Here is a 57,671-nt window from a genome sequence, read left to right on the forward strand (position 1 = left end):
CGATCTGCCGCACCTTCACCCCAAACGAATGCCGCAACTACCTCCGACACGCAGGCTATGCTCCAGAATTATGATCCGACGCTTTAAGGCCGCCATGGTGCGTCCTTTCCGTAAGGGGGCGGGTCTGAGAAAACACCCGCGCGCGGGAGAGGTTCCGTCGGTGCGGGGACGTCTTGAAGCCCGCGCGCGGATGCCGTCAGGTGGGGTCGCGAGACCCGGAGACCCCATGACCCGATCCTATTACGCCCCGCCCGGCGGCCACCCGCCGCAGACCCAGCTCCTGACAGACCGGGCGGTGTTCAAGACGGCCTATGCCGTGATCCCCAAAGGCACGCTGCGCGACATCACGGCCAGCGTCCTGCCGCATTGGCAGGAAACAAGGCTTTGGGTTCTGGCGCGGCCAATGACCGGCTTTGCCGAGACCTTCAGCCAATATGTGATGGAAGTCGCGCCCGGCGGCGGCTCCGACCGGCCCGAGGCGGATGCGGGGGCGCAGGCCGCGCTCTTCGTGGTCGAGGGCGCGGTGACGGTGACGCTGGACGGCACCGCGCACGCGCTGGGGCAGGGCGGCTATGCCTGGCTGCCGCCGGGGGCTGCCTGGACCCTGCGCAACCAGGGCGACGTTCCCGCCCGCTTTCACTGGATCCGCAAGCGCTATGTGCCCGCCGAGGGCATCCCCGTCCCCGCGGCGGTCTTCACCTCCGATGCGGAGGTCACGCCCTCGGTCATGCCGGACACGAACGGCGCCTGGGCCACGACGCGCTTCGTAGATCCGGCGGATCTGGGCCATGACATGCATGTCACCATCGTCACCTTCCAGCCTGGCGGCGTGATCCCCTTCCTGGAGACCCATGTGATGGAGCATGGGCTCTATGTGCTTGAAGGGAAGGCGGTCTACCGGCTCAACGACGATTGGGTCGAGGTGGAGGCGGGCGACTTCATGTGGCTGCGCGCCTTCTGCCCGCAGGCCTGCTACGCGGGCGGGCCGGGGCCGTTCCGCTATCTGCTCTACAAGGACGTGAACCGCCACGCGGCACTGGGCACGCCATGGACCTGACGGGACTGGAGCCGGGCTATGACATCCCCGCGCTGCCGGGCATGGCGGAGGCGGAGATCCACACGCCCTGCCTGATCCTGGACCTCGACGCCTTGGAGCGGAACCTGCGGCGCATGGCGGGGATCGCGGCCGCCCATGGGGTCGCCCTGCGCACTCATGGCAAGATGCACAAGTCGGTCGACGTCCAGAAGCTCCAGCAGGAGATCGGCGGCGCCTGTGGCGTCTGCTGTCAGAAGGTCTCCGAAGCGGAGGCCTTCGTCCGTGGCGGCATCACGGATGTGCTGGTGTCCAACGAGGTCACGCATCCCGCCAAGATCGCGCGGCTGGCGGCGCTGCCCCGGCAGGGGGCGCGGGTGAGCGTCTGCGTGGATGACCTGGAAACTGTCGCGGCGCTGTCGGCGGCGGTGCAGGCGGCGGGGACCGAACTGGTCTGTCTGGTCGAGATCGATTGCGGCGCGAACCGCTGCGGCGTGACGGAGCCCGCCGAGGCCGTCGCCCTGGCCCAGGCGGTCGCGGCGGCTCCGGGCCTGCGTTTTGAGGGCATCCAGGCCTATCAAGGCGACGTGCAGCACATCCAAGATCACACTGACCGGGCGGAAGCCGCCCGCGCCTCGATCGCCAAAGCGCGCGCCGCGGTGGACGCGCTGAAGGACGCGGGCCTGCCCTGCGGCACCGTGACGGGCGGCGGGACGGGAAGCTTCCGCTTCGAGGCCGCTTCTGGCGTCTATACCGAGCTGCAATGCGGCTCCTACGCGTTCATGGACGCCGATTACGGGCGGATCGAGGATGCGGAGGGCCGGCGGCTGGACGCGGAGTGGGAGAACGCGCTTTTCGTGCTCACCTCAGTCATGTCCCACGTCAAACCGGACCGCGCCGTGGTCGATGCGGGCCACAAGAGCTACGCCATCGACAGCGGTCTGCCCGTCGTTTTCGGGCGCGACGACCTGAGTTTCCTGGGCTGTTCCGATGAGCACGGGAAGGTCTTGGACCCGGAAGGCCGGTTGAAGATCAACGACCGGCTGCGGCTGGTCCCCGGCCATTGCGACCCGACCTGCAACCTGCACGACTGGTATGTCGGCCTGCGCGGCGGGCGGGTCGAGACCGTTTGGCCCGTCTCCGCCCGCGGCAAGGTGTTCTGAGCGCTCAGCGCGTGACCGTGTAGAGCCGTCCGGTCTCGAACGGGCCATCATGCACGGTCTCGGTCCCGTCGGGCCAATGGACCCGCATCTCGGTCAGCGTCCGCCCCTCGGCCGGGGCGAAATGCGCGCGCGGCGCGTCGAAGGACATGTAGCCGCCGCCCAACTGGATCTCGCGCATCTGCGTGACGCCCGCATCGTCGGTCATCTCGATCCGCGCGCCGATCCCGTCCGGCGTACCGCCCGCGTGCCGCAGCTCGACCGCGAGGCCGGGCGCCTGGGTCGCGTTCACGAAGACCGCGAGCGGCCCGTTCACGGGATGGGTGACGATGTCGAGATCGCCATCGCCGTCGATGTCGAACTGCGTGGCGGCGGCCGTCATCAGATAGTCCTCCAGCCCGAACGGCCCGGAGGCCTCCACGAAGGTCCCGTCGCCCTGGTTGTGGAAGAACAGATTGGACGGCGAGACCTCGTTCGGGACCCAGGTGCCGTTAACGATATAGATGTCCTGGAGCCCGTCATGGTCGTAATCCCCGACCTTCGTGTCCCAGGACCAGCCGCCGACATCGAGCCCCTGCAGCTCGGCCACGTCCGCCCAGCCCTCGCCCTCAGGCGTCAGCAGCACGTTGGAGCGCAGTATCTGCGGATGGGTCGGCGCGATCTCGGCCTCGCTGGGCTGGCGCGCGGGCTTGAAATGCAGGTCGCAATAGGCGCGGGGCACGCGCTGGCCCGCCTCGATCAGCGCGCAGATCGACGGGTCGCGGCGCTGGATGGCCAGGTCCTTGACCAGCATGGCGCGGCATTCGCTGGCGTAGCGGCCGGTCATCTCCTCACAGCGAGCGGCATAGCCCGGGTCGAACTGATTGCCGGAGCGATACCAGGTCTTGATCTCCATGTTGCGGCTGCAGGTGGCGCGCGCTTCGGCGTCCTCGATGCCGTCGCAGTAGAGCTCCAGATCCTGCATCTTGAGGCGGCTGGACACGCCGGAGGAGCGGCCGGAGATCTGGGCGAAGTAGATATCGGTCCGGCCGCTATTGTGCAGGTCGGCGGTCTTGATCGCCATCGTGGTCGTCGTGGTGTGGGGGATGCGGCCGCTCTCATGGCCTAGCATCTCGAACCCGCCCGCCCCGTCGCCCAGATAGAAATAGTCGGGAATGTCGAAATCGTTGCCGACCAGCAGGTCTTGAGACCCGTCATCGTCGAAATCGGTGAACAGGATCGACAGGGTCTCGCCCGGGAGGCCGGGCAGGTCGGTGCGGCGCTCGAAGCTGCCGCCGTCGTTCCACAGGATCTGGTTGCGGGATTCCTCGCCCGGAATGCGGCGATACCAGCCGGCGGCCCAGTTGCCCGCCGCGATGTCGAGGTCTCCGTCCCGGTCGGGATCGCCGAGGCTGAGCGCCATGGCGAGCGGCGCGCCCTCGGTCCCGGGGATGGGCCGGGGCGGCGCGGCCCCGAAGGCGCCTCCGACATTGGGCCAGATATGCAGCCCGTCGAGATAGCTGGCGAGCAGCAGGTCGAGCAGCCCGTCGCCGTCCAGATCGGCCAGGACGGCGTTGAAGATATAGGCCCCGGTCAGCGGCCCGAGATCGGCGGGCAGGCGGGTGAACTGCCCGGTGCCGTCATTGTCGTAGATGTAGACGCCCGCCTCGGTGGAGGCGACCACGAGGTCGAGATCTCCGTCCCGGTCGATATCGCCCGAGGCGAGGCTGCGCCCCTCCCAAAAGGGGGGCCACATGTCGCGCATGGTGAACTCGACCGGCTTGTCGATGCCGATCCGCGAGGCCTCTTGCCTCACGAAGCCCGTCTCGGCGGCGGGCGAGGGAGGGGCGAGCGGGGCTGAGGTCAGCACCGGGCCTTCGCCGCCGTAGAGCGGGCCGTCATGGCCGGCCTCGCCCAGCAACATCTCCAGCGCGCGCTCCTGCTGCCAGGTATGATAGGCTTGCACCCCCGCGCCCGCGACGACGCCCAGAATCAGGACCGCGCCTGCCAGCATGAAGGCCGCGCGGCGCCCGAGCGACTGCGCCACGATGAAGAAGGAGTAGACGGAGAACGTCCCCAGCGTGAAGAGCAGCGTCATCACATAGCCATGGGCCAAGCCCGCCCCGAGCAGCGCCCCGGTCACCACCACGTCAAAGGCGATCGGTACGGGCAGGAACAGGCCCACCACCCCGAGGAGGATCAGCGCCCAGATCGCGAAGTCCAGCCCGACGATCAGATTCTGCGGCAGCAGCGTTGCCGCGATCGCGCCGAGGAAACCGGCAAGCAGCATCAGCGGGACGGTCATCTTGAGGATATACCAGAGGTTCGCGGCATAGGACCGGGCGACGCCCCAAAGCGCGGCGAGCACCCCTTCGCGCGGGGTATCGGGCGCGGAGGGGGGCAGGGGCATGGGGCAGACGACCTCCTCCTCGGGCAGGGAGGTCTGCGGCAGGAAGCGGCAAAGCAGCGGGACCGCGATCAGGATGATGGCGAGGCTCAACGCGATCTTGGTGATCGCGATATAGGCGGGCAGCAGGCTGAACGCCATCGTCAGCACCACGATGTTGAGCGTGGGCGAGGCGACCATCGCGGCCAATGTGGTCTCCGCCCGCATGCCCGACGAATACATCCCCCGCGCGATCGGCGCCGCGCAGTTGACGCAGACGCCCAGAGGCGTGCCGATCACCAGACCCAGTGCGGCGTTGGACCAGCCGCCCTTGAAGCTGCGCTGCCGGAACAGCGGCGCCAGCGTCAGAAAGGCCGCGCCGAAGAGCACGCCGAAGGTCATGCCCTTCTTGTTGGTGTCGATCCAGTTGAGCGTGGACCAGAAGATCCGCTCCAGCGTGCCCATCGTCTCGGTCAAGGCAAAGCGGGCCTCGAAGCTGAGCGGATCCTCCAGCTGGATCGCGCCCGACATCATCGCCTTCTCGTCGAGCGACGGATAGCGCGAGCCGGTCCAGAACAGGTAGGCCAGCGTGACCACGAGCGCTGCTGCGAAGAAGAAGCGCAGCTCGTAGGGGTGACGAATAAAGCGCTCCATGAAGCGGCCCTCTTGATTGACGTCCGCCGGTCGCGCAGACAGCTCGACCTTAGCGTGCCGATAGTTGTGTCTCTAGCGCCTCAATACGTGCCAGGAGCGCTTGAATCGCCGCGAGCGCGACACCGTTCCCGTCGAGGGACGCAATGCCCGTCTCGCTGGCACCGAGCCCGAAATTTGCATGGAAATCCTGCGCCATGGGTCCGATATGGCGCGTCCCTGCCTCGGCATCGTGGAGATATGTCCACTCGGCGATGTCGAGCGCCGCGACACCTGCGAGAATCTTGGCCGAATCGACCGGTTCCATCGCGGTCTTGCGTGTCCTGTCGGAGGATTCGACCACGACACCGTCGATCAGGATGTCACCTGTGTTCGAGAGTTCGAACACGCGGTCATGCGGGTTTTCGGTGGGCGAGAGCCACATCGACTGGCCCGCGCTGAACAGCCAGCTCGCATCCGATCTGGAGGTGTTGTTCATATAGATCTGCACCGCCCCGTCATTGCGCAGGTCGAGCATCCGCAAGGGCCCGGATCCCCCCGTGTCCTCCATTTTGAGATTGCCGGTGCCTTCGGTGCTGACGACGTGGAGCGCGGTATCGGGGTACTCGACCCCGACGCCCATGCGGCCGCCTCGGAAGGTGGCGATGCCGTCATTCGCCCCCGCCACGACCGAAAACGGGATGTCGCCCGTGACCGCGTCGCGCACGAAGAAGCTGCCGTCCGATCCGCCGATCTCCCAGGTATAGGCAGAAAACCCCCCGGCCGTGCTCTGCTCCAGGCGCAGCGTGGGCGTGTCCGGCTTGAGCAGATGCAGGTCCGCCTGAGGGGCGGAGACGCCTAGTCCGAGGCGTCCGGAACGCGCCAGATAAATGGCGTTCTGCGGGGCGCCCGCTTCGAGCAGGAGCAGATCGGCCCCGCCGGTCATGTCGGTGATCTTGAAGATGTCGCGGTCGTTCTGACCCGGCTCGTTCGCATAGACCCGCCAGTCATTCGCCGGAAAGCTGCCGCCAGAGGCCGATGTGTCGTCGAAATGGATCGACAGGGTCGTGGCCTTGAGCCTCAGCGGGTCGTTCCCGAAATTCTCCGTGCTGAGACAGCCATTCCCGACGCAGAGCGCGTCGCGGATTGTCGTATCGCTGTCGATCAAGTCCGCCCAGCCAGGGCCAGCCCCAAGGATCAGTGTTGCGGCGAGGCTGGCTCGGCTTGGCGATAACGGCATATTGGACGCTCCAAACGGTCGGAAAACAAGACATTGCCCGTGCAGGGCGCGGACCCATGTCTCGACGTTACGGAGCGGGGCCGGATGCGGCAAATCCTATTGTCACGGGGCGGCCCTTGGCTAGGGCCGCCCCTGGAGCGTCTCAGTTCGCCGCGCGCAGCGCGTCGATCGCCTCCAAAGCGGCGTCCAGATCCGCACGAAGCGCGGCGTTTTGCGCATTCAGAGCCTGGATCGCGGCCAGCGCAACGCCGGTGCCGTCCAGCGACGAGATCCCGGTCTCGTCCGCGCCGACACCGAAGGCCGCATGGAAGTCCTGGGCCATCGGGCCGATATGGCGGATGCCTTCCTCAGCGTCGTGGATATAGGTCCATTCCGCGACGGGCAGTTGGCTCACCTTGGTGAGGATCGTGTCCGGGTCCACTGGCTCGATCGCCGTCTTGCGGTTCTTGTCCGACGATTCGGTCAGTGTGCCGTCAATGGTCAGGTTGCCGTTGGCGGCCAAATCGAATACCGCGTCCCCCGCGTTCTCGGTCGGGGACATCAGCATGCTGGCCCCGGCGCTGAACAGCCAGTCGTTGCCGTTCTTGGTGTTGAGCATGTAGAGTTGGGGCGCACCCTGGTTTTCAAGCCGCAGCATCTGCTCCGGGCCTTGATCCCCCGTGTCCTTGACGAGCACCTGCGTCGTGCCGTCGGCCCCTCGCACATCGAGCGACTGCGACGCGTTCTGAATCCCGATTCCGACGCCGACCGAGTTGACTGTCAGCGCGTTCGTTGGCGAGTTCGGGAGGATCTTGAAGGGCAGTTGGGACGAATTGGTCGCGTCGCGGACGAAGAAGTTCGCCTCGTTGCCGGCGATGTCCCAGGTCTGAGGGGTGAAGCCGCTCGACCCGTTCTGCTCCAGACGAAGGGTAGGGCTGTCGCCATCGACGATTTGGAGTTCGACGACTGGATTGTTCGTGCCCATGCCGATCTGTCCTGACGAATCGACAATCAGCGCGTTGGCGCCCGCACCTGCCTCGACGACGAACGGGCGGTTTCCGGCTGTCGCGTCCTCGATGGCCAGGAAGTTGGCGCCGCCGTTACTCGAGTCGTTGGCCACGAAGCGCCAGTCATTGCTGGGGAAGCTGGCGGAGCTGGATGTGTCGTTGAAGAAGATCCGGAGGTTGTTTTCCTTAAGGATCTGCGTGTCGAAGCCGAAGCTCTCGGAAGCCGTGCAGTCGACTCCGACGCAGAGGCTTCCGATGACGATCAAGTCGTCGTTGATGACCTGGGCCGCCATCGCGCCACCCGGAACCATCGCAAGCGCCAGCGCAGCGGCGCTGACCCGGCTTCTATAGGAAATGTCAAAAGGCGTGAATAAAGGCATTCATCCGGTCCCCCGTGCAGATGCGACGTCGCTCGCAGTGTACCGGCATGCTGTGGCCGATTTGTGTCGTGACGCTAAGTTACGCGATTACCTTTCTCAAGACTTTGTTGGCCCGCCATGCTGCGGCGCGTCCGTCGGACGCAAATCTGCGCCGCGACGGCACGACGCCAGGCAGGAGGGCGCAAGATCCCCGCGGCGGTGACGGGTCCTAAGGACGGATCAGTCCGCCGCGCGCAAGGCGTCGATCGTCGCGAGAGCGATGTCGAGATCCGCGCGCAATGCCGCGTCGCTCGCTTTAAGCGACTCGATGCGCGTGACCAGCGCCTGGATCGCGGCCAGTGCAACGCCCGTCCCGTCCAGCGACGAGATCCCGGTCTCATCCGCGCCGACGCCGAAGGCCGCATGGAAGTCCTGCGCCATCGGGCCGATATGGCGTGTGCCTTCCTCGGCGTCGTGGATATAGGTCCATTCCGCGACCGGCAGGGTCGAGACCTTGGCCAGGATGCTGTCCGCATCCACGGGCTCGATCGCCGTCTTGCGGTTCTTGTCAGACGATTCGGTCAGTGTGCCGTCAATGGTCAGGTTGCCGTTGGAGGCCAGATCGAACACCGCGTCCGCCGCGTTGTCGGTCGGGGACAGCAGCATGCTGGCCCCGGCGCTGAACAACCAGTCGTTGCCGTTCTTGTTGTTGATCATGTAGATCTGCGGCGCGCCCTGGTTCTCCAGCCGGAGCATCTGCTGGGGCCCGTTATCCGTGGTATCCTCGACGTGAAGCTTCGCCGTCGGGCTCGCTAAGCCGACGCCGACATTGCCGTCACGGATCGTCAGCATGTTGCTCGGGGCGTCCGGGAAAATCCTGAACGGCAGCTTCGACCCATTCGTGACGTCGCGCACAAAGAAGTTCGTCTCGTTCCCGGCGAGGTCCCAGGTCTGGGGGGTGAAGCCGCTCGAGCCGTCCTGCTCGAGACGCAGGGTCGGGGTATCCCCGCGAACGGCGTGCAACTCGACGACCGGGTTGGCCGTGCCGATCCCGACATCGCCGTCCGACTCGACCACCAGCGCATTCGCTCGCGCCCCGGCTTCGACGATGAATGGACGTCTCCCGGCTGTCGCGTCCTCGATGGCGAGGAAGCTTGCGCCGCCGTTAGCCGAGTCGTTCGCGACGAGGCGCCAGTCATTGCTCGGGAAGCTGCCAGCGGTCGACGTGTCGTCGAAGAAGATCCGCAGGTTGTTTTCCTTCAGGATCTGCGTGTCGAAGCCGAAGCTGACGCCGTTGGCGCAGTCGAAGCCCACACAGAGGCTCCCGTCGACGATCAAGTCGTCGTTGATGACCTGGTCCGCCATAGCACTCGAGGGAAGAACGATCAGTGACAACGCGGCGGCGTTCAGGAGGCTTCTGTTGAATGAGCGAGTAGACATGGCGGTTGAGCCTCATGCGGAAGGGAACCGAGGCGCCGAGGACCGGCGCAAACTGGCCGACTTATGAAGGTTACCGTAAGTTAATTTTTATTCACACTCAAGATATTCTCGCCTCGGATATAGCCGGTCCGGGCGAGTCGCCGCCCGGGCCGCGATGTCCGGTCACTCCTCGACGATCGTCTCCGGCTGCACGATCACGCCGCGCGAGACGACGAATTGCCCGCTGGTGTAGAACGGGACGGCGATGGTATCGCGCGCGTTCTCTCCCCGCCCGTTATCGATCGGGTTCTTGATCTTCTCTTCCTTGTCGGTGGCCGCACTCAACTCGTAGCGCCAGACGCCGTCCAGCACCTCCGTGCCGGTGAGTTGGAAGACCGGCGTTCCAGACTCGGCCTCCACCAGGTGATAGGTCCCGTCGGGGGCGACGATCCGCATCTGGGCGTTTCTCAGACCGATCCAGTTCTCGAACCAGATCGCGTTCGAGTTGTTCTGCTGCACCGGCTGCGGCGCTTGCGCGGCGGCGGGCGCGACGAGCCCCAGGGCCAGAACGGCGGCGAGGGTCACGGCATGTCTCATCGGTCTCTCCTCTCGTCTTCGGGTCGTCTCATCTGAGCACGCTTCGGCCGCTCACTCCAGCCGCGCCATCGCGCGCGACTGGGCCTCGGCGATCTGCTCGTTCGTGGGCCGCTTGCCGAAGGCCAGGGCCAGCGCGGCCGTGTCGGTCCCCGCCCGCTGCGCCAGAAGCAGCCACATCTGCCCCAGCACGAAGTCCTGCGGAACGCCGAGCCCAAGGAAATAGAGGCGCCCGAGATTTGCCATCGACGGCCCATGCCCGGCCTCGGCGGCGGCGCGGAACAGCGTCGCGGCCTCTCGCAGCGCCGCGAAGTCGCCTTGCTCCGCCAGCAGGAGCGCAAGCTGATATTCGGCGATCGGGTCCCCGGCCTGGGCGCTCTGCCGGAGGCTGTCCAGCGCGTCCGGCAGAACCGGCAGCAGGCGCGGATCCCGCGTGAGGCCCGGATCGGACCCGGCGACCGGGCCGGCGGCGCCCATCCGGTAGAGCTCCGCCGCGCGGGCCTCGTCGACGGCGGTGCCGAACCCGTTCTCATACATCACGCCGAGATTGGTCATGGCCTGGCGCGACCCGGCCTCGGCGGCTTCGGTGAACAGCGCGAACGCCTTGGCGTAGTCCTGCGCGACGCCGTCGCCACGGACATAGAGCAGTCCCAGATTGTTCGTCGCGCGCATGTCCCCGGCGGCCGAGGCGGCCTCATAGCGCAGACGGGCCGCCGCGGGATCCTGGGCCACGCCGCGCCCGTCCTGGAGCAATACGCCAAGGCTGGTCATCGAGGGGACGTGACCAGTCTCGGCGGCGCGCGCATAAAGCTCCGCCGCGCGGGCGGGGTCGTCTGCCTCCAGCACGGTCGCGTAATCGTGCAGATGCTCCGGCTGGCCCGCCTCGGCGGCGGAGGCAAACCAGCGCAGCGCCGCCGCCCGGTCCTGCGGGACGCCAAGCCCGTCATGCAGCATCTGTCCGAGGCGGTTCTGCGCCGCCGGATCGCCCGCGGCGGCCGCGGCGCGGAGCAACTCGGCGGCGCGGGCATAATTGGGCAGCAGACCGTCGCCGCTCAGCAGCCGCTCGGCCAAGGCACGCTGGGCGGCGGGAACCCCCTCGTCCGCGGCCCGCTCCAACTCCGACAGGCTGCCTTGCGCCAGGGCCGCGCCTCCGATCGAAAGGGCGGCGAGGCAGAGCGCCGCACGGATCATTGCGAGGCCCCGCTCAGCCCCTCGGGCGGGGCGGCCGTCTGGAAGAACACGCGGGCGGCCGCCTGCGCCTCGGCGACCTGCTCGGGCGTCATCAGCGCCCCGAGCGTCTCGCGCAGCTGGGCCGCCTCCGCATGGCCGCTCGTGGCGGCGACGTTCAGCCATTTATGCGCGGCCACATAGTCGATCTCGACGCCTTCCCCGCGGGAAAAGGCGAGCGCCAGCAGATGCTGCGCGGCCACGTCCCCGGCCTCGGCCGCCGCCGTCAGCAGTGGCACCGCGCGCTCGGGCGTGCCGTCCTCCCGCAGCAGGCGCGCATAGGCCGTCTGCGCCGGGCGCAGGCCGTCCTCGGCCTGCCGGTCGAGCCAGGCGCGCGCGCCCGCATCGCCGTCCCGCGCCGCCATCAGCGTCCAGTCCACCGCGAGATGCGGCGGCACCCAGGCATCGAGCGCGCCTTGGCCGGTCAGCACGCCGAGCCGGATCGCCCCGCGCGGGTCTCCCTGCTCGAAGGCCGTGCGATAGAGCTGCGCGGCGGTCTTGAGATCCGCTTCCACCCCGCGCCCGGCCTCGACGTAATTCGCGAGCGCATAGGTCGCGCGGGCCAGCCCGGCATCGGAGGCGCGGGAGTACCATTGCACCGCCAGCGCGTCGTTCCGGGGGGCATCCTGAAACCCGCCATAGGCCAGCGCGAGGTTCTGCATCGCGCTGCGATCCCCCGCCTCTGCGGCGGAGGTCAGCCATCGGATCGCCTCGGTGGGGTTGGGGGGCGTGTCCTCGCGGCCCATCAGCAGACGCGTCCCGAGTTCCCGCTGCGCCACGACGCCGCCCGCATCGGCCGCGCGGCGCAGCCAGCGCATGCCCTCCTCCGGCGTTCCCTCGATCAGAGCGAGGCCCAGGCGGGTCTGCGCTTCGGGGAGCCCGGCATCGGCCGCCCGCCGCAGCCAGCGCTCGGCTTCCGCCGGATCGGCGTCCGGCCCTTCGCTGAAGATGCGCCCCAACTCCAGGGCGGCGGGCGCATAGCCCCCCTCCGCCGCGCCGGTCAGCAACTCCAGCGCCCGCGCCCGGTCGGCCTCGACGCCGGTTCCACCGAGATAGAGCAGGCCCAGATAATAGGCGGCTTCGGTCCCACCGGCCTCGGCCACGGGGGCCAGGATCGCGGCGGCCCGCGCGGGGTCGCGGGCCACGCCGGCGCTTGGTCCGGTCAGCAGGATCCGGGCCAGCGTGGTCGCGGCGGGCTCCGACCCGGCGTCGGCCGCGCGAGCGATCCATTGCAGACCCTCCTCCCGTTGCAGCGCGCCACCCTGGCCCTGGTAGAGCAGGGCGCCGAAGCGGAACATGACGCCCGGGTCGTCCCCGCTCTCGGCCAAGGGGGCCAGCGCCGCGCGCGCCCCGGCGAAGTCTCCGCGGGTCAGCATGTCCGCGATCTCGGAGGGAAGGGTCTGCGCCGAAACCGGCGCCGCCAGCCACAAGGCCAGCAAGGCGGGCAGGGAAAGACGGGGCATGAAAACGGGTCCGGTCGGTCTGGAAGCGGGGCTTCATGAACCCGCATTCTCGCTCAGATCGCAAGGCCCCCCGCCCGCAAAAGCCAAAGAAGCGACCCGGCCGCACAAAGCGCGGCGCCGAAGGGCAGGGGCCGTGTCCCCTCCAGCGGCCCGCGCGTCAGTAGCACGGCCGCCAGGGCCAGCGCGGCCCCGATTAGCGTCAGCAGCGGCAAATCGAGCGGGCCGGAGAAGGCGCCGAGCCCCGCCATCAGCTTCACGTCCCCCAGGCCGAGCCCCTCGCGCCCCCGCAGGCGGGCATAGCCGGCTCGGAGCGCGAGGAACGCCCCGCTTCCCAGCAGCGCCCCGAGCAAGGCCGGGCCAAGGCCCAGCCCGCCAGGCAGCAGCGCGATGCCCAGCGCCACCACCAGCAGCAGCGCGGTCAGCGGGTCGGGCAGGCGCATCCAGGTGAGATCGGCCGCCGCCAACGCCAGCAGTAGCCAGAGCCAGAGCGCCGAGAGCCCCATCTGCGCGGCCCCTCCTCCGGCGAGCACGGCCAGCCCCGCGACCCCTAGCGCCCCGATCTCCAGCAGAAGCGTCGTGCCCGGGATCGCCGCGCCGCAGTGACGGCATCGCCCTCGCGCCGCGAGATAGGACAGGATCGGCACCAGATCCCGCCCGCTCAGGACGGTGCCGCAGGCGCGGCAGCGCGAGCGCGCCGCGACCACGTCCTCGCCGCGGGGCAGCCGGTCCACCAACACCGCCAGAAAAGATCCGATGGCAGGGCCAGCCAGGATCAACAGCGTTGCGAGGAAGACATCGGCTTGCATCCCCCGTGCCTCGCCCGGGCGGACGCGATGGACAAGTCCGAAGACCGCGCCCTATCCTTTACCCGCACCTGCGGAGCCGCCCCGAATGACCGACCCGATGCGCCACGCCCGACCGTCCCGCGATGCCGGGTTTTCCTTGCTCGAACTGATGGTCGTGGTGGTCATCCTGTCGATCCTGGCCCTGGTCATCGTGCCGCGCGTGATCGACCGGCCTGATCAGGCGCGCGCCGCCCGGGCGCAATCGGACATCGCCGCCATCTCCAGCGCCCTGGAGCTCTACCGCCTGGACAACCTGCGCTATCCGACGACGGAGCAAGGGCTTTCCGCCCTGGTCACCCGCCCGAGCACCGACCCGATTCCCCCGAATTACGCCGCCAGCGGCTATCTCGATCGTTTGCCGGTCGATCCCTGGGGCACACCTTACCAATACCTCTTCCCCGGCGTGCGGGGCCCCTACGACGTGTTCACCTACGGTGCGGACGGTGTGACCGGCGGGACAGGCGCGAACGCGGATCTTGGGTCATGGGCGGCGGAGTGACCGGGCGCGAGGCCGGCTTCTCGCTGATCGAACTGGTCGTCGTCGTCGCCGTTCTGTCGGTCGTCGCCGTTGGTGCGGGGCTGGCGGTCGGGCGCGGCAGCGACGGGGCCACGGCCGACGCGCAGCGCTTCGCGCGCCTGGTCGAGGTGGCTCGCGCCAGCGCCGTGATCGGCCGCCAGCCCGAGGGCCTGTTCGTCACGGCGACGGAGCTGCGCCGGGCGGCCTGGGTCGACGGGGCCTGGCAGCCCTCCGAGCGGGGCTTGCGCTGGCGCGACGACGTATTGCTGCGGCTGGAGACGCCCCGGCCGGGGCCGGCTGTGCCTCATCTGGTCTTTCTGCCGGACGGGAGCGGCACCGCATTCGAGATCGCCTTCGCCCCGCAACCCACGGGCCGCCGCGCCCGTTGCCGCGGCGATGGGGCCGGGCCGATGAGATGCGACGCGGGCTAGTGCGCGCCGCCGATCCCCGGCGCTTTTGGGGGCCCAGGCGTCCTATGCGCGGCGAAGAGGGCGGCCCGCTTCGGGCAGACGGCATGACGCGGCGGCAGCGGCTAGGGAGCGACGCCGGCCTGACCCTGCTGGAACTGGCCGTTGCCGTGCTGATTCTGTCGCTCGCCAGCCTCGCCGCCTTGCGCGCCGCCGATCAGGCGCGCCTGTCCATCGGCGGCGCGCAGGAGCGGACGCTGGCGCAGCTGGCCGCCGACAACCGAGCCGAGATTCTGGGCCTGCCCGGGGCGGGCGCGCTGCCCGACCGGGTGCGGCTCGGCGGCCGGGATATCCTGCTGGAGGTGACGCGGCTGCCCACGGCAGGCGGTCTGATCGAGGCGACCGTGACCGCCCGCATCCCGGGCGGCGCAGGCGCGCAGGCGGTCGCCTATCTTCTGCCCGGCCTGCCGTGATGCGGCGGGATGCGGGCCTGACGCTGATCGAGTTGGTCGTCGCGATGGCGCTCTTCTCGCTCGTCGCCGTGATGGGCTTGCAGGCGCTGACCGGAACCCTGCGCCTGTCGGAGCGGCTCACCGAGATCGACGAGGGAACGGGCGAGATCGCCCTCGCCGTCGCGCTGATCCGGGGGGATCTGGAGCATCTCGTGCCCATCGCCTTCTCCGCGCCCGAAGGCGGTCCGCGCGCGCCCGTTGATCTGGTCCGGGGCGTCATCGGGCTGTCGCTCGCGGGACAGGCGGCGCTCAGCCCGTCCCACACCGACCGCCGCCGCGCGGAATGGGGGCTGCGCCCCGATGGTGTGCTGACCCGCGCGGCCTGGCCGACCCTGGTCCCGGCCGAGGCCGCGCAGCGCGGCCCGGAGGCGGCGGTTCTGGCCGATGTCACGGCGCTGCGGCTGCGGACTTTCTGGCCGGAGGTCGGCTGGGTCGAGGGCGCGGCGCCGCCGCTGGCTGGCGCCCCACCCCCGCCCGAACGGGACGGGGACAACAGCGGACCCGCCCCGGCCTTCCTCGCCGCGGATCTGCCGCTGGCGGTCGAGATCGTCATCGAAAGCCCGCGCCACGGAACCTTACGCGTCGTGGAGCGCTTGCGATGAGGCGCGACGCGGGCTTTGTCCTCATCAACGCGCTGATCCTGGTGGCGGCCATGTCCGCCGCCGCCGTCCTGCTGCTGTCGCGCGCCGAGAGCAGCCGCATGCGCCTCGACGCCGCCCGCGAGGCGCGGGTTCTGACCGCCAATCTCGACGCCTTCGAGGCGCTGGCCCGCGCACGTCTGCAAGCCGACCGCAGCGAGGGGGCGCTCGACACGCCCCGCGACAGTTGGGCGCAGCCGGTCGCGGAGGCGCCCTTGGCGCAAGGCACCGTCTCGGGCGGGATCGAGGACATGCAGGGGCGGTTCGACCTGAACCGCCTCGCCGCGCCAGACGATACCGAGGCGCCCGAAGTGCTGCGCCGCCTCTTCGCGCGGCTCGCCCTCTCGCCGCTCCAGGCCGACGCGGTGCAGGCCTTCCTCTCGCCTGCCGGCCCGTCCAATAGCGCAGTCTATGCGCGGCTGGAGCCGCCCGTCTATCCCACCGGCGGCAGCCTCGTGCTGCTGGACCAGCTGGCCACCCTGCCGGAGCTAGACGCCGAGTCGCTGGACCGTCTCCGCCCCTATGTCACCGTGCTGCCCAGCGGCGGGCCGGTGAACGTGAACACGGCCGAGCCGCTCCTGCTGGAGGTGCTGTTCCCGCAGGTCGCACCCGCTCTGATCGACCGCATCGCCGCGCGCCGCCGGACCGAGCCTTTCGCCTCGGTCGAGGCGTTCTTTGCCGCGCTCGGGCTTCCGATCGACCCGGAGATCGAAGGCGCCGTGGATCCGGCGGGCTTTGCCGTGTCGTCGACGATGTTCCTTGCCCAGGGCGTCGCGCGCCTGGAGGACCGGTCCGCCGAACGGCGCACCGTGCTAGAACGCAGGCGCCCGGGCTTTCCGCCCGAGATCGCCTGGCGCGTCACCCGCTTCGAGGCGCCGCGGTGAGGGCGGGGGCATTGAACCCGGACGCCGCGGGCGTCATGCTCCCCCGAGGCCAGCCGGACGGAGCCGTGACCGACCAGACCGATCCCTTCTTCGGCCTTTCGCCCGATTTCGTCCATGCGGAGGCGGCGACCGCAGCGCTGGGCCGGCGGCAGATCCTGCTCGTGCCTGGGGCGGAGGTCGCCGTTCTGACGCTGGATCTTCCGCCGAAATTGCGGGGCCAGGCGCGGGAGCAGGTGGCCCGCCGACAACTCCGCGACCGGCTGGGGCCGGGAGCGGATCGGATCGAGATGCGCCCCTTCCCCGAAGGCGACGGCGCCGCCTGGACGCGGGTTCTGGTCGCGGCGCGCGCGCATGTGGACGGGTGGCGCGCGCAGGCGGGGCAGGGGGGACGCGCCGTCCTGCCGGATTACCTCGCGCTGCCCACGGCCCCGGGGGTCTGGACGGTGACGCGGGGGCCGTCCGGGCTTGCCGTCCGGCTGGGGCCTTGGGACGGATTCGGCGGCTCGGACGAGGTCGCGCTGGCGCTTTTCGAGCGCGCGCTGAGGGACGTGTCGCCGCTGCCTTCGGCCGTCCTTGCCCTGGGACCCGGCCTGTCGCGCCTGACGGCCCTGGCTACCGCGCGCGGGATCCCGGTCGAGACCTCGCCGGCCGCCATCGCCGCGCGCGGCCTGCCCGCGCCCGCCCTTCTGGCGCATGGGGAAGAGGCGCTGGACCTGCGCCGCGACCCGCAGGTCGCGCGCAGCCGTCTCGCGCGGCGCGTGCTGGTCTGGCGCTGGCCGATGGTGCTCGGCCTGTTGGCTGCGGGGCTTTGGGCCGCGTCGCAGATCCTTCTGTATCAGCGGCTTGAGGCGGAAACCGCCCGGCTGACCGCCGAGACGACGGCCCTCGTGCGGGAGAGTTTCGTGCCCACGGGGCCGATTCTGGACGTGCGGATTCAGGTCAGTCGCGCCTTGGCCGAGCGGCGCGCGGCCACCGAGACGGGCCCCGAGGCCGCCGCGCCCCTGGCCCTGCTGAACCGCGCCGCGATCGTGCTGGCTGCGCGCGGCGCGCGGCCCGAGTCGCTGCGCTATACCGAAGACGGGGTTCTGGTCGTCGCCGCCGAGGTCGCGGATTTCGCCGAAGCCGAGGCCCTTGCCCAGGCGCTCCGCGACGATGGCTTGCAAGTGGAGCCCGTGGATACGAGCGCCCGTGACGGCGTGGCCGGCGTCCGCACCGAGCTGCGCCTGCGCGCCGGGGAGGGGCCGCGATGAGCGCCAGGTTGATCGACGCCTTGCTAGCCCTGTCGGGGCGGGAACGGGTGGGCCTGGCCATTCTGGTGCTGGTCGCGCTGCCTCTCGGGCTGGGTTTCGGCGTGCTCCTGCCGTTGGAGGAGCGGGCGCAGGCCGCGCGGGCGGCGCGGGTCGAGGCGGTCGCGCTGCAGGTCTGGGTGCGGGAGCGGGCCGCCGAGATGGCGGCGTTGGGTCCGGCTCGTGCGCCGCGCGCGGCGGCCGAACCGATCGGGACCGGGGGGATCGAACAGCGCCTGATTGCCGCCGGTCTGCGCGGTGCGATCAGCCAGCTCAGCGCCGATGCGCAGGGACGGGTTCAACTGCGGTTCGACGTGGTGGGGTTCGAGCGCTTTGCGCGCTGGCTCAGCGACACGGATCCGCATTGGGGCTACGAGATCGCCGCCTTCCGGCTGGAGGCGCTGGACCGTCCGGGCATGGTCGCGGCCAGTCTGATTCTGGCCCCGCCGCAAGACTAGCCCCCAGGGCCCGTCACTCCATCGCGGCAAGCCGCGCGTCGATGGCCGCGACCCGTCCCGCGAGCGAGCCGAGCGGGTCCATCTCGGGATGGTCGCGGAGCACCTCGCGCAGGGCGGCCCGGGCTTCGGTGAGGCGCGCCGCCCCGGCGGCGGGATCGCCCGCACCCAGGATGGCCAGCGCCATTTCGTGATGCGCCGTGCCCCGCACCGCCAGCGCGGCCGCCCGCGCGTCGCCCGTCGTGTCCGAGGCCACACGATCCGCCATGTCGGCCGCCGCCGCGAAGTCGCCCGCGCGCAGCACCGTATGGGAATATTCGAGCCGTATCCTGTCCCCCAGCGGCCCCGCCTTGGGCATCAGCCGCCGATAGAGCGTCTCGGCCCGGTCGTAATCGCCCGTCTCCAGCGCCGTGCGGGCGCTCATGTATTGGGCCTGAAAGGCGCCCTCGGCCAGGCGTCCCTCGGTCGGTGTGCAACTCGCCGTGGCGATGAGAAGAAGGGCCGCTCCAACGGCGCCCGTTACGCGTCCTGCCTTCATGTTCCGCTCGTTTTTTCCTCTATTTTGCTGTTATGATACAGACGGCGATCCGGCGGGACCAAGCACGGATCGCGGAAACGGGACCGGACGGGACAATTCATGCGCCTGGCTGCGGCTTTCATAACACTCGTTGCGCTCGGCGCGACGGCACTCGCCGGTGTCGAGCTGGGCGAGGTGTTGTCCGAGCCGGACGCGCAGGTGCTCCCGGCGGCTGCCACGCCCGCGGCTGACGTCGCGGCCCCGGCCCCGGCCGCGCCCATGGTCTGGCCCGCGCTTTTCGGAGAACCCGCGCCGCCCGCGCCCCCGGCGCCGCCACCCCCGCCCATGGCCGCCGCCGAGCCTCAGCCGCCCGCGCCGCCGCGCCCGCCGCTCTCGGCGATGGGCTATGAGCTGAAGGGGCTGGTGGCGGCGGGAGACGACGCCTGGGGGCTCGTGTCTCATCCGACCGGCCAGAGGCTTCTCCGCGTGGGCGACAGCCTGGAGGAGGGGCGCGTCGTCGCGCGGATCGAGGCGGCGGGGCTCTGGATCTCGACCGATGGCGGTGCGCCGGAGCTTTTGGGCTTTCTGGACTGAACCCTGCACGCCACACAAACCGGTCCGCCGTCGTCCCCGGGGATGGAATCTTGCGCCGTCTCGACTAGGCTGGCCGCGACTGGCCCCATCAATGACGGCGGAACCGCCGCGCCGGGGCATGAGGCGGGGCAGGACATGAAGACATCGGGCATTCTCCGTGCGGCCTGGATCGCGGCCGTTCTGGCCGTGGCGCAGTTGCCCGCGCCCCAGGCGGCAGCGCAGGTGCAGCTGGACCTGCGCGACGCGGATCTGCGCAGCTTCGTCGAGATCGTATCAGAGGCGACGGGCCGCAACTTCCTGATCGACCCGGGCGTGCGCGGCACCGTCACCGTGCTCGCCCCGCAGGAGCTGAGCGCCGCCGACCTCTACGACGTGTTCCTGAACGTGCTGGAGCTCAACCGCCTGACCCTCATCACCGGCAACGGCGCCGACCGGATCGTGCCGATGAATGTCGCGCGGGAGCTGTCCTCCGGCGCGCCCCAGGGCGGGATCGGCGACTTCCAGACCCGCGTGATCGAAGTGCGCAACGTCCCGCTCTCCGAGATCATCGAGGTCGTGCGGCCCCTGCTGCCCGCCGAGGCCGTCATCACGCCCGTCCCGCGGTCAAACCTGCTGATCCTGTCGGATCGGGGGCGCAATTTCGGGCGGATCGCCGATCTGATCGAACGGCTCGACCGGCCGAGCGACCGACCCATCGAGATGATCCGCCTGCGCAATGCCGATGCGCGCGACGTGCTCGACGTGATCCAGTCGATGGACATCGTGCCGCCGGGCGCCGCCGTCTCGGTCGACCGCCGCTCCAACGCGCTGGTGGTGACGGGACCGGAGGATCTGCGCCAGCAGCTGCGCCGCCTCGCTGCCCGGCTCGACACCCAGCAGAGCAATGTGGTCTCGACCGCCATCGAGTTGAGCTACGCGGATGCGGCGGCCCTCGCCGATGTGGTGCTGCGCGCGATCAGCAACCAGACCGCAGATAGCGCCAGCCCCCAGGGTGAAATCCGCATCGTCCCCGAGCCGCAGACCAACGCGCTGCTCATCACCGCGCCCCAGGACCGGATCGACGACATCGCCGAGATGGTCCAATTCCTCGACCGCCGCCCGTCCCAGGTGCTGGTCGAGGCGGTGATCTTCGAGATGTCGGTCGAAGGGTTCTCGGATCTCTCGGTCCAGTTCGCCGGGCTGCTCGACGATGCCATCGTCGGCGGGGTCGAGTTCGCGCTGACCGGGCGGCCGAGCCTGACGAACCTCGTCGCCGCCGTGGCAAACGACGCCCCGATCTCGCCCGGCTCCGGCGGCACGTTCGGCGTCGGACGCCGGACCGGCGGGGACGGGATCGTCGGGCTGATCAGCGCCATCGCCACCTCGAACTCCACCCGGCTGCTTTCGACGCCCTCGATCATGACGCTCAACAACGAGGAAGCCGAGATCGTCGTCGCGCAGAACGTGCCCTTCCTAACCGGCTCCTTCGCGACGGTGGGCGAAGACGCGGTGCCCGAGAACCCGTTCCAGACCATCGAGCGCCAGGATGTGGGCCTGACCCTGCGCGTCACGCCTCAGATCAATGTCGATCGAACGGTCAAGATGGCCATCGAGCAAGAGGTGTCGAGCCTCACCAACTCCAATGCCTCCACCGGGGGCGAAATCACGGCGCGGCGTGCCCTGACGACCAACGTGCTGGTGCGCGACGGGAACGTGATCCTGCTTGGCGGTCTGTTGGAGAACGGCTCCGGCGCGGTGACGCAGCGGGTGCCGGGCCTGTCGCGCCTGCCACTGGTCGGCGGGCTCTTCCGTGGAAAGAACGCCAGCCAGAGCCAGAGCGTGCTTCTGATCCTGCTGCGCCCCCGCGTGGTCGAATCCGAGAGCGAAGGCACTCGCCTCACCCGCGAGATCGCACGGGAGGCCAAGGCCGCCAGCCTTGCCATCGCGGCCGAGAGCGACGACATTCCTCCGCGCACCAGACAGGTCGTGCTGCCCTTCGACGGCGCGGATCTGAACCAACCTTTCGATGCGGGGTTCGTGGACGATGCGGCGCAGATCCGGGATTATCCCCCCTTGCCCAGCCGGCTGCGCTTCGATCAGAAGAACTAGGCCGTGACCGCGCCCGAGCGTCTCCCCTTCGCCTTCGCCCGCGACGAGCAGGTCGTGCTCGATGGGCGGGCGGTCTTGCTGGGGCCGGGCTTTACCCAGACGGGCCTGCGCGAGGCCCAGCGCCGGGCCGGGCCCGACGCCCGCCTGAGTATCGAGAGCGACGAAGGCTTCGACGCGGCCCTCGCCCGGGTCTACCAGTCTCGCGACGACACCGAGACGGATGACGGCCCCGTCTTCGACCTGGAGGGCGCCGCCGCCAGCGGCCCGCGCGATCTGCTGGAGGATGTCGAGGAGGCGCCGGTGATCCGCCTCGTCAACATGCTGCTGCTCAGGGCCGTGCAGGCCGGCGCTTCGGATCTGCACGTGGAGCCGGTCGAGGGCGGGCTGCGGGTGCGCCAGCGCATCGACGGGTTCCTGCAGCCGGTCATGCTGCGCTCCGACGTGCCGGTGAAGCGGATCGTCTCGCGGCTCAAGGTCATGGCCGGGCTCGACATCGCCGAGACGCGCTTGCCGCAGGACGGGCGCATTCCGCTGACGCTGGGCGGGCGCACGATCGACACGCGCGTCTCCTCGTTGCCGGGCCATTACGGCGAGCGGATCGTGCTGCGGATCCTCGACCGGTCCTCGGGCCTGCGCCCGCTCGACCAGCTGGGGCTGAGCCCCGCGCAGATCGCCCTGCTCGAACGCCTGTCGGCCATGCCCAACGGCATCATCCTGGCGACCGGACCCACCGGCGCGGGCAAGACGACGACGCTCTATTCGCTGCTGCAACTCGCCGACCGGGACGAGCGCAACATCGTTACCGTCGAGGATCCGATCGAATACGACCTGCCGGGGATCAGCCAGAGCCAGATCAACGCCGAGATCGGCATGACCTTCGCCGCCGGGCTGCGCGCCACGCTGCGCCAGGATCCGGATGTCATTTTGGTGGGCGAGATCCGCGACGGCGAGACGGCGGGGGTCGCGGCCCAGGCGGCGCTGACCGGGCATCTGGTGTTCTCCTCGCTCCATGCCAACGGCGCGGCGGGGGCCGTGGTGCGTCTGCGGGATCTGGGGGTTCAGGACTTCCTGATCGCGGCCACCCTGCGCGGCGTGATCGCGCAGCGCCTGCTGCGTCGCCTCTGCCTCGACTGCCGCAGACCCCGCCAGCCCTCCGATGATGAGGCGGCGGCGTTCCGGCGGCACCGGCTGGAGGTGCCGCCCGCCGTGTTCGACGCGGTGGGGTGCAAGGCCTGCAACGGCTCCGGCTATTCGGGGCGCGTGGGCGTGTTCGAGATGATCGAAGTCGGGGATGCGCTGCGCGCCGCCATCGAACGGGGCGCCAACGAGTCCGAACTGACGGCCCAGGCGCTCGACGCGCGCGAGACGCTGGCGGGGCAGGGGCTGGGCGAGGCGGCGGCCGGCCGCACGACCGTCGCCGAGGTGCTGCGCGTCGTCGGCGACGTGGCGTGAACGTCTACGGCTACACCGCCTTCACCGCCGACGGGAAGCGGCGCCGGGGCACCGTGCTGGCCGAGACCGAGAGCCATGCGTCGGATCAGTTGCGCCGCGAAGGGCTGTTCGTCTCGGAGTTGGAGGCAAGAGGCGCGCGCGCGCCCCGGCGTCTTGGCCGCGCCCGTCTCTCGCCCGATCTGAGGGCGGTGATGACGCGGCAGATGGCGGTCCTGCTGGCCGCCGAACTGCCGGCCGAGGCGGCGCTGGAGGCCGTCCGGCAGGGCGAAGGCGCGCTCGACGCCGTCGCCGCCCGCGCCCGCGCCGCGCTGATGGAGGGCGCGAGCCTGTCGGAGGCGCTGGCCGGCTCCGGCGGCGGCTTCGCGCCCTATTACCTCGCCTCGGTGCGGGCGGGCGAGACGGCGGGCGACCTCGCCGCCGTGTTCGAGGAACTGGCCGAGCATCTGGAGACCCAGCGCATCGACCGGGCGCAGATCGCCAGCGCGCTGATCTACCCCGCCTTCGTCGCCGCCGTCAGCCTGCTCGTCTGCGCGATCCTGATGGTCTCGGTTGCACCCGAGATCGTCGCCATGTTCGAAATCTCGGGCCGTCCCTTGCCCGTGCTTACGCAATATGTGCTGGCGGTCAGCGACTGGGTGCAGGCCCATCTGCTGTGGGTCGGCGTGGGCGCGGCGGCGCTGGTGGCGCTCTGGCTCGGCAGCACCTGGTTGCCCGGCCCGCGCGCCGTCCGCGACCGTCTGTTCTTACGCATTCCCCTTGTCGGCCGCTTCCTGCGGCTGGCCGAGGCGGTCCAATATCTGCGCACGCTCGCCCTGGTGCTGAGCAGCCGCCACACCGCGCTTTCCGCCGTGGAGAACGCGGCGCAGGTTCTGACCATCGCGCGATTTCGCACCGAGGCGGAAGCGGTCGCGACGGCCATCCGCCAGGGCGAGACCCTTTCGGACGCGCTGCGCCGGATCAGCTTCGTGCCCCCGGTGGCCCGCCAGCTGATCGGCGCGGGCGAGGCCTCCGCCCGGCTCGCGCGCATGACGGAGCGCGCCGCTGTGCTGGTGGAAACCGGGCTCAGCACCGAGCGCAAGCGGATCGCCGCGCTGCTGGAGCCCATCCTCATGATGCTGGTCGGCGTCTTCGTCCTGGTGATCGTGCTGGCGGTCCTGCTGCCGATCTTCGACCTGCAGGCGGTCGTGGCCGGCTAGCGCGTCAGACGACCGGATAGACGAAGATGCTGCCGCGCACGGTTTCCTCGGGCGTGATGTCGACGTCGAGCGAGCCGTCCCGGATCGCGGCGTCGAGGTCGCGACAGGTCCGGGCCAGCCCCGGCTCCGCGTCCCCGGCCACTGCCAGGAGCGGGCGCCCCTCGGGCCCGAGCGCGTGGGTCATCTCCTGGACCCCGTCGTCGCTTGGTGGTTGGAGGCCGCCTTCGGGCAGCGGGCCGGCCTCCGCATGCGCGGGGGCAAGGATGGCATGGACACGGTCCAGGAAGGTCGGGTGGTCAATCTTCGGCAAAGCGCACCTTTCCGAGCTTGTCGTCGATCCAGTCCGGTTGCGCGTCGCGCCGCACCAGGAAGGGGCCGAGCGCGAGCAGGTCCAGACCCATGTGCAAAAAGCCGTCCACCGCATCCTCGGCGGAGCAGATGATCGGCTCGCCGCGGACGTTGAACGACGAGTTCAGCAGCATCGGACAGCCGGTCAGCGCGTGGAACGCCGTCAGGATCGCCGCGGCGCGCGGCTCCGCCCCGCGCTCGATCGTCTGCAAGCGCGCGCCGTGGTCGACATGGGTCACGGCGTCGAACTGGCTATGCACGGCCTGCCCCATGGCGGCGGGGGTGATCTTGCCCGACGCCCGGGCGGCGGTGACGTCGCCCTTGAGGCGATACGCTTTCTTCAGCGTCGCCACATGCAGCATGTAGGGGCTCTCGGTCGGTCCGTCGAAAAGCTCGGGCGCGGCATCGGCCAGGACGAGCGGGGCGAAGGGGCGCCAGCCTTCGCGGAACTTGATGCGCCGATTGACATGGGACAGCACGCTCTCGCCGCGTGGATCGGCCAGGACGGAGCGGTTCCCCAGCGCGCGCGGCCCGAACTCCATCGGTCCGTCGGCATGGCCAACGATCTCGCCGGCGGCCAGCGATTGGGCGACGCGCTCGGCATAGGCGGCGGGATCGGGGACATGATCATAGGTCAGGCCGGCCGCGTCCAGAGCCGCGCGGCAGTCATCCTCGGTCAGGCGCGGGCCGAGCAGGGCGCGGGACATGCCGTCGCCCACCGGCGCCGGGCGCGGACCGGCCTCCGCGCGCGCGACCTCCAGCGCCGCGCCCAGCGCGCCGCCCGCATCCCCCGCCGCGGGCTGGACCCAAAGCCCGCGGAGCCCGTCCAATTCCCGCCGAAGCCGCCCATTGGCGACGCAGTTGAGCGCCACGCCGCCCGCGAGGCAAAGATCCTTCTGCCCCGTCCGCGCCAAGGCGGCGGCGGCGAGCGACAGCACGGCGCGTTCCAGCACGCGCTGCGCCGAGGCGGCGATATTCATGTAAAATGGCGTGATCGGGTCCTGCGGCCGCCGGGCGGGCTGCCTGAACAGCATCTCGAAGAGCGGAGACGTGACCGAGGGCCCGCGATGATGGTCGAAGAAATCGAGGTTCAGGCTGAATCCGCCATCCTCATGCAGGTCGATCAGGCGGTTGCGGATCGTCGCAGTGAAGCTGGGCGCGCCGAAGGGGGCAAGGCCCATCAGCTTGTATTCGCCGGAATTCACCTTGAAGCCGCAATATTGCGTGAAGGCGCTGTAGAAGAGGCCCAGCGAATGGGGGAAGCGGATCTCGGCAACGGGTTCCAGCCCGGTTGGCGTGCCGTTCCAGATCGTCGTCGTCGCCACTTCGCCCACGCCGTCCATCACCAGCACGGCCGCGCTCTCGAACGGGGACGGGTAGAAGGCAGAGGCCGCGTGGGAGCGGTGGTGCGGCACGAAAGACACCGGGGCCGCACCCGCCGCGTCGGTCAGTTGCCGGGGCAAGTCGTCGCTCAGGGTGCCCAGCCTTTCCACAAGACGCGGCCAGAGCCGCGCCCCGCGTGGCGCGGTGATCGCGGCGGTCTCGACCATGCGCCGCACCTTGCGGACCGGGTTCTCGAAATAGGCGACGCGGTCCGGTTTGCGCCCTTCGGGCAGGCAGGAGAGGCAGTAGGCGATGGCCGCCTCCGGGAAACGCCAGTCGGCCTTGACGCGGCTGAAGCGCTCCTCCTGCGCGGCGGCGAGGATGCGGTCGCCGTCCACCAGCGCGGCGGCGGAGTCGTGGAAATGGGACGAGATCCCCAGGACGAGCGGCGCGCTCATGGCGTCACCCGATCGACCAGCGAGAGCAGCCGGTCCGCGATCTTCTCGGCGCCGAGTGGCGCCGGGTGGGCATCTCTCGGTAAGAGGTGATGGGTCTCGTCATAGGGCACAGTCGCGTCCAGCAGGTCCGGTGTGGCGGCCAGCATCGCCTCCGAGACTTCTGGCTGCACCCGGTCCAGCAGGGCGGCGGCGAAAGACAGACCGGCCGCCGTCGCGTCCGCCCGGGCCTGGGCGATCACATCCGTATAGGTGCGGATCAGCAGGAAATCGTCCGGCAGGAAGACCGAAACATCGGCCACGCCAAGCGCCGGTTGCCAGATCGGCACATAGACGATCCGCAGCCGGCCATCGGGCGCATGACGCGCGACCGGCACGTGTTCCACACCGAGCCGATACCACTCGCCGTTCTGAAAGGCGCGCATCCGGGAAGGATGGGGCACGATCCGAAATCTGTGATCGGCGATCGAGCAGAAGATCACCCCGTCCACGGCCCCGGCGGCGATGTCCCGGCGCATCTGGAGCAGGTTCTGAACGGTTCCCTGGCCGCCGATTCCCCGGTTCAGGATGCGCAGCCCGGGCCGGGCCGCCTGAAGACGGCCACAGACCGTCTCTTCGTCGGTCAGCCCCGTGCCGTAGACGAACGAACACCCGTAGACCCCGATCCGCGGGCCTGTCGATGGCCGGTTCGGCACGCGCCGCCAGCCCTCTGCGTCGATCGTCTGCAGCACGCCGCTTCGTATCTTGGGCCGAACGGCATGGCCCGGGCTCAGCGCCCAGCCAAGCACGGGATCCGGCCGGAACAGCAGCCGCGGACGAGTGACGACCCGTCTTGCTTGGACGGGCTCTCCGGGGGTGGTCGCAGTCTGAGGCATCCCAGCTCGAAGCGTAGTTACGCGGCACTTCCTTGCGGGAGTAGGTCCGCCGCAGGGGGGAGCGCAAGGGCAGTGAGCGGAGGAATGGCCATCTCAGCCCGCCCGGGCGGCGTCAGGACGGCGCTTCCGGCACCAGATCCGCGATCTTCAATCGCTGGATCTTGCCCGATGGTCCTTTGGGAAGTTCCGGCAGGAAATGGATCGCGTCCGGCGTCTTGAAGTCTCCCAACTTGCTCCGGCAGAGCTCGATCAGCGTCGTGTCGTCCAGGGATGATCCATCGCGCACGCGCACGGCCGCCTCGACTGCTTCGCCATAGCGCGCGCATTTCCGTGGGAAAGCCGCCGCCTCCACCACATCGGGATGGGCATAGAGCGCCTCGTCCACCTCGCGCGGGGCGATGTTCTCGCCGCCCTTGATGATGAGTTCCTTGAGGCGTCCGGTCACGAAGACATATCCCTCCGCGTCCATCCGCGCCAGGTCTCCGGTCCGCAGCCAGCCGTCGCGGAACGTGGCCTCCGTCGCCTCCGGGTTCTTGAGGTAGCCGCGCATCACGTTGGGTCCGCGCACGACGATCTCACCCTCGACCTCCGGTGGCAGAGATGCGCCCTTCGTGTCCTGTATCTCCACCTCGCAGCCATAGGCGATGCCGGGCGAGCCGATCTTTCGGGGGCCCGGGGGCAGGGGGTTCGACAGGATCTGCGCGGCCGTCTCCGTCAGACCCATGGTCTCGACCAGGGGGACATCGAACCGCGCCTCGAAGGCTTGCTGCGTCTCCACCGCCAAGGCCGAGGACGCAGAGCGCCCGAAGCGGAGCCGCGCGCGACAGGCGGCGTCCGGCTCCCCCTTGCCGTGCAGCAGATGCGAGATGATCGTCGGCACCGCCGAGAACCAGGTCGCGCCGTTTTCCCCCGCCTGCTCCCAGAAGCGAGAGGCGGAGAAGCGCGAGGTCATCGTCAGCGATCCGCCTGAAACGAGCGCCCCCATCACCGTCACGCACAGGCCGTTGATGTGGTAGATCGGCAGGATGCAGAAGCCCCGGTCCTCGGGCCTGAGCGCATGGGCGATGGCCGTCGTCCATCCGCCAGCCAGCAGGCTGGAATGGGCGTGGACCACGCCCTTTGGCCGACCCGTCGTGCCGGACGTATACATCAGCAGCGCGTCGTCCTCGGGCGAGACGTCATAGAGGTCGGCCTGCGCCTCCGCGCCGAGCGCCAGGGCCGAGACCCCGCTCTCGTTCGCGGCGTCGAACAGGGCGCGCGCATCGTCATGGACGAAGGCGAAGCGGGCCTCCGAATGGGAGAGCGCATAGGCGATGGCGTCCCGGCCCGCGGCGAGATTGATCATCGTCGAGCGAAATCCGCCCACAAGCGCGCCATAGAGCGCGATCAGGACCTCCCGGCCGTTGGGTGACACGATGGCGATGCTTTCCCCCTTCGCCGCGCCCCGTGCCGTCAGGTCGCGCGCGAAGGCCCGCGCGGCGTCCCGCAACTCCGTCCATGCAAGCCTGTCCTGGGTCTCGGGAAAGACCACCGCGATGCCTCCATCGGCCGCGCGATGCTCCAGCCAATCGCGCACCGTCCCCTCGGGCGGTCGGTCGGGCGAAAGCTTCATTTGCCGGCATCCTTCCAGTAGTCGGCGAAGATGTCCTCCAAGGTCGGCTCTCGCGCCGGGATCTCCCGGACGATTGTCGTCGACTGCAGGAAGTGCTTCCAATGCACGTTCTCGTCCACGGCGTTGCCGCCCCAGGTCCCGCAGCCCATGGAGAGCGAGAACGGCATCCCGTTGGTGAAAGACCCGCCCGTGGCGAAGGTATGGGCTTGGTTCACGATCACCCGGCTGGTCGGGATCGCCCGCGCCAGCGCCATGGGGCGATCCGGATCCGTGCTGTGCAGACCTACCGAATGTCCCGCCCCCTGGTAGCGTTGGATCTCGTCGGTGATCCGCATGGCCTCCTCGAAGTCCGCTGCGGCATAGAGAGCCAGGACGCGGCTCAGCTTTTCGCCAGAGAGCGGGTGATCCGGCCCGATCCCCGAGGTTGGCACCGCGATATATTCGGTCCCGGGCGGCACCTTGCCGGTAAGCCCCAGGGCCGCGATCGTCGCGTCGGCATCCTGCGCGATGACCTGGCGGCTCAGATGCCCGTCGGGCCAGAGCGCCGCGACGACCGCCGCCTCGTCCTCGACCACGGCGCCGCCCGCCCGCGCCATTGCCGCCAGGAACGCGTCCCGGACGGCATCCACCACGACCACCGCGTTCTCCGACGAACAGGAGGTCGCGTTGTCGAAGGTCTTGGAGGCTCGGATCTTTTCGGCGGCGGCGTCCAGATCCGCCGTCTCGTCGACGATCACCGTGACGTTGCCCGCGCCCACCGCCACGGCGGGCGTGCCCGCCGTCTGCGCGCGGTGGACATTGTTCTGGCTGCCGGTGGCGACGATCATGTCGCAACTCTCCATCAGCCGCTGGGTCTTGGCCTTGGAGCCGGGCGCGGGGACCATGCTCACCAGATCCGGATCCTCGCCGATCTTTGCGAACTCGACATGGATGAACTCCAGCAGCCGTTCACAGCAGGCCACGCCCTTGGGCGAGGGCGCCACCACGATGGCGTTGCCGCATTTGAGCGCGTTGATGATGTTGTTGGCCGGTGTCGCCGCCGGGTTGGTGGAGGGCACGATGGCGGCGATCACCCCCTTGGGCCGCGCGATCTCGGTGATGCCGGTGGCCGGGTCGTCACGGATCACGCCATGGGTCGTGACGCCTGCGATATCGCGCATCAGGCCCAGCGTCTTGCGGTGGTTCTTGGTGATCTTGTCCGGGACGTTGCCCAATCCCGTCGTCCGGACGGCCAGCTCGGCGAGGTCGCGGTTGCGGCCGGGCTCCATGATCGCCCAAGCGGCGGCCTGCGCGGCGCGGTCATAGCGCGTCTGGCTGCCCTCTGTCTCGTAGCGGCGCTGCGCCGCGCGCGCCCGCGCCACGATGGCGTCGACTTCCCCGACCGGATCGGTCCTGTCCATTGGTCCACCCTCTTCTTCCCTGTCGAAATATCCCGGGGGTGCGGGGGCAGAGCCCCCGCCGGGTCGGCCCCAACGGGGCCGACCCGTCTCACAGACCGGCCAGAAGCTCCGTCAGCGTCTCCTGCCGCGCGGCCCACATCTCGATCACCTCGTGGCGGGTCATGACGTGCATCGGACTGCCGCCCGCCTCCATGCGGCTGGCCACGCTGCCGTTCTCGAACATGGTCGGCACGATCTCGGCCAGCTTGTCGATGATTGGCTGCGGGGTGCCCTTGGGTACCATGATGCCGCGATAGTTCACGCTCGCGTTGTCGATGTCGAAGCCCTGTTCCATCATCGTCGGCACATCGGGCGGGAAGGAATTCCGCTCTAGGTCGAACACGCCGAGGCTCTTGACGTTCCCGGCCTCCTGCGGGCGGAAGGCGTCCGAGAGGTTGTTCAAACCGCCCATCACTTCGCCCGCGATCACCGCGCGCATCGCGCCCGCGCCGCCCGCATTGTTGGGGATGTAGGCCAGCTGCACGTCGGCGGCCTTCTCCAATTGCAGCGCCGCGATGTGGTGGCCCACAAAGAGGCCCGCGCCCGAGAAGGTGAAGCCGCCTGGGTTCTCCTTGGCCCAGTCGACGACCTCCTGCATCGAGTCGAACTCGCTATCGGCGCCGACGACGAAGACCGCCGGGTCGGCGCCCCAGTTGGCTATGGGCTCGAAGCTATCGACGCTGTATTGCACGCCGCCTTCGATGGACTGCGCGACGAAATGCGAGACGTTATAGGCGCCCAGTGTGTAGCCGTCCGCGTCGGCCTGGGTCGCCAGCCAGTTCCAGCCCACGCGCCCGCCCGCGCCGGGGCGGTTGACGATGGCGATGGGCATGCCGAGCGCGTCCTCGTTGCCCGCAGTCATAGTCACGATGCGCGCCTGGAAGTCGGTAGCGCCGCCCGCCCCGTAGCTCACCATCATCACCGGGCGCGCGGGGTTATTCTCGTGCCCGTCGGCCAGCGCTGCGGTGCCGAGGCCGCTGATGGCAAGTGCCGCGGCTGCGATCAAAGTCTTCATTTTTCGGTCCTCCCTGGGGTTTGGGTCTGCCGCCCTTGCGGTTCAGAACAGGATCTCCCGCGGGGTGAAGACCCCGAGGAGCATGGCGAAGAGTCCGTCCATCACCGCCAGGAATCAGGCGGTGATGACCACGCGCTTGATCCAGCTCCGCACCTCCCCATGCGGGGCCGGATCGTAGAGCGTCAGCAGGATAAAGAAGGCGACGGTCGAGGCCGTGTAGACGCCGAGCGCCGCCGCCGCCCAGAAGACGTAGACCAGCATCACCGCGAGGCCCGGCAGGATGGCGAGGATCGCGTTCCGGCTGAGCCCGGCGCCGACCTTCGTCTTTCCGATCAGCGCCTTCCCGAATGTCCAGAGCGCGAGCACGACGAAGACGGTCGAGATGATGCGCGGGAAGAGGAAGGCCGCCGCCGACTCCTGGGTCCAGCTGATCCAGGCGACCGTGATGCCGACCAGAGCGACCGCGCCGCTGGCGACGATGTGCTGTGAGCGGGGCAGGTCGGTCATGTCAGCGCCTCCTCTTTCTCGATGGCGTCCTCCTTGGTGGTGAAGCGGCGGTAACGCAGCTCCATCCAGACCGAATAGGCGATCGAGGCCACCACGACGGCGATCATCGTCAGGTTCAGCGCGCCGGTGAAGAAGTAGGGGCCGATGCCGACGGTCGCGTTCGCGATCATGGAGCCTTGGACGAAATTCGCCTCGGCGATGGGGCCCAGGATCAGGCCCAGCACCAGCGGCGCCGCCGATAAGCCGAAGCGCTCCAGGAAATACATCCCCGTCCCGAGCGCGGCCATGATGTAGACATCGCCCATGGAGGTCTGCACCGAATAGCTGCCGAAGATCGCCAGCGCCAGGACGACCGCCGCCATCACGGCATTCGGGACCTGCGCCACGCGAGCGGCGAGCCCCGCGATATAGAGGCCGAAGACGCACATCAGGATCTGCCCGATCAGCATCGAGTTGATGAAGGTCCAGGCGACGTCGGGGTGGTTGTCGAAAAGGTCGGTCCCCGGGAAGATCCCATGGATCAGCAGACCGCCCAGCAGGACCGCCGCGGTAGGCGAGCCGGGGATCGACAGCGGCAGCAGCGGCACCAGCGAGGGGCCGACCGTGGCGTTGTTCGCGCTCTCGGCGGCGATGACGCCTTCGCTGTGGCCGGTGCCGAACTTTTCGCGCTCGGGGCTCATCTTTCTCGACTGGTCATAGGCGACCAGGCCCGCGATCTGCCCGCCCACGCCGGGGATCAGGCCGATGATCGAGCCGGTCGCCGTTCGGATCGTCAAGGCCCGGCCGCGCCGCAGCACCTCGCGGATGGCGTCTCCGACGGGATGGCGCTCGACCTCCAGGACCTCGGCGTCGAGCCGCTTGCGGCCCTTGGCGAACATGTTGATGACCTGCGGGATGGCGAAGAGGCCGATCAGTGCGGGGATCACGTTGATCCCGCCCGCGAGGCTGTCATGGAAGATGAAGCGCTGCGCGCCCATGATGTCGTCGAAGCCGATGGTGGCCAGCCACAACCCGATGCAGCCCGAGAGCAGCCCCTTCACAACCGAGCTTCCGTCGAGCGAGCCGATGATCGTCACCCCCAGGATCGCCAGCCAGAACAGGTGCGACGGGCCGAAGGCCAGCGCCCATTGCGCCAGGACCGGCGTGAGGAAGATCAGCAGCAGCACCCCGAAGACTCCGCCGATGGCCGAGGACACGAAGCTGAGTTGCAGCGCCTTCGCCCCATGGCCCTTGCGCGCCATCGTGTGGCCGTCGAGCGTGGTTGCGATGTTCGCCGGAGCGCCCGGGATCTTGAGCAGGATCGCGCTGACCGCGCCGCCCGCCACGGTCGAGGTATAGGCCGCCCCCAACAGGATCAGGCCCGATGCGGGCTCCAGCTGGAAGGTGAAGGGAATGAGCAAGGCGACCGCCATGGTCGGTGAGAGGCCGGGCGTCGCGCCCAGAATCAGCCCCCCACCGTTCCGAGCAGAAGCAGCATGAAGTTGAACGGCGTGAAGACGTCGCCAAAGTGAAAAAGAAACTCCAACGCGTCCCCTCCCAAAGACTTGTTGCGTTCGGATTCTGACGGTAGGTCATGAAAACAGTTTTGCAAATGTTTTCATTTTGTGACCGGGGGAGTGGGGTTAAGTGGTTAAGAGTACGACTAAAAAGTCCGATATTTTCGCGGTTGCAAAGGCCGCACGCGTGTCCCCATCCACGGTTTCGCGCAGCTTCAACCACCCCGATCTGGTCAAGCCCGAGACCCGCCGCCGGATCGAAAAGGCGATCCGGAAACTGGGCTATATCCGCAACCGCGCGGCCCAGACGATGCATGGAATCCGCAGCGGAACGATCGGTCTGATCGTGCCGACGGTCGACCAGGCGATCTTTGCCGAGCTCATCCAGAGCTTCTCGGAAGCGATCGAGGAGCTGGGCTTCACGATCCTGCTCGCCTCCCATGGATACAGCCTTGACCGGGAATATGCGCTGGCCCGCAAGATGCTGGAACATCGGGTGGACGGCATGGCCCTGATCGGGACGGAGCACATGGCCGAGACCTACGATCTGCTGGTGGAACAGGCCACGCCGACGCTCCTGCTTTGGAACTACGCGGCGGACACGCCCTTCGCCTGCGTCGGCTGCGATAATTTCGAGGCGGGACGGCTTATCGGCGGCCATGTCGCGGCGCTCGGACACCAAGAGATCGCGACGATCTTTCCCCCGATGGGTGGCAATGACCGAGCGTCACGCCGGCAGGATGGCGCGCTGAGCGCGTTGCGGGCGGCGGGGCGGGACGTGCCGGAGGCCTGGCGGCTGGAGACCCCCTACGAGGTCGGCGCGGCCAAGGCCGCCGTCGAGGCGCTGGTCGCCTCCGGACGCCTGCCCACCGCGATCCTCTGCGGAAATGACGTGCTGGCCGTGGGCGCGCTGCACGCGCTCCGCCACCGGGGGATCGACGTGCCGGGCGCGATCACGGTGACCGGGATCGGCGATTTCAACGGCTCGGCCGAGTTCGAGCCGGGGCTCACGACCGTTCGCATCCCTGCCCGCACCATTGGGTCCCGGGCGGCGGCGGCGATGGTCCGCCTCACCGGGGGCGAGGCGGAGCCGGGTGCGCGAATCCCGCCGGAGTTGATGGTGCGGGGCACCTGCGCGCCGCCGCGCGCAGGCTGACGCGTCAGGCGGCGTCCCGCACGTAGACCAAGGCCATGGAATCCTTCAGCACGATCGGCCCGCCCATATAGTCCGACCCGATGGACGGCGTGCGCAGCGCCAGTCTCCAGCCCATCCCCTTGATGCCTTCCACCGGGAGGGTCAGCGGGTCGAGGTCGTCGGTCGGTTTGCCCTCCAGGTGGCAGACGGAGAACACCTGCTCCCCGTCCGGACCATGGCGGAGGGAGGTGAAGACCGTGCGCCCGGCGATCGGATGCACGTAGTCGAACCGGTCCTTCGGCCCGTAATTGTCCCGCAGCCAAGGACGCGCCCGCCGGAAGTTGCGCACATCCAGGCAGAAGGACGCCTGATCGTGGTCGAGCGACGCCAAGGAGTTCGAAACATTGCTGTATTCGTGCATGTCGTTCATCCAGGCCCGGGCGAATTCCTTCAATGCGGCAACGCTGTATTCCGGCCCGGCCAGCGGCGGCTCGGAGGCGTTGAGCAGGCGCGCGATCTCTTCCAGGTCGTATTCGGTGACGTCCACCAGAGCGGGCAGGAATTCCAGGAAACGGGCCAGTTCTTCGCGGGTGGTGAAGCCCATCTCCTTGAGGCGGCGGAAATTGCCGGGGATCGAGTAGCTGTATTCGTCCACCTGCCACTTGAGGCTGATCGCCTCTTCGGCGACGACCTTGACGCCGTAGCGGTCGTCCTGATTTCGGATGAAGCCCCAGCTGGCCCGCGCCATCGCGTTGAGGAAGTCCATCGGAACGCCCGGCATGCCGACATAGGTCAGAACGTGGACGGCCGGGTTGTCATAGGCCTTGTCCAGGATCTCCATCCGGGTGCGGCCAAGGCGGGTGTTCACGTTCAAACGCGTGTCGACCTGCGTGCCTCGGCGCAGCGTGTCGTGGTTGCTGGTCCCCGAGATCCAGTTGGCGCCGACCGAGACCATCTCCTGGATGCGCCAGAACTTGGACAGCCAGAACGTGTAAAGGAACGGCGTGTTATGGGCGAAGGTCAGCGGCCCCCATTGAAACACGTCGTCGTCGCGCTGCTGCTCGATCACGGAGCGATAGGTCGAGCTGAGCTCCCAATCGGGCTCGGGCCAGGGGCGGCCGTCCTCGAAGATGAACCAAGGGCGGTAGCGGGTGCCCGCCACCTCCTGCACGATATCGGACATGGATTGCAGGTAGTCGTCGTCATGGCGCAGCACCTGGGCGCTGGCGTCCCACCATTTGAAGTCCTGCGCGCCATCGACCCGCACGGCGTCGGCGCCGAAATCGACCTTTCGCCGCTGTATCTCCAGCAGGATCGCCCGAACGGCCGGGTTCTGATAGTCGAGGTTCTGGCCGTACATGTTGGGCCCGGCGAAGTAATGCCCGCTCAGCGCGCGCAGGCCCTGGTTGTCGGAATGGCCGAAAACCACGTCCAGGATCAGCTTTTTGGGCTTGGACGGGAAGTTGTGGAGCACCGAGATCAGGTCGATCAGCTCGTCCGGGCGGCCGGATTCGAGCAGGACCGGGTTCACCGTCGCCATGCCCGAGATGACGATGTCATAGCCCCAATTGGTCGTGTCGGGCCGCAGCAGCTCGACACTTACCTCCTCCGAGTCGCCGTCGCCCTCCTGCCAGAAATCGGGTCCGGCCTCGTAGACGGTGGTGGGTTCGACGGGCAGCAATTGCACCGCGTCATAGCCCAGGAAGAGCTTGTCCGAGGGTTCCAAGGGCAGGTCGCGGGCCACGCGCTCGGCGAGGCGGGCATAATGACGCGTCAGGCTGGCCAGAGTGCCGCCGGCGGTGGCGGTGGGAACGTGGATTTGCAGGATGTTGGTCGGCGGGCCGAACTTATGCGGCTCGCCCCCGGCCAGCGCCTCGAAATAGGCGGTGTCGCCCCGCGCCGCCTGCATCGCGCCCACGTCATAGAGCTCCGCCGGGGCCATCACGCCGAAGGGCAGGGACATGGCGAGCGGGTCCAGGATGCGGTGCCATTTGTCCTCCGCGTCACGCCAGGCCAGCGCATAGAAGTCGCCGATCTGGTCCCGGGTGCCCGCCTTCAGCCCCTTGACGGCGGTAAAGCAATGCGCCTCCTCCCGGATGACCGGGATCCAGGCGCGCTCGAAGCGCACGTTCTGATGGGCGCGGGTCAGGTCCAGCGGTTCGATCGGGCGCAGGATCTCCAGGAAGACATCGCTGGAGGGCACCCGCGCATCCAGGATCTCCGGCGTCCAGAAGCCGAAGACGGCCACGTCTCCCTCGTGCCGCGCGCCGAGCCTGGGGGCAATCGCCCGCTCACCGTCGAAACTGGTCTCGGCTGTGATGAGCGCGTCGCGTGCGGCCAGGGCCTCTGCGCGGGCGGTCTCTTCGACGAAGGTGACGGTGTCTTTCAGCGGCATGGATGGTCCTCTTGTATCCGCAGGAAGGTGGGGCGCGGACGCGCGCCCCACGGATTGGTTCAAGTCAGGGTTCGCGAATTAGAAAGATCGCCGAGAACGGAGGCAGCATGACCTCCGTGCTGGCGGGTTGGCCCTGATGCGGGTGCGGCTCTGCATGGACCGCCCCAAGATTGCCCAGGCCGCTGCCGCCATAGATGTCGGCATCGGTGTTGAGCGCCTCGCGCCAGCGCCCGGCCTGGGGAAGGCCGGTGCGCCAATTGGGCTGCGCCGAGGCGCCGAAATTGCACAGGACCGCGACCTCTGCGTCGTCCGGCCCGCCCCGGCGGAGCCAGGAATAGACCGATGGTCCGGTCGCGTCCGCCTCGATCCACTGAAACCCGCCGGGATCGGCGTCGCGATAGTGCAGGGCGGGCGTTTCGCGATAGAGCGCGTTCAGGTCGCGGATCAGGCGCCGCACGCCGTCATGAGCGGGCATTTCGGCCACGTCCCAGTCGAGCGCGCCGTCATGGTTCCATTCCTCCGGCTGCGCGAATTCCTGGCCCATGAACAACAGCTTCTTGCCCGGATGGCCCCACATGAACGCGTAATAGGCGCGCAGATTGGCGAAGCGCGCCGCGCCGTCGCCGGGCATCCGGCCCAGCATCGAGCCTCTGCCGGGCGACACCTCGTCATGACTGATCGGCAGGACGAAGGTCTCGTCGAAAGCGTAGGTCAGGCCGAAGGTCACCGTATGGTGGCGCTCGGGGCGGCGCGCCGGGTCCGTCTTCATGTATTCCAACGTGTCGTGCATCCAGCCCATGTTCCATTTGTAGCCGAAGCCGAGGCCCCCCTGGTCCTGCGCCTTCGTCACGCCCGGAAAGGCCGTGCTTTCTTCTGCCAGGGTCTGCGCGCCCGGGGGCAGGGCCCGGTTGACGCGCTTTAGGAAATCGATCGCCTCGTAGTTCTCCCGCCCGCCATCGGCATTGGGCACCCACTCGCCCGCGGGGCGGGCGTAATCTCGGTAGAGCATCGAGGCCACGGCATCCACACGCAGCCCGTCGACATGGAATTCCTCCAGCCAATAGAGGGCGTTGGAGGTTAAAAAGCCGGTCACCTGCGGGCTGCCATAGTCATAGATCAGCGTGTTCCACTCCGGGTGGAAGCCCTGGCGGGGGTCGTCATATTCATAGAGCGGCGTGCCGTCGAACCGGCCCAGCCCGTGCGGATCGGTCGGGAAATGTCCCGGCACCCAGTCCAGGATGACACCCAGCCCCGCCCGGTGCGCCGCATCCACCAGCGCCCGCAGCCCGTCCGGTTCCCCATGCCGCGCGGTCGGCGCGAAGAGGCCCACCGGCTGATAGCCCCAGGAGCCGTCGAACGGATGCTCGGCGATCGGCATCAGTTCCAGATGGGTAAAGCCCATCTCCACCGCATAGGGCACGAGCTGGTCCGCCGCTTCGGCCCAGCTGAGCGGGCGTCCGTCCGCACCCCGCCGCCAAGATGGCAGATGCACCTCGTAGATCGAGATCGGCGTCGTCCGGGCGTTGCGTCCGGCCCGCGTCTCCATCCAGTGATCGTCGGCCCAGGCATGGCCGCTCGGTTCAGCGATGACGGACGCATTCGCGGGCGGCCGCTCCGAGGCGAAGCCCACCGGGTCCGCCTTGGGCGGCAAGAGCGCGCCATCCGCGCCGATCAGCTCGTATTTGTAAGTCTCGCCCGCGCCGACGCCCGGCAGGAAAATCTCCCAGACGCCGCCGGTCCGCCGCCGCATGACGTGGCGCCGCCCGTCCCAGAAGTTGAACGGCCCCACTACCGAGACGCGGCGTGCATGCGGCGCCCAGACGGCGAAGCGGGTTCCGTCGACGCCCTCATGGGTGATCGGATGGGCGCCAAGACACTGCCAAAGGCGCTCCGGCGCGCCGGTCTCGAACTGTGCCAGCACCGCCTCGTCGAGGCTGGGACCGAAGCGGTAGGGATCGTCCACCGTCCAGCGCGCACCGTCCGCGCCATGCGCTTCGAGACGGTAGGGGCCGGTCTGCTCGAACGGACCGGCAAAGATGCCCGGGCGCTCCGCGTCCGGGATCAGTTCGGCCCGCGCGTCCGCTGCCGTGACGGTCAGGCGCGCGGCGCCGGGAACGAAGGCCGTCACATGGCCCGCGCCATCCAGCGGATGTGGCCCGAGAATGGAAAAGGGCGCGTCGTGGGTTCCGGCTAGGACGCGATCAAGTGACGCGCTCCGGCCGGAGGCGGTCTGAGGGTCGGGGTCTGTCGTCATACTCCAAGCCTAAGGTTCCTCAGAAGGACTTCAACCGGGCGCCAAGTTCCGCGCTCGGACTGGTCGGACCCTGCCTGAGATCGCCTCCGAAAGCGCCATGTGCCGCAACAATCGACAGGATGCGGCCTCGCCGCCCAGTCCCCACGGCGCCCTCCTCGCGTCGAATCGATCCCGCTCTGCTCAGGCTGTGGCCAGCCGTGCCGCGGCGGGCTTGGATCGCGCGGGCTTTGCCGTCCGCTCCATCCGCGCCGCCGCGCGGATGACGCGCGGGCCGCCTGCGCCCCGGTAACGCGGGGGGATAGGGGCAGTCCGCTGTCTGGGTATGAACGCGGACGCCGTGCGCGCGGCCAGGTTCATGCGGGTCGCGGGGCTCGATCCAGCTTTCTCCATTCGGCCCAGAGCAGCTGCGCATCCTCCCGAGTCCCCCCGGACACGACCTCAACCTGGGAGAGAGTGTCGACAACATCCGCATAGTCGGGCTGCTCGGCCATAATCTCCTACACACGGTAACGGTCGGGGCGCGCCGCAATCCGCCGATGCCGGCCGGCCGCGCTACCGAGGTGTCGGGTCCTCCGAGGCGGCGGCGTTCTCGATTTCCTCCGCTTCCGCCTGTGCTTCTGCCTCCGCCGCCGCTTCCGCCTCGGCTTCTGCGTTTTCAGCTGCCCAGACGGAGGCAGCTTCCACCGCCACCGTGGTCGCGCCGGGAACGACGGCGATGTAGCTGTCCGTCGCTTCGGCCGGGATCATCGCGCGCTGCGTCATGCGGTAGAGCGCATAGACCGCGATCGTGGCGAAGGTCGCGCCGAGCACCGACCAGAAGGCGAAGGGCCCGGTCGCTTCCATCGTCCAACCGGTGATGAGCGGCCCGACGATCGCGCCGCAGCCGAACACGAAGACCAGCCCGCCCGACGCGCCGGGCATGTCGTCCGAGGATAGAAAGTCGTTCGTGTAGGCCAGGAACAACGCGTAGAGCGGCGTCGTCATGCCGCCCGCGATGAGGGCCGCGCCGAGAAGGAACGTCTCGCTGTCGCGCGCGAAATAACCAAAGCCGCAGAAGACCGCGCCCACGAGGGCCGTGCCGCAAATCACCTTGCGGCGGTCGATGCGGTCCGAAAGCCAGCCGATCGGGAACTGGAAGAGAAGCGCGCCCGCGAACAAGGCCGCCACGAAAAGCGCGATCGCGTCCGTCGTCATGCCGGTCTGGGCTCCGAACACGGCACCCATGCCGGATTGGGTCGCGTAGATGCTGCCAAGCAGGAAGATTCCGACCGTCCCGAGCGGTGAGCTCTCGAAAAGGGCTTTCAGGGACATCGGAGGGGACACGCTCGTGGCCGGCACGGGCGTCGCGGAGAGCAGGATCGGCGCGAAAGAGATCGAAACCAGGATCGATGCGCCGATGAACAGGACCGATGTCGTCGCATCGCCCAGCGTCAGCAACCACTGGCCGCCGATGATGCCGATCGTCTGGCAGATCATGTAGGCCGCCAGCACTGTGCCCCGAGACTCGTTGGTCGACTGGGCGTTCAGCCAGCTTTCGGCCGTGACATAGATGCCGGACATGCACAGGCCGATGAGGATCCGCAGAGCCGTCCAGGACCAGGGATCGGACAGCAGCGGAAAGGCGATCAAGGCGGCGGACATCAACCCGCCCAATGCGCCAAAGACCCGAACATGCCCGACCCGCCGGATCAGGAGCGGCGTCAGGCGGGCGCCGGACAGAAACCCCGCGAAGTAACCCGAGGTGATGATGCCGAGTTCGGGTGCCGAGAACCCCTCGATATCGCCACGGAGGCCCATCAGGGTGAACTGCATGCCGTTGCCCAGCATGATCAGAACGATCCCGATGAGAAGGGCTCCAATTCCAGCGAATGCGTTCATCTGTGCCCCCTCAGGTCTCGGACAGCCTGTGCTCGCGAGAGGGTATCGCGCCCGCGTGCCGGGTCCATGTCGATCTCGGGCAGGAATGTCACAACGGCGGGCGGATGACCAATCGACCGGCGCAATCCGGCGATTTGGCGCCAAATAGGGCAGGGGCGGGCGACGCAGCCGGTCCGCGCCGCCCGCCCGCTGTGTTTTAGCCTGCCGCGGGCAAGACCTTCGAGGCTTGCTGGCCGAGGCGATCGATGCCGAGCGTTACCGTCTCGCCGCCCTTGAGGAAGCGCGGCGGCTTGTAGCCCATGCCGACCCCCGGAGGCGTGCCTGTCGAGATCACGTCGCCGGGCTGCAGGCTCATGAACTGGCTGCAATAGGACACGATGTGGGGCACCTTGAAGATCAGGGTGGATGTCGATCCCGACTGCATGCGCTCTCCGTCGACATCGAGCCACATCCCGAGCCCGTTCACGTCCCCGACCTCATCCGGCGTGACCAGCCAGGGCCCCGTGGGTCCGAACGTGTCGCAGCCCTTGCCCTTGTCCCAGGTGCCCGCGCGGTCCAGCTGGAACTCGCGCTCCGAGACGTCGTTGATGACGCAGTAGCCCGCGACGTGATCCAGCGCGTCGGCCTCGTCGATATAGACGCCCGGCTTGCCGATCACGACGCCCAGCTCGACCTCCCAATCCGTCTTGACCGAGCCGCGGGGGATCTGGATCGGGTCGTTGGGGCCGCAGATAGCCGAGGTCCATTTGTTGAAGATGATCGGCTCCGCCGGGATCGGCATGCCGGCCTCTTCGGCGTGGTCGGCATAGTTCAGGCCGATGCAGATGAACTTGCCGATGTTGCCGACGCAGGGACCGAGGCGCAGATCCTCCTGCGGCGTGCCGTCGACCAGCGGGAGCGAGTCCGGGTCCAGCTCTTGCAGAGCCTTCAGGCCGGCGGGGAGCAGCGTGTCGCCGCCGATATCGGGAACGATGGCCGACAGGTCACGCACCCGCCCGGCCTGGTCGAGCAGGCCCGGCTTTTCGGCGCCGGGCGCACCATGGCGCAGAAGCTTCATGGGATCTCCAGATTTGATTTGTGGAATGCCGCCGCGCGCGGGCGCGACGACACGGGAACGGTCAGGCGTCGGTCAGGCGGCGCGGTCGTCCGTCAGACCCGAAATCGCCTGAATCAGGTTATCCTCCGTGACCTCCTCGGAGGTAAAGGTCCGCATCACACGGCCGGAATACATCGCGACGATCCGGTCGGAGACGTGCAGGACCTCGGGCATCTCGGAGCTGATGACGATCACGGCATAGCCCTGCGCGGCCAGGCCGCGCAGCAGCTTGTGGATCTCGGATTTCGAGCCCACGTCGATGCCGCGCGTGGGCTCGTCCACGATCAGCACGTTGGGATGCATCGACAGCCACTTGCCGATGACGATCTTCTGCTGGTTGCCGCCCGAGAGGTTGCCCACGCGCTGCTTCCAGCCCGGCGTGCGGATGTCGAGCTTGTCGCGATATTGATCGAAGATCGCGACTTCCGCGCCCTCGGCCATGAACGGCCCGGCCTTCAGATCGTCGACCTGGGGCAGGGTCATGTTGTCCCGGCAGTTCATGCCGAGCACGAGGCCCTGGCCCTTGCGGTCTTCGGGCACGAGGCTGATTCCCCGGGCGATGGCATCGGCGGGGGATGAGATCCGGACCTCCTCCCCATCGAGCAGGATCTGGCCCGCCGAGGGTTCGCGCAGTCCGAACAGCGTCTCGGCGATTTCGGTCCGGCCCGCACCGACAAGGCCGTAAAAGCCCAGAACCTCGCCGCGCCGCACCTCGAAGCTCACGTCGGAATAGAGCTTGCCGCAGCTCAGCCCCCGCACCTCCAGCGCGACATTGCCCAACTCGTGATGCGAGACGTTCCGGCTGAGGTCGAGCTTGCGCCCGATCATCATCTGCGTGACGCGCTCCTCGTCGGTGTTCTTGGTCTCGACCGTGCCCACATATTGCCCGTCGCGCAGAACGGTGATGCGGTCGGTGATCTTGAAGATCTCCTCCATACGGTGGGAGATGTAGATGATCCCCACGCCTTCCGCCTGAAGATCCGCGATCACATCGAACAGCACGACCTTTTCGGCATCGGTGAGCGAGGCGGTGGGCTCGTCGAAGATCACCGCCTTGGCGTCGACGGTGAGGGCGCGCGCGATCTCGACCATCTGCTGGTTGGCGATCGACAGATCGCCGACCCGGGTGCGGGCGTTGAAGCCAACTTTGAGCTTCTTCAGGATCGCGTCGGTCCGCTCATAGAGCAGCGCCCAGTCCACCCGGCCGAAGCTTTTGCGGGGCAATTCGCCGAGATAGATGTTCTCGGCGACGCTCAGCTCCTCGGCGAGGCTCAGCTCCTGGTGGATGAAGACGATGCCCTTGGCCTTGGCTTCGAGCGGGCCGTTCATCACCACCTGCTCGTCGCCCATGATGATCGCGCCTTCGTCGGGCTGATAGATCCCGCCCAGGACTTTCATGGAGGTCGACTTTCCGGCGCCATTCTCGCCCATCAAGGCGTGGACCTCGCCGGGAAGGACGTCGAACGACAGGCCGTCCAGCGCCCGCACGCCGGGGAAGGTCTTGACGATTCCCTCCAGGCGCAGAACCGGTTTCACGTCGGTCATATCTTCAGCTCCTCCTTGCCCTTCACGTTCAGCTGCCGGTCGAGGAACAGCACCGCGATCAGGATCAGGCCGATCACCAGGTTCACCGTCGACGTGTCCGCGCCGATATGGCCGAGGCCCTTGCGCAGAAGCTGGATCGCGATCACGCCGCCGAGCGTGCCGATGACACTGCCTGCGCCTCCGGTAATCCGCGTCCCGCCAAGCACGACGGCGGTAATGACCCACAGCTCGTAGAGCTGCCCGTCATTGGGATTGACCGAGCCGCTTTCGGAGTAGAACACGACCGCAGACAGCGCCGCCAGAAAGCCGATGATCGCGAAGTTGATCATCATGTGCGGGCCCACACGGATACCGGCATTTACGGCCGCTTCACGGTTGTTGCCGATGGCGTAGGCGTTGCGGCCATGCACGGTGCGGGTCATCACAAACCACAGAACCAGCGTCACGCCCGCAAGGAACCATGTCGCCGTGTGAAGCCCCAGGAACTGCGCTTCGGCATAGTCGACCAGCGTCCAGTTCAGATGGCTCGTCGGGTTTTCGCCGTTGAACATGAAGACGATGCCGCGATAGCCCAGCATCGCCCCCAGCGTGACGATGAAGGCGTCCACCCCCGTCTTCCACACGATCAGCCCGTTGAGCGCACCCAGAAGGGTGCCGACCGCAAGCGCCAGGAACCACGCCACCGGGATCACCATCACGTCGCCCAGCGTCCCGGTCAGCATGTCCATGCTGCCCAGCAGGATGATCGCGGCGATGGCGAAGGTCGCGCCGACCGAAAGGTCGATATTGCCGTTCACCATCACGATGGTCATGCCCATGGCGATGATGCCGATGGGGGCTGACTGCTTGAGCAGCAGCAGCATGTTTTCGTAATCCATGAACGCCTTGTCAGAGAGCGCGAGGAACTCGCCGGCGATGCTGAAGAAGATCAGCTGCAGGACGATGAAGCCCCAGATCGCGCCGCCTTTCAGCGCTTTGGAGAGTGCTCCGGGTTGCATGGGCTGCCTCCTCCCTTAAGCGAACGACGACCAGAGCTTGCCGCGCTTGGCTGCGATATCGAGCCAGACAGCAAGGATGATGATGATCCAGGTGACGACGAACTGGGCGTAGAACTGGAGACCCATCAGCAGCAGGCCGTTCTGGATGAAGCCCAGGATCAGCACGCCGATCACCGTCTTGAAGATCGTGCCCGAGCCGCCCAGCAGCGACGCGCCGCCCAGGATCACGGCTGCAAGCACTTCAAGCTCGAGCCCCTGGCCCACGGTGTTCTGCGACCCCAGGCTGCGGCTCGCCTGGATCAGGCCCGCCGTGGCCACGCAGGCGGCCGAGATCAGGTAACAATAAAACACGGTCCGCGCCCGGGGGATGCCCGAGAAGGTCGCCGCCGTCCCGTTGCCGCCCACCGCATAGACCTTCCGCCCGAACGGCGTCCGCGAGAGGGTCATGCCCAGCCCCGCCGCAAGGGCGATGAAGAGCAGGATCGGCACGGGAATGCCAAGAATGTCGCCCTGGCCGAAGAAGCCGAACCAGGTGCCCTCCTTATCGGCGATATCCATGTTCTTGCCGCCGGAATAGGTGAGCGTCAGGCCGTGGATGGCCGAGAGCATGCCCAGCGTCACGATCAGGGAATTGAGCTTCAGATAGCCGACCAGAAACCCGATGACCGCGCCGAGGCAAAGCGTCATGGCGAACATGGTGGGGATCGCCAGGAGTGGCCCTATCTTGTCGTGCAGATCCAGCACGACGATCGTCGAGAAGGACATCATCGACCCGACCGAGAGGTCGAGGTTCCCGCTGATCACCACGAAGGTGACGCCCAGCGCCATGACGCCGATGATGGCGGAGGACCGCACGACGCTCAGCAGATTGTCGGGCGAAAGGAATTTCGGGTTCGCGATGGTGAATGCGACGATGAAGATCACAAAGGCGATCAGGATGCCCTGTTTCGCCAGGACCGTGCCGATCTGCTGTCTGCTCAAGCTCGACATCTTTCCCTCCCGCTTGGCGCCTTCGCGCTGTGATACATCCGACATCGGACCCTCCCTGTCCCGTCGCCTCTTCTGCCGGGCCGTGGGCGCAGCCCTGCGCCCGCACGCCCGGATCGTTCGTCACACGAGCGTCATGCCACCGTCGATCATCACGATCTGACCGGTCATGTAGTCGCTGTCCCTGGAGGCGAGGAACGTCGTGGTGCCGGTGATGTCCGACGGCTTGGCGACCCGGCCCCGGATGATCCCGGCCGAAAACGCCTCCATGGCCTCGCCCGGCTTTTCGGCGGCGCCGATTTCGACCAGATCCTTGTCGACCTGATCCCACATCTCGGTCGCCACCACGCCCGGGGCGAAGCCCGTCACGGTGATGTCATGCTTGGCCAGATCGCGCGCGCCCGACTGGGTCAGCGACACGACGGCCCATTTCGACGCGCAATAGGGCGCGACGTTGTCGAATCCCTGCCGGCTGGCGATGGAGGCCGTGTTGACGATCTTGCCGCCATGGCCCTGCGCGATCATCTGACGGGCGGCTTCCTGCATGCCGATCATGCAGCCCAAGCCGTTGACGCTCATGATGAAATTCCAATTGTCCTCGGTCACGTCCATGAAGTTCATAGGCTTGTTCACGCCGGCATTGTTGAACTTCACGTCCAGGCGGCCGAACCGCTCGACGGTATGCGCGATCATCTCGCGAACTTGCGCGCGGTCGGTCACGTCCACGCGCGCCGACGTCACGGCGTCCGCACCCCCGTTCAACCTGGACCGGTTCGCTTCGGCGACCTCAGCGACCTTGTCGCCGTTGATGTCAGCGAAGCAAACCATCGCGCCCTCGTCCAGAAGGGCCTCCCCGATGGCGCGGCCTATGCCCTGCGCGGCACCTGTCACGATGCAAACCCGGTCGGATACACGTCCCAAAACACGCCTCCCGTCGTCTTTAAGGAAACCAAAGAAATGCGCGGGGCGCTCGGACCAGGTCCGCGCGCCCCGCCGTCGAGAGCGTCCTCAGAAGACGGGCTTGGAGAACTCGCCCATGTTGTCCTGAGTGATCTTCGGCGTGTCGAAGTAGTTCAGGAACGGCACGTCCTTGCCTTCGAGCACGTCGATGGCCGTCTGCAGCGCGGCCTCGGCGTCGTCGACCGGGGACTGGTAGATCGAGCCCCAGTAGTCGCCCGCTTCCATCGCCTCGTAGCCGACGGAGAAGTTGGTGGCGCCGACGAAGATGATCCCTTCGCGGCCCGCGGCCTTGGCGGCGTTCAGCGCGCCCACGCCCATGTTGTCGTCGCCAGCATAGACGCCGTCGATGTCGTCATACTTCACCAGGAAGGCTTCCATGACCTGCTGCGACTTCTCGCGGTTCCAGTCGCCCGGCTGCGTCTCAAGGAGGGTCACGTTCGGGCAGACCTCGGGCAGACGATCCTCGAATCCCTTGGCGCGCTCGATGGCGGTGGTGTAGCCCGGCTGACCGGAGATCTGAACGATCTGGGCTTCGTCCTGGATGCCCATCTCGGTGAACTTCTCGCACATGATCTCGGCCGAGCGCGCGCCCTGCGTGATGTTGTCGGGGCCCGAGAACGAGGCCACGAAGTCGAAGCCCGGCTCCGCGATGTTGGAGTTGGTCACGATGACCGGGATACCGGCCTGGTGCGCCTTGCGGACGGCGGGGATGACCGCTTCGCCATTGGTCGGCCAGATGATGATAGCGTCGACCTCCTGCTGGATCAGGTCCTCCATCTGAGCGATCTGCCGGGCCACGTCGCCGCCGGCGTCCAGAACGACCGACTCGACATTGTCGTTGGCTTCGGCGGCCGCGATGAACGCCTGCTCGTAGGTGGTCTGGTAACTGTCGACGCCGACGTTGTTCTGGGTGATCCCGATCTTGAACGTGTCGGCGGACGCTGCGCCGGCCAGCGCGATGAGCGCGGTGCTTGCAGCAAGGATCTTGCGAGTTTGCATGTGTCGTTTCCTCCCGGTGGGTCTTCGTTCTGGCCTGTTCGGCAAAACCTTCGCCGCGTGATTGCCCTCTGTCGGGTGCACCACTGCGACCCCCTGAGTGTTGCCGCGTCCATCCGATCCTGGTTTTAAAAAAATATCCGAATACGACTTTTTGATATCCAGTATGGATATTTTGTCGATACGTTACGGTTCCCTTTCCCTGCACACAAGAGAGACGCCTCATGGCGAACCAAAAGCCGTCCAGGCCGATATCCAGATCGGATACCCCGGCGGACAAAGTCGAGACAGCCCCGCCGGTCACGAAAGCCGCCCCCCGCATCATGAACGCATTGACAGGAAAAGCCACGCTGCCGAACGCGCCGCCCGAATCCCGGGGCGAGATGCAGGCCATGGTGGCGTTCCTGGAGGGTCTGACCAACGAATTGGAAGACACGTTCGACCTCAGGCAGCCGAACGCGCATCTTCGGATGATCATGCACCTGCTGCGTGGTCACTTCGAGGCGAAGACGGTCACCCCGACGGCTCTGATCGGCGCGAGCAACGCGCCTTATGCCACCGCGACCCGGCGTCTGAAGGAACTGGTCGATTACGGGCTGATCGAGCAGCGCCCCCGCACGAAGACGGGCAAGACCTTCTCGATGCATCCCAGCGACGCGCTTCTGTCGTCTTGGAGCCAACTCGCCGGGCGCGTGCGCCGTCTGGCCGAGCCTCATTTCGGGGCTGTCGATGGCTCCGGAAGGGAACAAGACTACTATTTCGGCGGCAGCTATACCACGCGCACCCATGCCATCCCTCCACTCAGCGTACGCCCGGAGCCTTTGCGCCTGCCCGGGGGCGTCCGCGTGCTGGTGCACGGAGATCCGACCTTCATGGTCATGGATCAGCTCAAGCGCCAGTTCGAGCAAGTGATCGGCACCGAGATCCGGCAGCGGGCCTTTTCGATCGACCGCCTGCGCGAAGAGGCGCTGCGTAACGCGGAACGCACCATGTCCCGCTATGACATCATCGCGGTCGATCTGCCCTGGATCGGGGAATTCGCCGAGCGCGGCGTGCTCTTGGCGCTCGATAGCGTGATGGATGTGGAAAGGCTCGACCCGGCCGATTTCCACACCGCTGGCTGGATGGGCACGCATTGGGGCGGGCGTGCCTATGGTGTGCCGGCACAGACGACGCCCGAGCTTCTGTTCTACCGCCGGGACCTTCTGGCCGCCGCCGGGCTGGAGCCGCCGGCGACGACTGACGCCCTGCTTCGCGCGGCAAAAGCCCTGCACGACCCGCGCCACGGCCGCTATGGCATCGCCTGGAACGCGGCCCGAGGCACGGCGCTGGGGCACACGGTTCTGATGGCGTTGGCGGATTTCGGTCAGCCGGTCGTGGACCTCCCGCGGATCGCCGGCGGCTATGACGCGAGCCGGCTGGCCTATGGCCGCTACAGGATCACCATCGACACGGAGGCAGGGTTGCGCGCGGCGGAGTTCCTGATGGAGCTTCTGAACTATTCCCCGCCCGACATCCTGTCGATGTCCTGGTTCGAGCGCATCCGGCCCTATGCCGCTGGCAAGGTCGCCCTGGCCTATGGATACACGCTGCTCGCCCCGTATTTCGAGTTGGACGAGAGCGCGCCGGCCCATGGACAGACCGGATTTCTGCCCCACCCGGCCGGCCCCGGCGGCAGCAGGATCGCCCCGGTCGGCGGCTATGTCATGGGCATCCCCGCCAATCTCGCGCCCGAGCGCATCCCGGACGCCGTCGAGGCGCTGACGGTGTTCACCTCGCGCGAGGCGCAGAAGCTTTATGTCCAGAACGGCAGCCGCACGAATGCGCGCTACTCCGTCGGGGCCGATCCGGAGGTGCGGCGGCTGTCGTCGATCTTCGAGGCGGTCGACGGCATGTCCTGGCGTGACGAGCTGCAATTCTGGCCGCGCCCGCCCATCCCTGAGATCACCGGGATCACGCAGATTCTGGGTGAGGAATTCCACGACATGCTGCGCGGGATCATCTCGCCGGGCCAGGCCCTGCGCCGGTCCCAGCACCGCGCCGACGCGCTCATCGAAATGAGACCACAGGTCTGACTGAGACAGAGGAGGAGACGACATGGACCCCAATCGCCTCAAGGGCAAGAACATCCTGATCACCGGTGCCGCGCGCGGAATGGGCGCGGCCAATGCCGAGGCGTTCGCCGCTCAAGGCGCCAATGTTTGCCTCGGCGACCTGGACCTCGACGCGGCCCAGGCCGTGGCGGAGAAGATCAACGCCGCGGGCAACGGCAAGGCCGTCGCGGTGAAGATGGACGTCACCAAGCGCGAGGACAACGCGGCCGCCGTCGCCAAGACGGTCGAGGCCTTCGGCTCGATCAATGTCGGCCTGTTCAACGCCGGTCTGAACAAGCCCCGGTTCTTCATGGACATCGACGAGGACAATTGGGACCTCATCATGAACGTGAACACCAAGGCGATGTGGCTTGGCATGCAGGAGACGGCCAAGCAGATGATCGCCCAGGGCCCGATGGAGGATCACCCCTACAAGCTGATCAATGTCGGCTCGATCGCCTCGCGCAAGCCCCTGATCGACGTGACGGTCTACTGCACCTCGAAATACGGCTGTCTGGCGCTTACCGAATGCGGCGCGCTCGGCCTCGCCGAGCACAACATCACCGTGAACGGCTACGCGCCCGGTGTCGTCGTCACCCCGCTCTGGGAACAGCTCGACAAGGACCTTGTCGAGATCGGCTTCAAGGAGCGCGAAGGCCAAGCCTATGACGACATCGTGCAGAACAACCTCGTCATCAAGCGCGTGTCCTATCCCGACGACATCACCGGCACGGCCTCGTTCCTGGCGTCGGACGACAGCGACTATATGACCGGCCAGATGATCTCGATCGATGGCGGCTGGGTCACGAAGTAAGCCGCCCTTTCCCTCATTCAAAACGACACTCGGGTGCGCACTCGCACCCGGAAGGAGCCTTTCATGTCACGCGCCCTGATGCCGAACATGCTCACCCCCCAGGACCTGGAGCCCAATTGGGAATGGCGCGAACGCCTTCCTGCCTGGGGTCATACGTCGGTCGATTTCGAGCGCCGGATCGACCATGACCGTCTGCGCCGCTACCGTCTCGCGCGGACGCGCCAGTCGCTGCAGAACTCGCAGGCCGGCTCGCTGCTGCTCTTCGACGTGAACAACATCCGCTACGTCACCGCGACCAAGATCGGCGAGTGGGAGCGGGACAAGATGTGCCGCTTCTGTCTGCTGACCGGCGATGACAGCCCCTATGTCTGGGACTTCGGCTCGGCCGCCGTGCACCACAAGCGCTATTCCGATTGGCTGGAGCCCGATCACTGCCTCGCAGGCGTCGTCGGCATGCGCGGCACGATTCCGCCCGATTTCGGCCTGATGCAGAAATACGCCAAGATGATCGCGCAGCTTATCAAAGACGCGGGCATGGCCGACATGCCGGTGGGCGTGGACTATGCAGAGACCGCGATGTTCCACGCGCTTCAGGCCGAAGGCATCAAGGTCGTGGACGGTCAGCAGATCATGCTGGCGGCGCGCGAGATCAAGAACTGGGACGAGATCCAGCTGCTGACGCAGGCGGCCACCATGGTCGATGGCGTCTACCACATGATCTACGAAGAGCTGAAGCCGGGGGTGCGCGAGAACGACATCGTCGCGCTGTCGAACAAGATGCTCTACGAGATGGGCTCGGACGACGTCGAGGCGATCAACGCGATCTCTGGCGAGCGCTGCAACCCGCACCCGCACAACTTCACCGACCGTCTGATCCGGCCGGGCGACCAGTGCTTCTTCGACATTCTCCAGTCGTATCAGGGCTACCGGACCTGCTATTACCGGACGTTCAACGTGGGCCGGGCGACCCCGTCCCAGACCGACGCCTATATCCGGGCTCGGGAATGGATCGACGCTTCGATCGAGATGATCCGGCCGGGCGTGACGACGGACAAGGTGGCCGAAGTCTGGCCGACCGCCGAATCCCTTGGCTTCCCCAACGAGGACGCCGCCTTCGGCCTGCAATTCGGTCACGGCCTGGGCCTCGCGCTGCACGAACGCCCGATCATCAGCCGCGCGATCAGCCTCGATCACCCGATGGAGATCCAGACCGGCATGGTCTTCGCGCTGGAGACCTACTGCCCGGCAAGCGACGGCTATTCGGCCGCGCGCATCGAGGAAGAGGTGGTAGTCACCGAGACCGGCTGCGAGGTCATCTCGCTCTTCCCGGCCGAAGAGCTGCCGATCGCGAACCGGTACTGACCATGGCCAATCCGTTCGACTTGACGGGCCGTCGCGCGCTCGTCACCGGCGGCGCGACGGGCATCGGCGAGGGCATTGCCCTCGGCCTTGCCGCCGCCGGGGCAGACGTGGCGCTGACCTATCGCAGCCATGCGCCCGAGGAGACGCTGGCCAAGATCGAGGCCGCGGGCCGCAAGGGCGCGGCCGTCCAGGCCGATTTCACCGGCATGGACGAGGCCGCGGCGGCCGAGGTCACGGGCTTCGCCGCCGATGCGCTGGGCGGGCTCGACATCCTGGTGAACAATGCGGGCATCATCTACCGGGAGGAGTCGGTGGACATGCCGCTCTCCGAGTGGCGGCGCGTGCTCCAGGTCAACCTCGATTCCGTTTGGCTGCTGAGCCAGGCGGCGGGCAAGCGGATGGTCGAGCGAGGCTCGGGCAAGATCGTCATCGTCAGCTCCGTCCTGGGCAGCCAGGGCGGGCTGCGGGTGCCGGCCTACACATCCAGCAAGCACGCGGTGATCGGCCTGACCCGCGCGCTCTGCAACGAATGGGCGCCCCATGGCGTCAACGTCAACGCGATCGCGCCGGGCTATACCGCGACCGACAACACCCAGGCGCTACGCGACGACCCCGAGCGGTCGCGCGCGCTGCTCGACCGGATTCCGGCCGGGCGCTTCGCCGACTCGTCCGAGATGGCGGGCGCTGCCGTCTTCCTCGCCTCCGACGCGGCCTCCTATTGCCATGGCAGCGTCGTGACCGTGGATGGCGGCTGGCTGGCCCGCTAAGGGAGAAGACATGACCGAGACACTCAAGGGAAAGACGGCGCTGGTCACGGCCGCCGGGGCAGGGATCGGCGCGGCCTCCGCGACGGCCCTCGCCGAGCGCGGCGCCACCGTGATCGCGACCGATATCGACGGCGACGCGGTGGCGCGTCTGGCAGAGACTTCCGACCGGATCACCGCCGAGCGACTCGACGTTCTGGACGCCGCCGCCGTGCAGGCGCTGGTGGATGCCGCGCCGCCCATCGACATTTTGGTGAACTGCGCGGGCTGGGTCCATAGCGGCAGCATTCTCGACTGCGACGAGGCCGCCTGGGATCGCTCCTTCGATCTGAACGCCAAGGCGATGTATCGGATCACCAAGGCCGTCCTGCCGGGCATGGTGGAGCGCGGCGCGGGCTCTGTCGTCAACATCGCCTCGGTCGTCTCCAGCCTGAAGGGGGTGCCCAACCGCTTCGCCTATGGCGCCTCCAAGGCCGCGATCATCGGCATGACCAAGGCCATCGCCGCCGATTTCGTCCAGCAGGGCATCCGCTGCAACGCGATCTGCCCGGGCACGGTGGAGAGCCCCTCCCTCAAGGAGCGGCTGGCGGCCACGGGCGATTTCGAGGCCGCCCACAAGGCGTTCACCGCGCGCCAGCCCATGGGCCGGTTCGGCACGCCGGAAGAGATCGCCGAGATGGTTGCCTATCTCGCCGGAGACCTGTCCGCCTTCACCACCGGCCAGACCTTCGCCATCGATGGCGGGATGACGATCTGATGGGGTTGGACCGCGCGGCCTCCATTGCGGATCTGCGGCTGAAGGCAAAACGGCGCATCCCGCGCTTCGCCTTCGATCTCGTCGATGGCGGGGCCGAAGCCGAAGTGAACCTCCGCCGCAACGAGGAGGCCTTCGAGGAGGTGTTGCTCACCCCGCGCTACATGGTGGACGTGTCGCGGATCGACACCGGGACGGAGGTCTTCGGCGAGAGCTTCGCCGCGCCGTTCGGCATGGCGCCCATCGGGATGCTGAACGCGTTCTGGCCCGATGCGGATCTGACGCTCGCGCGGCTCTGCAAGCGGCAGAACGTGCCCTATGTAGCCAGCTCCGCGGCCTCGACGACGCTGGAGGCCCTGGCCGAGGCCGCCGACGGCAATGGCTGGTTTCAGCTCTATGTCTCCAGCGACGACACGGTGACCGAGGGGCTGATCGCCCGGGCCGAGGCGGCGGGCTATGAGGTGATGATGGTCACGGCGGATGTGCCTGCCGCAGGCAAGCGCGACCGCGACATCCGAAACCAGCTTTCGGTGCCGTTCCGCTTCACGCCCGAGGTCGTCCTGCAATGCGCGCTCAACCCGCGCTGGGCGCTGACCAGCCTGAAACACGGCACGCCCAATGTCGCAAATTATGCGGACCTTCTGCAAAGCGCGACAAGCTATGCCGATGTGCAAAAGACGCTGATCACGCCCAGCTTCGACTGGGAGAGCCTGCGGCGTCTGCGCGACCGCTGGAAGGGCAAGCTGCTGGTCAAGGGCATCCTCCATCCGCAGGACGCGCTGCGCTGCGCGGAGATGGGCTGCGACGGGGTCGTCGTCTCGAACCATGGGGGCAGACAGGTCGCCTTCGGCCCGCCGACCATCGAGGCTTTGCCCGCCATCGCCGAAGCCCTTGGCGGGCGGATCCCGATCCTGCTCGACAGCGGCGTGCGCCGGGGGGCCGATTTCGTGCGGGCAAAGGCGCGCGGCGCGGATTTCGTACTCGCGGGCCGGGCGCTGGCCTATGGGGTGGGCGCGGGCGGGCGCGCGGGCGCAGAGCGCGCGATGGAGATCCTGCTCCTTGAATTGCAGCGCGCCCTGGGACAGTTGGGAGTGCCGCGCTTCGCCGATGTCACCCGCTCCGCGCTGAGCGACATGCCTGCGAGCCAGGACTAGGGTCGCGTTCACCGCCTTATGGTCGACGCGCGCCGGTTTGGTGTGTCGCGGAGAAGGAAAGCGCGCGTCCTCTCGACCCCCGGTCGGACTCTGGCCGACCTTGCCTCCGCGCGGCGCGTTCGCGATTGAGGCCGAAAACGATTGCCAGGACCGGATCGCGACCGCAATCTGAGGTCGGCTCGCTCGCAATCGGGGCGGCGCCCGTTGGGAGGCCGTGCGATGACGAAGACAGACCTTGACGTTGTGATCGTCGGCGCGGGGATCTCCGGGATCGACGCGGCCTATCATCTTCGGCAGCGTCACCCGGACCGGAGCCTCGCCATCCTGGAACAGCAGGACAACTTCGGTGGGACGTGGCATACGCACCGCTATCCGGGGGCGCGGTCCGACAGCGATCTTTATACGTTCGGCTTCGGCTGGAAGCCCTGGACGGGGACGCCAATCGCGACGGCCGAGGAGATCCGCGCCTATCTCGACGAGGCGTTGTCGGAGAACGACCTGCACCGGCATATCCGCTATCGCCACCGGGTCCTGTCCGCCGATTGGGAGGGCGATCATTGGCGTGTCCGCGTCCAGGGGCCGGAGGGGCCTGTCGCGCCGATCACCTGCCGCTTTCTCTGGATGTGCCAGGGCTACTACCGCCACGAGGCCGGCTATGTCCCCGACTTCGCGGGCAAGGGAGATTTCGACGGCTTGCTCGTCCATCCTCAGACTTGGCCCAAGGACCTGGATTACAGCGGCAAGCGGGTGGTGGTGATCGGCTCCGGCGCGACGGCGGCGACGCTCGTCCCGGCCATGGCGGGGACGGCGGCGCATGTCACGATGCTTCAGCGCTCGCCGACCTATTTCTATCCGCGGCCCAAAGTCTCCCCCCTGGAGGCTCTGCTCGCGCCGCTCGGGCTGCCGCCTGAATGGACGCATGAGATCCTGCGCCGGCGCTATTTGCTGGAGAGCGGCGTCACCGCCCGCCGCGCGCGCGAAGAGCCGGAGGCGTTGCGCGCCGATCTGCTCGCCGGGGCCAGGGCTTATCTGGGCGAGGACTTCCCGATCGATCCGCATTTCACCCCGCGCTATGCGCCTTGGCGTCAGAGGATCGCGGTGGTGCCCGATGGCGACCTCTTCGCGGCGATCGCCCGCGGGGAGGCCTCGGTCGTCACGGATGAAATCGAGCGGTTCACGCCGACCGGCATCGCCCTGGCCTCCGGGGGCGCGCTCGAGGCCGACATCATCGTGACGGCCACGGGATTCAACCTGTCCATGATGGGCGGCATCCCCTTCACGGTCGACGGCGACCCGGTCGACTGGCCCCAGACCTGGGCCCATCGCGGAATCATGTATTCCGGTGTGCCGAACCTCGCCTGGGTGTTCGGATACCTGCGGTCGAGCTGGACCCTGCGCGCCGACATGATCTCCGATTTCGTCTGTCGGCTGCTCGCGCATATGGACGCAAGCGGGTCCACCGTCGTTACGCCGCAGCTCCGTCCCGAGGACGCGGACATGCCCCCGCTGCCTTTCATTGACCCAGAGAACTTCAACGCGGGGTATATCGTGCGACAAGCTCATATTTTGCCGAAGCAGGGGGATCGCGCGCCCTGGATCTTCAGCCAGGACTACTACCGGGAGCGCGAGGAGATCCCCTGCGCCGACCTGGAGGACGGCACGCTGATCTACGGGCGCAGGACGGGACCGGCCGCGGTGGCGTGACCCGCCCCTCCGGCGGCGCGGCCAGTCAGCGATATCCCACCCAGCCGCGATCGTCGGTGAAGGCGCGGCCTGGGGTGATCCGCGCCCGTTCATACTCTTCCGGCAGCGTCGGCAATGCCTCCAGCGGCCGCGAGGACGCGGCCATGACCACGTTCCCGGTCCCGCGGGAACTCAGCGGGCCGCGCACCGTGACCACGTGCGGATAGAGGCGGCTCAGGATTGCATGTGTCCCGCGGGCGAGCGGGCCGTCAGGAGCGTCGATCAGGTTGACATAGACGGGACCGTGCACAACCCGGCGGACCTGCTCGAAGGTTTCGAGCGTGACCAGATGGGCGGGCACCGAAGCCGAGGAAAAGGCGTCCATGACGGCGGCGTCGAAGCGGTGGCCCGTCTCGTTCAGATAGACCCGGCCATCCGCATGCACGATACCCAGCTGGCCGGGCTGCGGCGCTTCGGACGAGGCGTCATAGCCCACCCGCTCGATCATATCCCCGGCCCAGGGCATATTCTGGCGCACGACATCGGTGATCAACGGGTCGATCTCGACCGCGATGGCCGCCGCCTCTGGCCGGGACGACAAAAGCTGCGTGGGCAGGCTATAGCCGCCGCCGCCGATGAACAGCACCGAGGGCGCGGGGCCGAGATCCATCACCATGCGGTCCCAGATCCAGTCCGTGTAGGGCAGGACCAGCCGCTCCGACCCGTCGTCCGGCGCCCCGTCGGGTCCGACCCGTTCCGCGGCCTGACGGATCCCGTCGGAGTAGAGAGAGACCTCGCCCCCGCGCCGCGCGACATCGATGCAGGAGAGGCCGGACTCAAAGCGGCAGACCGGGCCGATGATGCTGGTCGCGGCCAGGATGAGGCCGAGCGGCAGGAGCGCCGAAACGAACGTCCGGGTGGCTTCGCGGTGGCCCGGCCCACCCTTGTCGCCGGAGCGCAGGAAGGGAACGCAAAGTAGCGCCAGCACGGCGCAGCCCGCGAAGGTCGCCGCCGACCCGATCAGCGGCAGGGCGACGAAACCGGCCAGCACAGCCCCCAGGATCGCGCCGAGCGAGCCTGCCGCGAGCACCAGGCCCAGCGAGGACGCTTCGCGGCCCGGGCGCGCTTCGACGGCCAGCGTCGCCAGCAGGGGCGACGGCGCGCTGACGAGGACCGAGGCGGGAAAGAAGGCCAGGAAGACGGCGAGCAGCATCCCTCCGGTGCCACGCGCCCCCAAGGCATAGACCAGCCCGAGGATCGTCGGAGACAAGGCCGCCAGCACCGCCGTCGCGATCAGCGCCGCGCGCACGGTGCGCAGGGCCTGGCCTCTCTCGCGCTCGGCGATGAGGCCGCCCAGCGCATTCCCGAGCGAGAAGCCCGCCAGCACGATCGCGATCACCGCCGTCCAGGTCAGCAGCGACGTCCCGAAGAAGGGCGCGAGCACGCGGCCCGCGGCGATCTCATAGGTCAGGCCGGTCGCGGAGAGCACCAAGATCAGGCCGATCGCCGTCCAGAAACGCATGGTTCACTCCTTGTCCCGCAACCTTTTGCCTCTCGCGGGCACATAATGCGCGCGCGGGCCCTGGCACCCGTCAAGCGAAAGCGCGGCAGGGCAGGGGCGACGTCCGGGATCGGCGCGGTGAGGTCAAGGGGCGTCGGCCCGCCGACGCCGCCAGCCCGGAGAGGAGGCACAGTTGGGAAGATTGAGGCCCTCTGCGCTCTGCGACGATTGGGACCAGGCCGCGCCCCGCCTCCATACTTGACGAAGGCGGTCGGGCTAAGCTGTCCTCGCGGCAACCGTCTGGAGGGCCCCCGTGAAGCCATTTGTCCCCGTCTTGATCACCTGCGCGTTGACCGGCCCGGCCT

At 68.1% G+C, this 57,671-nt stretch carries 47 protein-coding genes and 2 pseudogenes (1 of these 49 running past the window's edge); 22 read left to right on the forward strand and 27 right to left on the reverse strand.

Translation table 11 applies throughout. The features are described from left to right. The first annotated feature begins 226 nt into the window (after positions 1-226). Complete coding sequence (locus DTQ71_RS16875) at positions 227-1,057, forward strand: bifunctional allantoicase/(S)-ureidoglycine aminohydrolase (RefSeq protein ID WP_109565480.1); 831 nt, start codon at positions 227-229, stop codon at positions 1,055-1,057. After that, on the forward strand, positions 1,048-2,196 hold the full coding sequence (locus DTQ71_RS16880) for a DSD1 family PLP-dependent enzyme (protein WP_109565481.1): 1,149 nt from the start codon (positions 1,048-1,050) through the stop codon (positions 2,194-2,196). The genes DTQ71_RS16875 and DTQ71_RS16880 overlap by 10 nt, the downstream gene beginning before the upstream one ends. Positions 2,197-2,200: 4 nt before the next feature. Here DTQ71_RS16880 and DTQ71_RS16885 read toward each other — a convergent pair whose 3' ends face one another. The 8 genes from DTQ71_RS16885 to DTQ71_RS16920 form a co-directional block, all read right to left on the reverse strand. After that, positions 2,201-5,212 carry an FG-GAP-like repeat-containing protein gene (locus DTQ71_RS16885; protein ID WP_109565482.1) on the reverse strand — a complete coding sequence of 1,004 codons (3,012 nt, stop codon included), beginning with the start codon at positions 5,210-5,212 and terminating at the stop codon, positions 2,201-2,203. 49 nt (positions 5,213-5,261) lie between these two features. Next, positions 5,262-6,428, reverse strand: a complete 1,167-nt coding sequence (locus tag DTQ71_RS16890) for a tail fiber domain-containing protein (RefSeq protein WP_109565483.1) — start codon at positions 6,426-6,428, stop codon at positions 5,262-5,264. Positions 6,429-6,570: 142 nt separating this feature from the next. After that, positions 6,571-7,794: a tail fiber domain-containing protein gene (locus tag DTQ71_RS16895; RefSeq protein ID WP_109565484.1), complete on the reverse strand. Its 1,224-nt coding sequence runs from the start codon at positions 7,792-7,794 to the stop codon at positions 6,571-6,573. A gap of 219 nt (positions 7,795-8,013) precedes the next feature. After that, complete coding sequence (locus DTQ71_RS16900) at positions 8,014-9,138, reverse strand: tail fiber domain-containing protein (RefSeq protein ID WP_170125469.1); 1,125 nt, start codon at positions 9,136-9,138, stop codon at positions 8,014-8,016. Between the two features lie 237 nt (positions 9,139-9,375). After that, positions 9,376-9,789, reverse strand: a complete 414-nt coding sequence (locus DTQ71_RS16905) for a hypothetical protein (protein ID WP_109565486.1) — start codon at positions 9,787-9,789, stop codon at positions 9,376-9,378. A gap of 51 nt (positions 9,790-9,840) precedes the next feature. Next, the gene (locus DTQ71_RS16910; protein WP_170125470.1) at positions 9,841-10,977 is read right to left on the reverse strand and encodes a tetratricopeptide repeat protein; all 1,137 of its coding nucleotides are present in this window, start codon (positions 10,975-10,977) and stop codon (positions 9,841-9,843) included. Next, positions 10,974-12,476: a tetratricopeptide repeat protein gene (locus tag DTQ71_RS16915; protein ID WP_109565488.1), complete on the reverse strand. Its 1,503-nt coding sequence runs from the start codon at positions 12,474-12,476 to the stop codon at positions 10,974-10,976. Before DTQ71_RS16915 ends, DTQ71_RS16910 begins: the two co-directional genes overlap by 4 nt. Positions 12,477-12,529: 53 nt before the next feature. Next, entirely contained in the window at positions 12,530-13,282 is a 753-nt protein-coding gene (locus DTQ71_RS16920) for a prepilin peptidase (RefSeq protein WP_109565489.1), read from the reverse strand. An 85-nt stretch (positions 13,283-13,367) separates the two neighbouring features. On the opposite strand from DTQ71_RS16920, the gene gspG reads away from it, so the two are divergent. The 7 genes from gspG to gspM all read left to right on the forward strand — a co-directional run bounded on the left by gspG (position 13,368) and on the right by gspM (position 18,023). Beyond that, positions 13,368-13,820 (forward strand): type II secretion system major pseudopilin GspG, encoded by a 453-nt coding sequence (gene gspG / locus DTQ71_RS16925; protein WP_109565490.1) that lies wholly within the window; start codon positions 13,368-13,370, stop codon positions 13,818-13,820. Next, complete coding sequence (locus DTQ71_RS16930; protein WP_109565590.1) at positions 13,805-14,269, forward strand: GspH/FimT family protein; 465 nt, start codon at positions 13,805-13,807, stop codon at positions 14,267-14,269. Before gspG ends, DTQ71_RS16930 begins: the two co-directional genes overlap by 16 nt. A gap of 83 nt (positions 14,270-14,352) precedes the next feature. Then, entirely contained in the window at positions 14,353-14,718 is a 366-nt protein-coding gene (locus tag DTQ71_RS16935) for a prepilin-type N-terminal cleavage/methylation domain-containing protein (RefSeq protein ID WP_170125471.1), read from the forward strand. Further along, positions 14,718-15,359 (forward strand): PulJ/GspJ family protein, encoded by a 642-nt coding sequence (locus tag DTQ71_RS16940; protein ID WP_111785599.1) that lies wholly within the window; start codon positions 14,718-14,720, stop codon positions 15,357-15,359. Before DTQ71_RS16935 ends, DTQ71_RS16940 begins: the two co-directional genes overlap by 1 nt. Beyond that, positions 15,356-16,279 carry a type II secretion system minor pseudopilin GspK gene (gene gspK, locus DTQ71_RS16945; RefSeq protein WP_111785600.1) on the forward strand — a complete coding sequence of 308 codons (924 nt, stop codon included), beginning with the start codon at positions 15,356-15,358 and terminating at the stop codon, positions 16,277-16,279. The genes DTQ71_RS16940 and gspK overlap by 4 nt, the downstream gene beginning before the upstream one ends. Before the next feature lie 65 nt (positions 16,280-16,344). Next, complete coding sequence (gene gspL / locus DTQ71_RS16950) at positions 16,345-17,529, forward strand: type II secretion system protein GspL (RefSeq protein WP_170125472.1); 1,185 nt, start codon at positions 16,345-16,347, stop codon at positions 17,527-17,529. Beyond that, a complete protein-coding gene (gene gspM, locus DTQ71_RS16955) occupies positions 17,526-18,023 on the forward strand; it encodes a type II secretion system protein GspM (RefSeq protein ID WP_109565494.1) in 498 nt (165 codons plus the stop codon). The genes gspL and gspM overlap by 4 nt, the downstream gene beginning before the upstream one ends. Positions 18,024-18,036: 13 nt before the next feature. Here gspM and DTQ71_RS16960 read toward each other — a convergent pair whose 3' ends face one another. Beyond that, positions 18,037-18,558, reverse strand: coding sequence for an outer membrane protein assembly factor BamD (locus DTQ71_RS16960; RefSeq protein WP_109565495.1), 522 nt, complete (start codon positions 18,556-18,558; stop codon positions 18,037-18,039). A 99-nt stretch (positions 18,559-18,657) separates the two neighbouring features. Between DTQ71_RS16960 and DTQ71_RS23585 the strand changes: the two genes are divergently transcribed. The 4 genes from DTQ71_RS23585 to DTQ71_RS16985 are packed head-to-tail and all read left to right on the forward strand — an operon-like array spanning position 18,658 to position 23,867. Then, the gene (locus tag DTQ71_RS23585; RefSeq protein ID WP_170125473.1) at positions 18,658-19,131 is read left to right on the forward strand and encodes a hypothetical protein; all 474 of its coding nucleotides are present in this window, start codon (positions 18,658-18,660) and stop codon (positions 19,129-19,131) included. Between the two features lie 42 nt (positions 19,132-19,173). Next, entirely contained in the window at positions 19,174-21,219 is a 2,046-nt protein-coding gene (gene gspD, locus DTQ71_RS16975) for a type II secretion system secretin GspD (protein WP_245947630.1), read from the forward strand. 3 nt (positions 21,220-21,222) lie between these two features. Beyond that, on the forward strand, positions 21,223-22,671 hold the full coding sequence (locus tag DTQ71_RS16980; RefSeq protein WP_109565499.1) for a GspE/PulE family protein: 1,449 nt from the start codon (positions 21,223-21,225) through the stop codon (positions 22,669-22,671). Continuing rightward, positions 22,668-23,867: a type II secretion system F family protein gene (locus DTQ71_RS16985; protein WP_170125474.1), complete on the forward strand. Its 1,200-nt coding sequence runs from the start codon at positions 22,668-22,670 to the stop codon at positions 23,865-23,867. The genes DTQ71_RS16980 and DTQ71_RS16985 overlap by 4 nt, the downstream gene beginning before the upstream one ends. A gap of 4 nt (positions 23,868-23,871) precedes the next feature. Here DTQ71_RS16985 and DTQ71_RS16990 read toward each other — a convergent pair whose 3' ends face one another. The 8 genes and pseudogenes from DTQ71_RS16990 to DTQ71_RS17025 form a co-directional block, all read right to left on the reverse strand. After that, positions 23,872-24,177: a hypothetical protein gene (locus tag DTQ71_RS16990; RefSeq protein ID WP_109565500.1), complete on the reverse strand. Its 306-nt coding sequence runs from the start codon at positions 24,175-24,177 to the stop codon at positions 23,872-23,874. Continuing rightward, positions 24,164-25,996 (reverse strand): carbamoyltransferase family protein, encoded by a 1,833-nt coding sequence (locus DTQ71_RS16995; protein WP_109565501.1) that lies wholly within the window; start codon positions 25,994-25,996, stop codon positions 24,164-24,166. The genes DTQ71_RS16990 and DTQ71_RS16995 overlap by 14 nt, the downstream gene beginning before the upstream one ends. After that, complete coding sequence (locus DTQ71_RS17000) at positions 25,993-26,724, reverse strand: SGNH/GDSL hydrolase family protein (RefSeq protein ID WP_109565502.1); 732 nt, start codon at positions 26,722-26,724, stop codon at positions 25,993-25,995. Before DTQ71_RS17000 ends, DTQ71_RS16995 begins: the two co-directional genes overlap by 4 nt. Before the next feature lie 256 nt (positions 26,725-26,980). Then, positions 26,981-28,480: an AMP-binding protein gene (locus DTQ71_RS17005; protein ID WP_109565503.1), complete on the reverse strand. Its 1,500-nt coding sequence runs from the start codon at positions 28,478-28,480 to the stop codon at positions 26,981-26,983. Then, positions 28,477-29,880 (reverse strand): acylating sulfoacetaldehyde dehydrogenase, encoded by a 1,404-nt coding sequence (gene sauS / locus DTQ71_RS17010; protein WP_109565504.1) that lies wholly within the window; start codon positions 29,878-29,880, stop codon positions 28,477-28,479. Before sauS ends, DTQ71_RS17005 begins: the two co-directional genes overlap by 4 nt. An 88-nt stretch (positions 29,881-29,968) precedes the next feature. Next, positions 29,969-30,934, reverse strand: a complete 966-nt coding sequence (locus DTQ71_RS17015) for a tripartite tricarboxylate transporter substrate binding protein (protein ID WP_109565505.1) — start codon at positions 30,932-30,934, stop codon at positions 29,969-29,971. Positions 30,935-30,976: 42 nt separating this feature from the next. Beyond that, positions 30,977-31,441 (reverse strand): annotated as a pseudogene (locus tag DTQ71_RS17020) (tripartite tricarboxylate transporter TctB family protein). Next, a pseudogene (locus tag DTQ71_RS17025) lies at positions 31,438-32,966 on the reverse strand (tripartite tricarboxylate transporter permease). The pseudogenes DTQ71_RS17020 and DTQ71_RS17025 overlap by 4 nt, the downstream one beginning before the upstream one ends. Before the next feature lie 101 nt (positions 32,967-33,067). On the opposite strand from DTQ71_RS17025, the gene DTQ71_RS17030 reads away from it, so the two are divergent. Continuing rightward, positions 33,068-34,093: a LacI family DNA-binding transcriptional regulator gene (locus DTQ71_RS17030; protein ID WP_109565506.1), complete on the forward strand. Its 1,026-nt coding sequence runs from the start codon at positions 33,068-33,070 to the stop codon at positions 34,091-34,093. A 4-nt stretch (positions 34,094-34,097) separates the two neighbouring features. Here the strand turns inward: DTQ71_RS17030 and gghA are convergent, their stop codons facing one another. From gghA to DTQ71_RS17075, 9 genes are all read right to left on the reverse strand, one after another. Beyond that, a complete protein-coding gene (gghA, locus tag DTQ71_RS17035) occupies positions 34,098-36,467 on the reverse strand; it encodes a glucosylglycerol hydrolase (RefSeq protein ID WP_109565507.1) in 2,370 nt (789 codons plus the stop codon). A gap of 64 nt (positions 36,468-36,531) precedes the next feature. After that, positions 36,532-38,721 (reverse strand): 1,4-alpha-glucan branching protein GlgB, encoded by a 2,190-nt coding sequence (gene glgB, locus DTQ71_RS17040; RefSeq protein WP_109565508.1) that lies wholly within the window; start codon positions 38,719-38,721, stop codon positions 36,532-36,534. A gap of 552 nt (positions 38,722-39,273) precedes the next feature. Beyond that, positions 39,274-40,599, reverse strand: coding sequence for an MFS transporter (locus tag DTQ71_RS17045; protein ID WP_109565509.1), 1,326 nt, complete (start codon positions 40,597-40,599; stop codon positions 39,274-39,276). A 196-nt stretch (positions 40,600-40,795) separates the two neighbouring features. Beyond that, positions 40,796-41,656, reverse strand: coding sequence for a fumarylacetoacetate hydrolase family protein (locus DTQ71_RS17050; protein ID WP_109565510.1), 861 nt, complete (start codon positions 41,654-41,656; stop codon positions 40,796-40,798). 72 nt (positions 41,657-41,728) lie between these two features. Beyond that, positions 41,729-43,240, reverse strand: a complete 1,512-nt coding sequence (locus tag DTQ71_RS17055; protein ID WP_109565511.1) for a sugar ABC transporter ATP-binding protein — start codon at positions 43,238-43,240, stop codon at positions 41,729-41,731. Then, on the reverse strand, positions 43,237-44,238 hold the full coding sequence (locus tag DTQ71_RS17060) for an ABC transporter permease (RefSeq protein ID WP_109565512.1): 1,002 nt from the start codon (positions 44,236-44,238) through the stop codon (positions 43,237-43,239). Before DTQ71_RS17060 ends, DTQ71_RS17055 begins: the two co-directional genes overlap by 4 nt. Positions 44,239-44,253: 15 nt before the next feature. Continuing rightward, a complete protein-coding gene (locus tag DTQ71_RS17065) occupies positions 44,254-45,228 on the reverse strand; it encodes an ABC transporter permease (RefSeq protein ID WP_109565592.1) in 975 nt (324 codons plus the stop codon). Between the two features lie 120 nt (positions 45,229-45,348). Then, positions 45,349-46,146 (reverse strand): SDR family oxidoreductase, encoded by a 798-nt coding sequence (locus DTQ71_RS17070; protein ID WP_109565513.1) that lies wholly within the window; start codon positions 46,144-46,146, stop codon positions 45,349-45,351. An 87-nt stretch (positions 46,147-46,233) separates the two neighbouring features. Further along, complete coding sequence (locus DTQ71_RS17075; protein ID WP_109565514.1) at positions 46,234-47,184, reverse strand: sugar ABC transporter substrate-binding protein; 951 nt, start codon at positions 47,182-47,184, stop codon at positions 46,234-46,236. Between the two features lie 320 nt (positions 47,185-47,504). Between DTQ71_RS17075 and DTQ71_RS17080 the strand changes: the two genes are divergently transcribed. From DTQ71_RS17080 to DTQ71_RS17110, 7 genes are all read left to right on the forward strand, one after another. After that, positions 47,505-49,256 carry an ABC transporter substrate-binding protein gene (locus tag DTQ71_RS17080; RefSeq protein ID WP_109565515.1) on the forward strand — a complete coding sequence of 584 codons (1,752 nt, stop codon included), beginning with the start codon at positions 47,505-47,507 and terminating at the stop codon, positions 49,254-49,256. Positions 49,257-49,278: 22 nt separating this feature from the next. After that, complete coding sequence (locus DTQ71_RS17085) at positions 49,279-50,088, forward strand: SDR family NAD(P)-dependent oxidoreductase (RefSeq protein WP_109565516.1); 810 nt, start codon at positions 49,279-49,281, stop codon at positions 50,086-50,088. A 63-nt stretch (positions 50,089-50,151) separates the two neighbouring features. Further along, positions 50,152-51,450: a M24 family metallopeptidase gene (locus DTQ71_RS17090; RefSeq protein ID WP_109565517.1), complete on the forward strand. Its 1,299-nt coding sequence runs from the start codon at positions 50,152-50,154 to the stop codon at positions 51,448-51,450. 2 nt (positions 51,451-51,452) lie between these two features. Further along, positions 51,453-52,217 (forward strand): SDR family oxidoreductase, encoded by a 765-nt coding sequence (locus tag DTQ71_RS17095; RefSeq protein WP_109565518.1) that lies wholly within the window; start codon positions 51,453-51,455, stop codon positions 52,215-52,217. Positions 52,218-52,227: 10 nt separating this feature from the next. Beyond that, complete coding sequence (locus DTQ71_RS17100; RefSeq protein ID WP_109565519.1) at positions 52,228-52,971, forward strand: SDR family oxidoreductase; 744 nt, start codon at positions 52,228-52,230, stop codon at positions 52,969-52,971. After that, the gene (locus DTQ71_RS17105; protein WP_109565520.1) at positions 52,971-54,122 is read left to right on the forward strand and encodes an alpha-hydroxy acid oxidase; all 1,152 of its coding nucleotides are present in this window, start codon (positions 52,971-52,973) and stop codon (positions 54,120-54,122) included. The genes DTQ71_RS17100 and DTQ71_RS17105 overlap by 1 nt, the downstream gene beginning before the upstream one ends. Positions 54,123-54,341: 219 nt before the next feature. Then, the gene (locus DTQ71_RS17110; protein WP_109565521.1) at positions 54,342-55,826 is read left to right on the forward strand and encodes a flavin-containing monooxygenase; all 1,485 of its coding nucleotides are present in this window, start codon (positions 54,342-54,344) and stop codon (positions 55,824-55,826) included. Positions 55,827-55,851: 25 nt separating this feature from the next. On the opposite strand, the gene DTQ71_RS17115 is transcribed toward DTQ71_RS17110, so the two are convergent. Beyond that, complete coding sequence (locus tag DTQ71_RS17115) at positions 55,852-57,327, reverse strand: fused MFS/spermidine synthase (protein WP_109565522.1); 1,476 nt, start codon at positions 57,325-57,327, stop codon at positions 55,852-55,854. Between the two features lie 292 nt (positions 57,328-57,619). Between DTQ71_RS17115 and DTQ71_RS17120 the strand changes: the two genes are divergently transcribed. Beyond that, on the forward strand, positions 57,620-57,671 hold the start of the coding sequence (locus DTQ71_RS17120; protein WP_109565523.1) for an extracellular solute-binding protein. 1,784 nt of this gene lie beyond the right edge of the window; 52 of the gene's 1,836 nt are visible here — the first part of the coding sequence; its start codon is at positions 57,620-57,622; its stop codon lies beyond the right edge, outside the window.

The organism is Jannaschia seohaensis (assembly GCF_900116765.1).
Classification (GTDB): Bacteria; Pseudomonadota; Alphaproteobacteria; order Rhodobacterales; family Rhodobacteraceae; genus Jannaschia; species Jannaschia seohaensis.

Excerpts from the sequence above, each read along its gene's own strand:
- DTQ71_RS16875 (WP_109565480.1), top strand. The coding sequence starts at position 227 with ATGACCCGATCCTATTACGCCCCGCCCGGCGGCCACCCGCCGCAGACC.
- DTQ71_RS16880 (WP_109565481.1), top strand. The coding sequence starts at position 1,048 with ATGGACCTGACGGGACTGGAGCCGGGCTATGACATCCCCGCGCTGCCG.
- DTQ71_RS16885 (WP_109565482.1), bottom strand. The coding sequence starts at position 5,212 with ATGGAGCGCTTTATTCGTCACCCCTACGAGCTGCGCTTCTTCTTCGCA.
- DTQ71_RS16890 (WP_109565483.1), bottom strand. The coding sequence starts at position 6,428 with ATGCCGTTATCGCCAAGCCGAGCCAGCCTCGCCGCAACACTGATCCTT.
- DTQ71_RS16895 (WP_109565484.1), bottom strand. The coding sequence starts at position 7,794 with ATGCCTTTATTCACGCCTTTTGACATTTCCTATAGAAGCCGGGTCAGC.
- DTQ71_RS16900 (WP_170125469.1), bottom strand. The coding sequence starts at position 9,138 with ATGGCGGACCAGGTCATCAACGACGACTTGATCGTCGACGGGAGCCTC.
- DTQ71_RS16905 (WP_109565486.1), bottom strand. The coding sequence starts at position 9,789 with ATGAGACATGCCGTGACCCTCGCCGCCGTTCTGGCCCTGGGGCTCGTC.
- DTQ71_RS16910 (WP_170125470.1), bottom strand. The coding sequence starts at position 10,977 with ATGATCCGTGCGGCGCTCTGCCTCGCCGCCCTTTCGATCGGAGGCGCG.
- DTQ71_RS16915 (WP_109565488.1), bottom strand. The coding sequence starts at position 12,476 with ATGCCCCGTCTTTCCCTGCCCGCCTTGCTGGCCTTGTGGCTGGCGGCG.
- DTQ71_RS16920 (WP_109565489.1), bottom strand. The coding sequence starts at position 13,282 with ATGCAAGCCGATGTCTTCCTCGCAACGCTGTTGATCCTGGCTGGCCCT.
- gspG (WP_109565490.1), top strand. The coding sequence starts at position 13,368 with ATGACCGACCCGATGCGCCACGCCCGACCGTCCCGCGATGCCGGGTTT.
- DTQ71_RS16930 (WP_109565590.1), top strand. The coding sequence starts at position 13,805 with ATGGGCGGCGGAGTGACCGGGCGCGAGGCCGGCTTCTCGCTGATCGAA.
- DTQ71_RS16935 (WP_170125471.1), top strand. The coding sequence starts at position 14,353 with ATGACGCGGCGGCAGCGGCTAGGGAGCGACGCCGGCCTGACCCTGCTG.
- DTQ71_RS16940 (WP_111785599.1), top strand. The coding sequence starts at position 14,718 with ATGCGGCGGGATGCGGGCCTGACGCTGATCGAGTTGGTCGTCGCGATG.
- gspK (WP_111785600.1), top strand. The coding sequence starts at position 15,356 with ATGAGGCGCGACGCGGGCTTTGTCCTCATCAACGCGCTGATCCTGGTG.
- gspM (WP_109565494.1), top strand. The coding sequence starts at position 17,526 with ATGAGCGCCAGGTTGATCGACGCCTTGCTAGCCCTGTCGGGGCGGGAA.
- DTQ71_RS16960 (WP_109565495.1), bottom strand. The coding sequence starts at position 18,558 with ATGAAGGCAGGACGCGTAACGGGCGCCGTTGGAGCGGCCCTTCTTCTC.
- DTQ71_RS23585 (WP_170125473.1), top strand. The coding sequence starts at position 18,658 with ATGCGCCTGGCTGCGGCTTTCATAACACTCGTTGCGCTCGGCGCGACG.
- gspD (WP_245947630.1), top strand. The coding sequence starts at position 19,174 with ATGGAATCTTGCGCCGTCTCGACTAGGCTGGCCGCGACTGGCCCCATC.
- DTQ71_RS16995 (WP_109565501.1), bottom strand. The coding sequence starts at position 25,996 with ATGAGCGCGCCGCTCGTCCTGGGGATCTCGTCCCATTTCCACGACTCC.
- DTQ71_RS17005 (WP_109565503.1), bottom strand. The coding sequence starts at position 28,480 with ATGAAGCTTTCGCCCGACCGACCGCCCGAGGGGACGGTGCGCGATTGG.
- sauS (WP_109565504.1), bottom strand. The coding sequence starts at position 29,880 with ATGGACAGGACCGATCCGGTCGGGGAAGTCGACGCCATCGTGGCGCGG.
- DTQ71_RS17015 (WP_109565505.1), bottom strand. The coding sequence starts at position 30,934 with ATGAAGACTTTGATCGCAGCCGCGGCACTTGCCATCAGCGGCCTCGGC.
- gghA (WP_109565507.1), bottom strand. The coding sequence starts at position 36,467 with ATGCCGCTGAAAGACACCGTCACCTTCGTCGAAGAGACCGCCCGCGCA.
- glgB (WP_109565508.1), bottom strand. The coding sequence starts at position 38,721 with ATGACGACAGACCCCGACCCTCAGACCGCCTCCGGCCGGAGCGCGTCA.
- DTQ71_RS17045 (WP_109565509.1), bottom strand. The coding sequence starts at position 40,599 with ATGAACGCATTCGCTGGAATTGGAGCCCTTCTCATCGGGATCGTTCTG.
- DTQ71_RS17050 (WP_109565510.1), bottom strand. The coding sequence starts at position 41,656 with ATGAAGCTTCTGCGCCATGGTGCGCCCGGCGCCGAAAAGCCGGGCCTG.
- DTQ71_RS17055 (WP_109565511.1), bottom strand. The coding sequence starts at position 43,240 with ATGACCGACGTGAAACCGGTTCTGCGCCTGGAGGGAATCGTCAAGACC.
- DTQ71_RS17060 (WP_109565512.1), bottom strand. The coding sequence starts at position 44,238 with ATGCAACCCGGAGCACTCTCCAAAGCGCTGAAAGGCGGCGCGATCTGG.
- DTQ71_RS17065 (WP_109565592.1), bottom strand. The coding sequence starts at position 45,228 with ATGTCGAGCTTGAGCAGACAGCAGATCGGCACGGTCCTGGCGAAACAG.
- DTQ71_RS17075 (WP_109565514.1), bottom strand. The coding sequence starts at position 47,184 with ATGCAAACTCGCAAGATCCTTGCTGCAAGCACCGCGCTCATCGCGCTG.
- DTQ71_RS17080 (WP_109565515.1), top strand. The coding sequence starts at position 47,505 with ATGAACGCATTGACAGGAAAAGCCACGCTGCCGAACGCGCCGCCCGAA.
- DTQ71_RS17085 (WP_109565516.1), top strand. The coding sequence starts at position 49,279 with ATGGACCCCAATCGCCTCAAGGGCAAGAACATCCTGATCACCGGTGCC.
- DTQ71_RS17090 (WP_109565517.1), top strand. The coding sequence starts at position 50,152 with ATGTCACGCGCCCTGATGCCGAACATGCTCACCCCCCAGGACCTGGAG.
- DTQ71_RS17095 (WP_109565518.1), top strand. The coding sequence starts at position 51,453 with ATGGCCAATCCGTTCGACTTGACGGGCCGTCGCGCGCTCGTCACCGGC.
- DTQ71_RS17100 (WP_109565519.1), top strand. The coding sequence starts at position 52,228 with ATGACCGAGACACTCAAGGGAAAGACGGCGCTGGTCACGGCCGCCGGG.
- DTQ71_RS17105 (WP_109565520.1), top strand. The coding sequence starts at position 52,971 with ATGGGGTTGGACCGCGCGGCCTCCATTGCGGATCTGCGGCTGAAGGCA.
- DTQ71_RS17110 (WP_109565521.1), top strand. The coding sequence starts at position 54,342 with ATGACGAAGACAGACCTTGACGTTGTGATCGTCGGCGCGGGGATCTCC.
- DTQ71_RS17115 (WP_109565522.1), bottom strand. The coding sequence starts at position 57,327 with ATGCGTTTCTGGACGGCGATCGGCCTGATCTTGGTGCTCTCCGCGACC.